49 protein-coding genes are annotated in these 49586 nt (G+C 61.7%); 28 read left to right on the top strand and 21 right to left on the bottom strand.

Annotation, left to right across the window (positions count from 1 at the left end):
- Positions 1–228: 228 nt before the first annotated feature.
- Positions 229–1263 carry a type IV pilus twitching motility protein PilT gene (locus AEQ63_RS22185; RefSeq protein WP_016772732.1) on the bottom strand — a complete coding sequence of 345 codons (1035 nt, stop codon included), beginning with the start codon at positions 1261–1263 and terminating at the stop codon, positions 229–231.
- A 56-nt stretch (positions 1264–1319) separates the two neighbouring features.
- On the opposite strand from AEQ63_RS22185, the gene AEQ63_RS22180 reads away from it, so the two are divergent.
- The 9 genes from AEQ63_RS22180 to AEQ63_RS22140 all read left to right on the top strand — a co-directional run bounded on the left by AEQ63_RS22180 (position 1320) and on the right by AEQ63_RS22140 (position 8073).
- On the top strand, positions 1320–2006 hold the full coding sequence (locus tag AEQ63_RS22180) for a YggS family pyridoxal phosphate-dependent enzyme (protein WP_064364755.1): 687 nt from the start codon (positions 1320–1322) through the stop codon (positions 2004–2006).
- 23 nt (positions 2007–2029) lie between these two features.
- Complete coding sequence (gene proC / locus AEQ63_RS22175) at positions 2030–2848, top strand: pyrroline-5-carboxylate reductase (RefSeq protein ID WP_064364753.1); 819 nt, start codon at positions 2030–2032, stop codon at positions 2846–2848.
- Between the two features lie 11 nt (positions 2849–2859).
- Entirely contained in the window at positions 2860–3450 is a 591-nt protein-coding gene (locus tag AEQ63_RS22170; protein WP_064364751.1) for a YggT family protein, read from the top strand.
- A gap of 253 nt (positions 3451–3703) precedes the next feature.
- On the top strand, positions 3704–4843 hold the full coding sequence (gene metX / locus AEQ63_RS22165) for a homoserine O-succinyltransferase MetX (protein WP_064364749.1): 1140 nt from the start codon (positions 3704–3706) through the stop codon (positions 4841–4843).
- 7 nt (positions 4844–4850) lie between these two features.
- A complete protein-coding gene (gene metW, locus AEQ63_RS22160; RefSeq protein WP_024014659.1) occupies positions 4851–5471 on the top strand; it encodes a methionine biosynthesis protein MetW in 621 nt (206 codons plus the stop codon).
- A 26-nt stretch (positions 5472–5497) separates the two neighbouring features.
- On the top strand, positions 5498–5932 hold the full coding sequence (locus tag AEQ63_RS22155) for a DUF4426 domain-containing protein (protein WP_064364747.1): 435 nt from the start codon (positions 5498–5500) through the stop codon (positions 5930–5932).
- The gene (rdgB, locus tag AEQ63_RS22150) at positions 5929–6525 is read left to right on the top strand and encodes an RdgB/HAM1 family non-canonical purine NTP pyrophosphatase (RefSeq protein ID WP_042606560.1); all 597 of its coding nucleotides are present in this window, start codon (positions 5929–5931) and stop codon (positions 6523–6525) included. Before AEQ63_RS22155 ends, rdgB begins: the two co-directional genes overlap by 4 nt.
- Entirely contained in the window at positions 6522–7727 is a 1206-nt protein-coding gene (gene hemW / locus AEQ63_RS22145; RefSeq protein WP_064364746.1) for a radical SAM family heme chaperone HemW, read from the top strand. Before rdgB ends, hemW begins: the two co-directional genes overlap by 4 nt.
- Before the next feature lie 22 nt (positions 7728–7749).
- Positions 7750–8073 carry a DUF3392 domain-containing protein gene (locus AEQ63_RS22140; RefSeq protein WP_008083808.1) on the top strand — a complete coding sequence of 108 codons (324 nt, stop codon included), beginning with the start codon at positions 7750–7752 and terminating at the stop codon, positions 8071–8073.
- Between the two features lie 68 nt (positions 8074–8141).
- On the opposite strand, the gene trmB is transcribed toward AEQ63_RS22140, so the two are convergent.
- From trmB to AEQ63_RS22120, 4 genes are all read right to left on the bottom strand, one after another.
- On the bottom strand, positions 8142–8867 hold the full coding sequence (trmB, locus tag AEQ63_RS22135) for a tRNA (guanosine(46)-N7)-methyltransferase TrmB (protein ID WP_042606558.1): 726 nt from the start codon (positions 8865–8867) through the stop codon (positions 8142–8144).
- 9 nt (positions 8868–8876) lie between these two features.
- A complete protein-coding gene (locus tag AEQ63_RS22130; protein ID WP_007964131.1) occupies positions 8877–9671 on the bottom strand; it encodes a thiazole synthase in 795 nt (264 codons plus the stop codon).
- A gap of 61 nt (positions 9672–9732) precedes the next feature.
- Entirely contained in the window at positions 9733–9933 is a 201-nt protein-coding gene (gene thiS, locus AEQ63_RS22125) for a sulfur carrier protein ThiS (protein ID WP_042606691.1), read from the bottom strand.
- A gap of 71 nt (positions 9934–10004) precedes the next feature.
- Positions 10005–10385 carry a DUF423 domain-containing protein gene (locus AEQ63_RS22120; protein WP_064364745.1) on the bottom strand — a complete coding sequence of 127 codons (381 nt, stop codon included), beginning with the start codon at positions 10383–10385 and terminating at the stop codon, positions 10005–10007.
- A gap of 74 nt (positions 10386–10459) precedes the next feature.
- Between AEQ63_RS22120 and mtgA the strand changes: the two genes are divergently transcribed.
- Complete coding sequence (gene mtgA / locus AEQ63_RS22115) at positions 10460–11182, top strand: monofunctional biosynthetic peptidoglycan transglycosylase (protein WP_042606556.1); 723 nt, start codon at positions 10460–10462, stop codon at positions 11180–11182.
- A 179-nt stretch (positions 11183–11361) separates the two neighbouring features.
- Here the strand turns inward: mtgA and rpoH are convergent, their stop codons facing one another.
- The 4 genes from rpoH to ftsY form a co-directional block, all read right to left on the bottom strand.
- Complete coding sequence (rpoH, locus tag AEQ63_RS22110) at positions 11362–12216, bottom strand: RNA polymerase sigma factor RpoH (protein WP_016772717.1); 855 nt, start codon at positions 12214–12216, stop codon at positions 11362–11364.
- A 115-nt stretch (positions 12217–12331) separates the two neighbouring features.
- Positions 12332–13357 carry a permease-like cell division protein FtsX gene (ftsX, locus tag AEQ63_RS22105; RefSeq protein WP_042606555.1) on the bottom strand — a complete coding sequence of 342 codons (1026 nt, stop codon included), beginning with the start codon at positions 13355–13357 and terminating at the stop codon, positions 12332–12334.
- Entirely contained in the window at positions 13354–14025 is a 672-nt protein-coding gene (ftsE, locus tag AEQ63_RS22100; RefSeq protein WP_003229148.1) for a cell division ATP-binding protein FtsE, read from the bottom strand. Before ftsE ends, ftsX begins: the two co-directional genes overlap by 4 nt.
- A complete protein-coding gene (gene ftsY / locus AEQ63_RS22095; protein WP_064364744.1) occupies positions 14022–15518 on the bottom strand; it encodes a signal recognition particle-docking protein FtsY in 1497 nt (498 codons plus the stop codon). Before ftsY ends, ftsE begins: the two co-directional genes overlap by 4 nt.
- A 608-nt stretch (positions 15519–16126) precedes the next feature.
- Here ftsY and AEQ63_RS22090 point away from each other — a divergent pair.
- From AEQ63_RS22090 to AEQ63_RS22075, 4 genes are all read left to right on the top strand, one after another.
- Positions 16127–17482 (top strand): M16 family metallopeptidase, encoded by a 1356-nt coding sequence (locus AEQ63_RS22090; protein WP_064364743.1) that lies wholly within the window; start codon positions 16127–16129, stop codon positions 17480–17482.
- A complete protein-coding gene (locus tag AEQ63_RS22085; protein WP_064364742.1) occupies positions 17475–18965 on the top strand; it encodes a M16 family metallopeptidase in 1491 nt (496 codons plus the stop codon). Before AEQ63_RS22090 ends, AEQ63_RS22085 begins: the two co-directional genes overlap by 8 nt.
- Positions 18965–19579 carry a 16S rRNA (guanine(966)-N(2))-methyltransferase RsmD gene (rsmD, locus tag AEQ63_RS22080; RefSeq protein ID WP_064364741.1) on the top strand — a complete coding sequence of 205 codons (615 nt, stop codon included), beginning with the start codon at positions 18965–18967 and terminating at the stop codon, positions 19577–19579. Before AEQ63_RS22085 ends, rsmD begins: the two co-directional genes overlap by 1 nt.
- A 65-nt stretch (positions 19580–19644) precedes the next feature.
- Positions 19645–20640, top strand: a complete 996-nt coding sequence (locus tag AEQ63_RS22075) for a hydrolase (protein ID WP_064364740.1) — start codon at positions 19645–19647, stop codon at positions 20638–20640.
- A gap of 118 nt (positions 20641–20758) precedes the next feature.
- Here the strand turns inward: AEQ63_RS22075 and AEQ63_RS22070 are convergent, their stop codons facing one another.
- Complete coding sequence (locus AEQ63_RS22070) at positions 20759–21613, bottom strand: sulfurtransferase (protein WP_042606549.1); 855 nt, start codon at positions 21611–21613, stop codon at positions 20759–20761.
- Positions 21614–21644: 31 nt separating this feature from the next.
- Entirely contained in the window at positions 21645–22316 is a 672-nt protein-coding gene (locus AEQ63_RS22065; protein ID WP_016772708.1) for a TetR/AcrR family transcriptional regulator, read from the bottom strand.
- 147 nt (positions 22317–22463) lie between these two features.
- On the opposite strand from AEQ63_RS22065, the gene AEQ63_RS22060 reads away from it, so the two are divergent.
- From AEQ63_RS22060 to AEQ63_RS22040, 5 genes are all read left to right on the top strand, one after another.
- Positions 22464–23894 carry a coniferyl aldehyde dehydrogenase gene (locus AEQ63_RS22060; protein ID WP_064364739.1) on the top strand — a complete coding sequence of 477 codons (1431 nt, stop codon included), beginning with the start codon at positions 22464–22466 and terminating at the stop codon, positions 23892–23894.
- 27 nt (positions 23895–23921) lie between these two features.
- The gene (locus AEQ63_RS22055; RefSeq protein WP_064364738.1) at positions 23922–24467 is read left to right on the top strand and encodes a hypothetical protein; all 546 of its coding nucleotides are present in this window, start codon (positions 23922–23924) and stop codon (positions 24465–24467) included.
- A gap of 133 nt (positions 24468–24600) precedes the next feature.
- Positions 24601–26196 carry a GMC family oxidoreductase gene (locus AEQ63_RS22050; protein ID WP_064364737.1) on the top strand — a complete coding sequence of 532 codons (1596 nt, stop codon included), beginning with the start codon at positions 24601–24603 and terminating at the stop codon, positions 26194–26196.
- Between the two features lie 115 nt (positions 26197–26311).
- Positions 26312–26791, top strand: coding sequence for a pantetheine-phosphate adenylyltransferase (coaD, locus tag AEQ63_RS22045; protein ID WP_042606545.1), 480 nt, complete (start codon positions 26312–26314; stop codon positions 26789–26791).
- Positions 26792–26953: 162 nt separating this feature from the next.
- The gene (locus AEQ63_RS22040; protein WP_003195146.1) at positions 26954–27205 is read left to right on the top strand and encodes a YfhL family 4Fe-4S dicluster ferredoxin; all 252 of its coding nucleotides are present in this window, start codon (positions 26954–26956) and stop codon (positions 27203–27205) included.
- Between the two features lie 126 nt (positions 27206–27331).
- Here AEQ63_RS22040 and AEQ63_RS22035 read toward each other — a convergent pair whose 3' ends face one another.
- The 3 genes from AEQ63_RS22035 to AEQ63_RS22025 are packed head-to-tail and all read right to left on the bottom strand — an operon-like array spanning position 27332 to position 29348.
- Positions 27332–27655 (bottom strand): hypothetical protein, encoded by a 324-nt coding sequence (locus AEQ63_RS22035; RefSeq protein WP_042606544.1) that lies wholly within the window; start codon positions 27653–27655, stop codon positions 27332–27334.
- 55 nt (positions 27656–27710) lie between these two features.
- Positions 27711–28523, bottom strand: a complete 813-nt coding sequence (mutM, locus tag AEQ63_RS22030) for a bifunctional DNA-formamidopyrimidine glycosylase/DNA-(apurinic or apyrimidinic site) lyase (RefSeq protein ID WP_064364736.1) — start codon at positions 28521–28523, stop codon at positions 27711–27713.
- Between the two features lie 12 nt (positions 28524–28535).
- Positions 28536–29348 (bottom strand): HDOD domain-containing protein, encoded by an 813-nt coding sequence (locus AEQ63_RS22025; RefSeq protein WP_177330613.1) that lies wholly within the window; start codon positions 29346–29348, stop codon positions 28536–28538.
- 228 nt (positions 29349–29576) lie between these two features.
- Here AEQ63_RS22025 and AEQ63_RS22020 point away from each other — a divergent pair, with 228 nt between their 5' ends.
- The 6 genes from AEQ63_RS22020 to ilvD all read left to right on the top strand — a co-directional run bounded on the left by AEQ63_RS22020 (position 29577) and on the right by ilvD (position 37297).
- Positions 29577–30116, top strand: coding sequence for a type 1 glutamine amidotransferase domain-containing protein (locus AEQ63_RS22020; RefSeq protein WP_064364734.1), 540 nt, complete (start codon positions 29577–29579; stop codon positions 30114–30116).
- A 163-nt stretch (positions 30117–30279) separates the two neighbouring features.
- A complete protein-coding gene (locus AEQ63_RS22015; protein ID WP_016772700.1) occupies positions 30280–31476 on the top strand; it encodes a class I SAM-dependent rRNA methyltransferase in 1197 nt (398 codons plus the stop codon).
- A gap of 450 nt (positions 31477–31926) precedes the next feature.
- Positions 31927–33000 (top strand): SagB family peptide dehydrogenase, encoded by a 1074-nt coding sequence (locus AEQ63_RS22010; RefSeq protein ID WP_064364733.1) that lies wholly within the window; start codon positions 31927–31929, stop codon positions 32998–33000.
- Positions 32997–33974 carry a diiron oxygenase gene (locus AEQ63_RS22005; protein WP_042606539.1) on the top strand — a complete coding sequence of 326 codons (978 nt, stop codon included), beginning with the start codon at positions 32997–32999 and terminating at the stop codon, positions 33972–33974. The genes AEQ63_RS22010 and AEQ63_RS22005 overlap by 4 nt, the downstream gene beginning before the upstream one ends.
- Entirely contained in the window at positions 33967–35199 is a 1233-nt protein-coding gene (locus tag AEQ63_RS22000; protein ID WP_064364732.1) for a multidrug effflux MFS transporter, read from the top strand. The genes AEQ63_RS22005 and AEQ63_RS22000 overlap by 8 nt, the downstream gene beginning before the upstream one ends.
- 256 nt (positions 35200–35455) lie before the next feature.
- On the top strand, positions 35456–37297 hold the full coding sequence (ilvD, locus tag AEQ63_RS21995) for a dihydroxy-acid dehydratase (protein WP_064364731.1): 1842 nt from the start codon (positions 35456–35458) through the stop codon (positions 37295–37297).
- Positions 37298–37426: 129 nt separating this feature from the next.
- On the opposite strand, the gene AEQ63_RS21990 is transcribed toward ilvD, so the two are convergent.
- Positions 37427–38482, bottom strand: coding sequence for a phosphorylcholine phosphatase (locus AEQ63_RS21990; RefSeq protein ID WP_064364730.1), 1056 nt, complete (start codon positions 38480–38482; stop codon positions 37427–37429).
- Positions 38483–38721: 239 nt separating this feature from the next.
- Between AEQ63_RS21990 and AEQ63_RS21985 the strand changes: the two genes are divergently transcribed.
- Positions 38722–40113 carry an L-cystine transporter gene (locus AEQ63_RS21985; protein ID WP_064364729.1) on the top strand — a complete coding sequence of 464 codons (1392 nt, stop codon included), beginning with the start codon at positions 38722–38724 and terminating at the stop codon, positions 40111–40113.
- Positions 40114–40203: 90 nt separating this feature from the next.
- On the opposite strand, the gene AEQ63_RS21980 is transcribed toward AEQ63_RS21985, so the two are convergent.
- Positions 40204–40716 (bottom strand): dihydrofolate reductase, encoded by a 513-nt coding sequence (locus AEQ63_RS21980; protein WP_064364728.1) that lies wholly within the window; start codon positions 40714–40716, stop codon positions 40204–40206.
- Between the two features lie 85 nt (positions 40717–40801).
- On the opposite strand from AEQ63_RS21980, the gene AEQ63_RS21975 reads away from it, so the two are divergent.
- Both AEQ63_RS21975 and AEQ63_RS21970 read left to right on the top strand, forming a co-directional pair.
- On the top strand, positions 40802–42175 hold the full coding sequence (locus AEQ63_RS21975) for a DUF2868 domain-containing protein (protein WP_064364727.1): 1374 nt from the start codon (positions 40802–40804) through the stop codon (positions 42173–42175).
- Positions 42168–43553: a GTPase/DUF3482 domain-containing protein gene (locus AEQ63_RS21970; protein ID WP_064364726.1), complete on the top strand. Its 1386-nt coding sequence runs from the start codon at positions 42168–42170 to the stop codon at positions 43551–43553. The genes AEQ63_RS21975 and AEQ63_RS21970 overlap by 8 nt, the downstream gene beginning before the upstream one ends.
- A gap of 162 nt (positions 43554–43715) precedes the next feature.
- Here AEQ63_RS21970 and AEQ63_RS21965 read toward each other — a convergent pair whose 3' ends face one another.
- The 5 genes from AEQ63_RS21965 to AEQ63_RS21945 form a co-directional block, all read right to left on the bottom strand.
- Entirely contained in the window at positions 43716–44273 is a 558-nt protein-coding gene (locus AEQ63_RS21965; protein WP_064364725.1) for a phosphonate degradation HD-domain oxygenase, read from the bottom strand.
- Positions 44270–45403: a TIGR03364 family FAD-dependent oxidoreductase gene (locus tag AEQ63_RS21960; protein ID WP_064364724.1), complete on the bottom strand. Its 1134-nt coding sequence runs from the start codon at positions 45401–45403 to the stop codon at positions 44270–44272. The genes AEQ63_RS21965 and AEQ63_RS21960 overlap by 4 nt, the downstream gene beginning before the upstream one ends.
- Positions 45404–45568: 165 nt before the next feature.
- Entirely contained in the window at positions 45569–46594 is a 1026-nt protein-coding gene (locus tag AEQ63_RS21955) for a putative 2-aminoethylphosphonate ABC transporter substrate-binding protein (RefSeq protein ID WP_064364723.1), read from the bottom strand.
- A 26-nt stretch (positions 46595–46620) separates the two neighbouring features.
- Positions 46621–48345: a putative 2-aminoethylphosphonate ABC transporter permease subunit gene (locus tag AEQ63_RS21950; protein ID WP_064364722.1), complete on the bottom strand. Its 1725-nt coding sequence runs from the start codon at positions 48343–48345 to the stop codon at positions 46621–46623.
- On the bottom strand, positions 48345–49421 hold the full coding sequence (locus tag AEQ63_RS21945) for a putative 2-aminoethylphosphonate ABC transporter ATP-binding protein (protein WP_064364721.1): 1077 nt from the start codon (positions 49419–49421) through the stop codon (positions 48345–48347). The genes AEQ63_RS21950 and AEQ63_RS21945 overlap by 1 nt, the downstream gene beginning before the upstream one ends.
- Positions 49422–49586: the final 165 nt, after the last annotated feature.

Genomic DNA, 49586 nt, shown 5'->3' with positions numbered 1-49586 from the left:
GCGCAGAGCACCACCCCGCAAGACAGCCCTTACGGAAAAACTCTTGCCGTGGGGCCAAGCGCGTGTTGCCCAAAGAGCAACAGCAACTGCGTGTAGTCCAGCGTTAACCCACCATCAACTGTGGCGAGGGGGCTTGCCCCCCGTTGGGGCCCGCGGCCCACAAAGTTTGGGGGGGCTGCCGCGCACCCCGGCGGGGGCAAGCTCCCTCGCCACAGGCCGATTCCCCCCTTAGAAATTATCCGGTGTACGCGCTTTCTCGCGGGCATGCTCGCGGCTGATCAGGCCTTTGGTTACCAGATCTTTCAGGCACATATCGAGTGTCTGCATCCCCAACGACCCACCGGTCTGAATCGCTGAATACATCTGCGCCACCTTGTCCTCGCGGATCAGGTTACGGATCGCCGATGTCCCGAGCATGATTTCATGCGCCGCCACCCGCCCGCCGCCGATCTTCTTGATCAACGTCTGCGACACCACCGCCAGCAACGACTCCGACAGCATCGAACGCACCATCGACTTCTCGTCGCCGGGGAACACGTCCACCACGCGGTCGATGGTCTTCGCCGCCGAGGTCGTGTGCAGTGTGCCGAACACCAGATGCCCGGTCTCAGCGGCGGTCAGCGCCAGGCGAATGGTTTCCAGATCACGCATCTCACCCACCAGAATCACGTCCGGATCTTCACGCAGGGCCGAACGCAGCGCTGTGGCGAAGCTGCGGGTATCGCGATGGACTTCGCGCTGATTGATCAGGCATTTGCGCGATTCGTGGACAAACTCGATGGGGTCCTCAATGGTGAGAATGTGGTGATGGCGATGGGTGTTGAGGTAATCGATCATTGCCGCCAGCGTGGTGGATTTGCCTGAACCGGTCGGCCCGGTGACGAGCACCAGCCCGCGCGGCGCATCGGTGATCTTGCGGAAAACATCGCCCATGGCGAGGTCTTCCATGCTCAGCACTTTCGAGGGAATGGTGCGGAACACTGCGCCGGCGCCTCGGTTCTGGTTGAACGCGTTGACCCGAAACCGCGCCACGCCGGGCACATCAAAGGAAAAATCCGTTTCCAGATTTTTCTCGAATTCGATGCGCTGGGTGTCGTTCATGATGTCGTAGATCAGATCGTGCACTTGCTTGTGATCCAGCGCCGGCAGATTGATCCGTCGCACATCGCCATCGACGCGGATCATCGGCGGCAGGCCCGCCGACAGGTGCAGGTCGGATGCGCCCTGTTTGGCGCTGAAGGCCAGCAGTTCAGTGATATCCATAGCGTCCCTCAATTCCAGTAGAATGCCGCGAACCTACAGACCGCCGGCGCCTCTTGATGTCCACGATAGCAGACAACATCCTTCAGGTTGGTTCGCGCATCCAGGCAGCAGCCAAAGCTGCACACCGCGACGAAAACAGCATCCATTTGCTCGCCGTGAGCAAGACCAAACCCGCCCAGGCCCTGCGCGAAGCCTATGCCGCCGGCTTGCGCGACTTCGGCGAGAACTACCTGCAGGAAGCCTTGGGCAAACAGCTGGAGCTGGCCGATCTGCCCTTGATCTGGCACTTCATCGGCCCCATTCAATCGAACAAGACTCGCGCCATTGCCGAGCATTTCGACTGGGTGCACTCCGTGGATCGTCTGAAAATTGCCCAACGCCTGTCCGAACAACGCCCCGCCGAGCTGCCTCCACTGAATATCTGCATTCAGGTCAATGTCAGCGGCGAGGCGAGTAAATCCGGTTGCACCCCGGCCGATCTGCCGGCGCTGGCCGAGGCCATCAGCGCCCTGCCCCGGCTGAAACTGCGCGGGCTGATGGCGATTCCCGAGCCGACCGAGGCGCGCGCCGAACAGGACGCTGCTTTCGCCGCCGTGCAGACCTTGCAGGCGAGCCTCGAGCTGCCGCTCGACACCTTGTCCATGGGCATGAGCCACGACCTCGAGTCGGCCATCGCCCAGGGCGCCACCTGGGTGCGGATCGGTACCGCGCTGTTTGGCGCCAGAGATTATTCCCAGTCTTGAACGTTTCCAGATAAGGACCACACATGAGCAACACACGTATTGCGTTTATCGGTGCGGGCAACATGGCGGCCAGTCTGATTGGCGGCTTGCGCGCCAAGGGTCTGGAAGCGGCGCAGATCCGCGCCAGCGATCCGGGCGACGACACCCGCGCCAGGGTCAGCGCCGAGCACGGCATCGAAACCTTCGCCGACAACGCCCAGGCTATCGAAGGCGTCGATGTCGTCGTGCTGGCGGTCAAGCCACAGGCGATGAAAGCTGTGTGCGAGGCGATTCGCCCCAGCCTGAAGCCGAATCAACTGGTGGTGTCGATCGCCGCCGGGATCACCTGCGCGAGCATGACCGCGTGGCTCGGCGAACAGCCGATCGTGCGCTGCATGCCGAACACCCCGGCGCTGCTGCGTCAGGGTGTCAGCGGTTTGTACGCGACCAGCGAAGTGACCGCCGAGCAGCGTCAGCAAGCCGAAGAGCTGCTGTCCGCCGTCGGCATCGCCCTGTGGCTGGACGAAGAACAGCAACTGGACGCCGTGACTGCCGTGTCCGGCTCCGGCCCGGCGTACTTTTTCCTGTTGATCGAAGCGATGACCGCCGCTGGCGTCAAACTCGGCTTGCCAAAGGAAATCGCTGAACAACTGACCGTGCAGACCGCTCTGGGCGCCGCGCACATGGCGGTGTCCAGCGACGTCGACGCCGCCGAACTGCGTCGCCGTGTGACCTCGCCAAACGGCACCACGGAAGCAGCGATCAAATCATTCCAGGCTGGCGGCTTCGAAGCGCTGGTTGAAACCGCACTCGGCGCCGCCGCGCACCGCTCGGCCGAAATGGCCGAACAACTGGGCAAATAAAGGAGCCTTACATGATCGGATTGAACACCGCAGCGGTTTACGTGCTGCAAACCCTCGGCAGCCTGTACCTGCTGATCGTGCTGCTGCGCTTCGTCCTGCAACTGGTGCGGGCGAACTTCTACAACCCGCTGTGCCAGTTCGTGGTCAAGGCCACCCAGCCGCTGCTCAAGCCTTTGCGCCGGATCATCCCGAGCCTGTTCGGCCTCGACATGTCGTCGCTGGTACTGGCGATTCTGGTGCAGCTACTGCTGATGGCACTCACCCTGCTGTTGACCTACGGCACCACCGGCAACCCGCTGCAACTGTTTATCTGGTCGCTGATCGGCGTTACCGCGCTGTTTCTGAAGATCTTCTTCTTCGCCCTGATCATCAGCGTGATTCTCTCGTGGGTCGCACCGGGCAGCCACAATCCGGGCGCCGAACTGGTCAACCAGATCTGTGAACCGGCGCTGGCACCGTTCCGCCGCTTCCTGCCGAACCTCGGCGGCCTGGATCTGTCGCCGATCTTCGCCTTCCTTGCGCTGAAATTGATCGACATGCTGGTGATCAACAATCTGGCGGCGATGACGATGATGCCGGAGATTTTGCGTTTGCTGATGTGAGGTGAGAGGGAGCGGGCGCTCGACTTGATATGGGGTCGCCTGCTCCCCTCACCCCAGCCCTCTCCCGAGGGAGAGGGAGCCGATCGGGTTGTTTTCAAAGCCTGAGTTCGACTCGATACCTCAGGTCAGCATCACTCTGAAGATCGCCGCGGTCAGTCCCCTCTCCCTCCGGGAGAGGGCCAGGGTGAGGGCCGCTTGCCGCTACCCCCCACGGTCTTTAGACTTACGCCTCATTTCAACGAGAGCAGGGTCGATGCCAACTGCCTTTCCCGCCGATTCTGTTGGTCTGGTGACACCACAAACCGCGCACTTCAGCGAACCGCTGGCGCTGGCTTGTGGGCGTTCGCTGGCCGCCTATGATCTGATCTACGAAACCTACGGCACGCTGAACGCCCAGGCGAGCAACGCCGTGCTGATCTGCCACGCCTTGTCCGGCCACCACCACGCGGCCGGCTATCACAGCGTCGACGACCGCAAACCCGGTTGGTGGGACAGCTGCATCGGCCCCGGCAAGCCGATCGACACCAACAAGTTCTTCGTGGTCAGCCTGAACAACCTCGGCGGCTGCAACGGCTCCACCGGCCCGAGCAGCGTCAACCCGGAGACCGGCAAGCCGTTCGGTGCCGACTTCCCGGTGCTCACCGTCGAAGACTGGGTGCACAGCCAGGCGCGCCTCGCTGACTTGCTCGGCATCGGCCAGTGGGCGGCGGTGATCGGCGGCAGCCTCGGCGGCATGCAGGCGCTGCAATGGACCATCACCTACCCGGATCGCGTGCGTCACTGCCTGGCCATCGCCTCGGCGCCCAAACTGTCGGCGCAGAACATCGCGTTCAACGAAGTCGCACGTCAGGCGATCCTCACCGATCCGGAATTCCACGGCGGCTCGTTCCAGGAAGCGGGCGTGATCCCCAAGCGCGGGCTGATGCTCGCGCGCATGGTCGGCCACATCACTTACCTGTCCGACGATTCGATGGGCGAGAAATTCGGCCGCGGCCTGAAGAGCGAAAAACTCAACTACGACTTCCACAGTGTCGAGTTCCAGGTTGAAAGTTACCTGCGTTATCAGGGCGAAGAGTTCTCCGGGCGTTTCGATGCCAACACCTATCTGTTGATGACCAAGGCACTGGATTACTTCGATCCGGCGGCGAACTTCGACGATGATCTGGCAAAAACCTTCGAAAACGCCACGGCCAAGTTTTGCGTGATGTCATTCACCACCGACTGGCGCTTCTCTCCGGCGCGCTCGCGGGAACTGGTGGATGCGCTGATGGCCGCGCGCAAGGACGTCAGCTATCTGGAAATCGACGCACCGCAGGGCCACGACGCCTTCCTGATTCCGATCCCGCGTTACTTGCAGGCGTTCGGCAATTACATGAACCGCATTTCGTTGTGAGAAAGCCATGAGAGCTGATCTGGAAATCATCCAGGAATGGATCCCCGCCGGCAGCCGCGTCCTCGACCTCGGTTGCGGTGACGGCGAGCTGCTGACCTGGCTGCGCGACAACAAGAACGTCACCGGTTATGGCCTGGAAAACGACGCCGACAATATTGCCGAGTGCGTGGCCAAGGGCATCAACGTCATCGAGCAGGATCTGGACAAGGGCCTGGGCAACTTCGCCAGCAACAGTTTCGACATCGTCGTCATGACCCAGGCCCTGCAGGCGGTGCATTACCCGGACAAGATCCTCGACGAAATGCTCCGGGTCGGCCGCCAGTGCATCATCACCTTCCCGAATTTCGGCCACTGGCGCTGCCGCTGGTACCTGGCGAGCAAGGGCCGCATGCCGGTCTCCGAGTTCCTGCCCTACACCTGGTACAACACGCCGAACATCCACTTCTGCACCTTCGAGGATTTCGAAGAGCTGTGCCGCGAACGTGATGCCAAGGTCATTGATCGGCTTGCCGTGGATCAACAGCACCGTCACGGGTGGGCCAGTAAGCTATGGCCTAATCTGTTAGGTGAAATCGGTATCTACCGCGTCAGCAGCCCGCAGTTGGCGGACCACCGGGTCGCGGTCTGAGCCAGGCCATTTCGAGGAGCACGAACATGAGTCGTCCAGCGTTGCTGTTACTCACCGCCTGCCTGAGCGCTGGCGCCATGGCGGCAGACGTCATCAAAGGTGAACGCAAGGAAACCTTCGGCGATGTCACGGTGCACTACAACACTTTCAACTCGACGTTTCTGACGCCGGACATCGCCAAGGCCGCCGAGCTGATCCGCAGCAAGAACCAGGGCGTGATCAATGTCTCGGTGATCAAGGACGGCAAACCGCAGATCGCCAGCGTCACCGGCACGGTCAAGGACCTGGCCAGCAACAGCGTGGCGCTGAAGTTCCGCCAGGTCACCGAACAGGGCGCGATCTACTACATCGCCCAGTACCCGGTGCCGCAGCAGGAGACCCGCACCTTTGAAATCAAGGTGCAGAACGGCGACAAGATCAACACCATCAACTTCAACCAAGAACTTTTTCCCGGCGAATGATGAACATCAAGCAGCTCGTACTGGCCAGCCATAACGCCGGCAAACTCAAAGAACTCCAGGCCATGCTCGGCGACTCGGTGCAACTGCGCTCGATTGGCGAATGGAGCAAGGTCGAGCCGGAAGAAACCGGCCTGTCGTTCGTCGAGAACGCGATCCTCAAGGCACGCAACGCCGCGCGCATTTCCGGGCTGCCGGCACTGGCCGACGACTCCGGGCTGGCGGTGGATTTCCTCGGCGGTGCGCCGGGCATCTACTCGGCGCGTTATGCCGACGGCCAGGGCGATGCCGCGAACAACGCCAAACTGCTCGACGCGCTGAAAGATGTGCCGGAAGCCGAGCGCGGCGCACAGTTCGTCTGCGTCTTAGCACTGGTGCGCCACGCCGATGATCCGCTGCCGATTCTCTGCGAAGGTCTGTGGCACGGCCGCATCCTCACCGCAGCCAGCGGCGAACACGGCTTCGGTTACGACCCGCTGTTCTGGGTGCCGGAGCGCGACTGCTCCAGCGCCGAGCTGAGCCCGGCCGACAAGAACCAGATCAGCCACCGCGCCCGTGCAATGGATCTGCTGCGCCAGCGTCTGGGCTTGAAATGACCACTGATTCTTCCGCGTCGTCGCTGATCATCGGCGGCGCTGCTTCCTCGCCTCGGGCGCCGCTGGCAACCCTGCCGCCCCTGGCGCTGTACATCCACATCCCGTGGTGTGTGCGCAAATGCCCGTATTGCGATTTCAACTCGCACACCGCCAGCCCGGTGCTGCCGGAGCAGGAGTACGTCGACGCGCTGCTGGCCGATCTCGATCAGGATCTGCACGCGGTGTATGGCCGTGAGCTGACCTCGATTTTCTTCGGTGGTGGTACGCCGAGCCTGTTCAGCGCCGACGCCCTCGGACGTTTGTTGAAGGGCGTCGAGCAGCGCATCCCGTTCGCCGCCGACATTGAAATCACCCTGGAGGCCAATCCGGGCACCTTCGAACAAGAGAAGTTTGTCGCCTATCGCAAGCTGGGGATCAATCGCCTGTCAATCGGCATCCAGAGCTTTCAGCAGGAAAAACTTGAGGCCCTCGGCCGTATCCACAACGGTGACGAAGCCGTGCGTGCGGCGGGCATGGCGCGACAGGCCGGGTTCGATAATTTCAACCTCGACTTGATGCACGGTTTGCCCGATCAGTCGCTGGACGATGCCTTGAGCGACCTGCGTCAAGCCATCGCGCTGAAGCCGACGCATATCTCCTGGTATCAGCTGACGCTGGAGCCGAACACGGTGTTCTGGAATCAGCCGCCGGTGCTGCCGGAAGACGACACGCTGTGGGACATTCAGGAAGCCGGCCAGGCGCTGCTGGCCGAGCACGGTTACGCGCAATACGAAGTGTCGGCATATGCCCAGCCCGATCGCCCGGCGCGGCACAACCTCAATTACTGGAGCTTCGGCGACTTCATCGGCATCGGCGCCGGCGCCCATGGAAAATTGAGTCACCCGGACGGGCGCATCGTGCGCACATGGAAAACCCGCCTGCCGAAGGACTATCTGAATCCAGCGAAGAGCTTTCAGGCTGGCGAGAAACCGCTGAGCAATGACGAGATGCCGTTCGAGTTCCTGATGAACGCCCTGCGCCTGACTGCCGGGGTCGAATCGCGCCTGTATCCGGAACGCACCGGACTGTCGCTCGACAGCCTCGCCGAAGGCCGCCGCGAAGCCGAACAAAGCGGCCTGTTGCAGGTCGAACCGTCACGCCTGGCGGCCACCGAACGCGGCCAGCTGTTCCTCAACGACTTGCTGCAACAATTTCTGAACTGACTTCAGCTCAAAGGGAAAACGCATGGATTTGATACTCGACCTGCTGGCCACCGTCTCCCGCTGGAGCCGCAGCAATCTCTCGGAAATCGCTTTGGCGCTGGTCGGTTGCCTGCTGGTGCTGTTCGGCGCCGACTTCAAAGGCTGGGTCGAGCAACGCCTGGGCAGCATCGCCGGTGCCCTGCGCGTGCCCCTGATGGCCCTGCTCTGCCTGATCGGCAGCGGCGCCGCGCTGATCTACGCGACGCCGTGGGTGATCAAGGGCCTGAGCCAGTTCAACAACTACAGCCTGGCGCCGGTGCTTCTGGTTGTGCTGGTGCTGATCGGCGTGGTCGCTGACCGCCGCTGATCTTTCAGCACACCCAAAACAACCGCAATCGCGAGCAGGCTCACTCCTACATTTTTACCGCGTGATGCTCAGGACTGTTTTTCGAACTTCAGATCCCACACGCCATGGCCAAGGCGTTCGCCGCGGCGTTCGAACTTGGTGATCGGGCGTTCGGCCGGGCGTGGGACGCATTTGCCGTCTTCGGCGAGGTTGCGGTAGCCCGGGGCGACGTTCATCACTTCCAGCATGTACTCGGCGTACGGTTCCCAGTCGGTGGCCATGTGCAGAATGCCGCCGACCTTGAGCTTGCTGCGCACCAGTTCGGCGAACGAGGCCTGGACGATGCGGCGCTTGTGGTGACGGCTCTTGTGCCATGGATCCGGGAAGAACAGCATCAGGCGATCGAGGCTGTTGTCGGCGATGCAGCGGTTGAGCACTTCGATCGCGTCGCAATCGTAGACCCGCAGGTTGGTCAGCCCTTGGGTCAGTACGCCATTGAGCAGCGCACCGACACCCGGACGGTGCACTTCAACGCCGATGAAATCCTGCTCCGGCGCCGCCGCGGCCATTTCCAGCAGCGAGTGGCCCATGCCGAAACCGATTTCCAGCGAGCGCGGTGCCGAGCGGCCGAACACTTGGTCGTAATCGACCGGCGCATCGGCCAGCGGCAGCACGTACAGCGGCGCGCCCTGATCCAGACCGCGTTGCTGGCCTTCGGTCATGCGCCCGGCGCGCATCACGAAACTCTTGATGCGGCGGTGTTGGCGCTCGTCGCCTTCGTCCGGCTGGACAGGCGTGTCGTTCGATTCAGTCATCAATGGCTCTTACTTGATCAGACCATCCAGCGGCGAAGAGGCGCTGGCATAAAGTTTTTTCGGCATGCGGCCGGCGAGGTACGCCAGACGGCCGGCGACGATGGCGTGCTGCATGGCTTGCGCCATCATTACCGGTTGCTGGGCGTGAGCGATGGCCGAGTTCATCAGTACGGCGTCACACCCCAGCTCCATGGCGATGGTCGCGTCGGAAGCCGTACCGACACCGGCATCCACCAGCACCGGAATCTTCGCTTCTTCGAGGATGATCTGCAGGTTGTACGGATTGCAGATACCCAGACCGGAGCCAATCAGACCGGCCAGCGGCATCACCGCGATGCAGCCGATTTCCGCCAGTTGGCGGGCGATGATCGGGTCATCGCTGGTGTAGACCATCACGTCGAAGCCTTCCTTGACCAGGGTTTCGGCGGCCTTGAGGGTTTCGATCACGTTGGGGAACAGGGTCTTCTGGTCAGCCAGCACTTCCAGCTTCACCAGGTTGTGGCCGTCGAGCAATTCACGCGCGAGGCGGCAGGTGCGCACGGCTTCGATAGCGTCGTAGCAACCAGCGGTGTTCGGCAGGAAGGTGTAGCGATCCGGCGACAGCACTTCGAGCAGGTTCGGCTCGCCTTCGATCTGTCCCAGGTTGGTGCGGCGCACGGCGAAGGTGACGATCTCGGCACCCGAGGCTTCGATGGCCTGGCGGGTTTCTTCCATGTCACGGTACTTGCCGGTACCGACCAGCAAACGCGACTGGTAAGTACGACCGGCCAGCACAAAAGGCTTGTCGCTACGAACGATGCTCATGGGGAATCCTCTTGAGGGGTGAGGGTCTTGCAGAATTCTTTGCCCTTGCGGGCCGGGACAATCAGCCGCCGCCGATGGCGTGGACCACTTCGACGCTGTCGCCGTCATTGAGCGTGGTATCGGCATGCTGGCTGCGCGGAACGATGTCCAGATTGAGCTCGACCGCCACCCGGCGTCCGGTCAGCTCCAGACGGGTGATCAGGCCCGCAACGGTTTCACCGTCGGGCAATTCAAAGGACTCACCGTTCAACTGAATGCGCATGTACAACGCCGCCATCATTTTTAGGGGCTGGCATTCTAGCCCGATCATGACCTAAAGGTCAGTACCAAGCGTCAAGCGGTTAGCTGCAAGCGCCAGGCGGCGAGGCCGAGGCAAACCCAACCGATGAGAAACGCGAGGCCACCAAAAGGGGTAATGATGCCGAGCTTGCTGATGCCGGTGGTGGTCAGCAGATACAGACTGCCGGAGAACAACACAATGCCGGCGGTGAAGGACACGCCGGCCCAAGTGACCAGCCGCCCTGGAATCTGCGTGGCCAGCAGCGCAACGCCGAACAGTGCGAGTGTGTGCACCAATTGGTAGGTGACGCCAGTGTGGAAAATGGCCAGGTATTCCGGGGTCAGGCGGTTTTTCAGGCCATGGGCGGCGAACGCGCCCAGCGCAACACCGGTGAATCCGAAAAAAGCGGCCAGCATCAAAAAGCCACGCAGCATGGGGAACTCCAGTCAGACGCGATCGGCAGGGTCTGTATAATGGCCCGCTCCACGGGTTCGGCCAAGCCATCTCTATGCTGCGTTCAATTTTCCGTCGTCTCACGAAGGCCCTGCTCTGGTTCGCCGGCGGCAGTGTCTTGCTGGTGCTGGTGTTTCGCTTCGTGCCACCGCCGGTCACGGCGCTGATGGTCGAGCGCAAGGTCGAATCCTGGGTCGACGGCGAGCCGATCGACCTGCAGCGCACCTGGAAACCGTGGAATGAGATCTCCGATGACTTGAAGGTGGCGGTGATTGCCGGCGAGGATCAGAAATTCCCCGAGCACTGGGGCTTCGATCTGCGCGCGATCCAGGCTGCGCTGGCCCACAACGAGCTGGGCGGCTCGATTCGCGGCGCCAGCACCTTGAGCCAGCAAGTGTCGAAAAATCTGTTTTTGTGGTCCGGCCGCAGCTATCTGCGCAAGGGCCTGGAAGCGTGGTTTACCGCGTTGATCGAAGTGTTCTGGCCCAAGCAGCGGATCCTTGAGGTGTACCTTAACAGCGTCGAATGGGATGACGGCGTGTTTGGCGCCGAAGCGGCGGCCCGCCATCACTTTGGCGTGGGTGCGAAATCGTTGTCGCGCCAGCAGGCGAGTTATCTGGCTGCCGTCCTGCCCAATCCGCGGGTATGGAGCGCGAGTCACCCGACCGGTTATGTGTCGCGTCGGGCCGGGTGGATTCGGCAGCAGATGAGTCAGTTGGGCGGCGACAGTTATTTGCTCGGGCTGAATGATTCGCGGCGGGCGCCTTGGGCTGAATAACACCGAAATACCATTGTGGGAGCGAGCCTGCTCGCGAAAGCGGTGTGTCAGCCTGCATTGATGTCACTGATAAACCGCATTCGCGAGCAGGCTCGCTCCCACAGGGATTTGCGCTGAAACAGAAATGAAAACGCCCCGATCATCGCTGATCGGGGCGTTTTTTATTGCTGATGCGCCGGTTACGCGGCGATCGACAACTTGAGCTTGTTCATCGCGCTCTTCTCGAGCTGACGGATTCGCTCGGCCGACACGTTGTACTTCTGCGCCAGGTCGTGCAGCGTGGCCTTCTCTTCCGCCAGCCAGCGCTGGTAGAGGATGTCACGGCTGCGCTCGTCCAGCACTTCCAGTGCTTCGTGCAGGTTGGTGTTGGAGTTGTCGCTCCAGTCGGCATCTTCCAGCTGACGCGCCGGGTCGTACCGGTGGTCTTCCAGGTAGTTGGCCGGCGACTGGAAAGCGCTGTCATCGTCGGCTTCCGCAGCCGGGTCGAAGGCCATGTCATGGCCGGTCAGGCGACTTTCCATCTCGCGCACTTCACGTGGTTCGACGCCGAGGCTTTCCGCCACACGGTGGACTTCCTCGTTGTTCAGCCACGCCAGACGTTTCTTCTGGCTGCGCAGGTTGAAGAACAGCTTGCGCTGGGCCTTGGTGGTCGCGACTTTCACAATGCGCCAGTTGCGCAGGATGAATTCGTGAATTTCCGCCTTGATCCAGTGCACGGCGAACGATACCAGACGCACACCCATTTCCGGGTTGAAGCGCTTGACGGCCTTCATCAGGCCGACGTTACCTTCCTGGATCAGGTCAGCCTGAGCCAGACCGTAGCCGGAGTAGCTACGGGCAATGTGTACGACAAAACGCAGGTGGGCGAGCACCATCTGCCGAGCCGCCCCCAAATCCTGCTCATAGTAGAGACTCTCGGCCAGTTCACGCTCCTGCTCCGGCGTCAGCAATGGAATGCTGTTGACGGTGTGCACGTAGGCTTCCAGGTTCGCACCCGGAACCAACGCATACGCAGGTTGCAAAGAATTGGTCATACGAAAAAACCTCCCACTCACATACTCGTGCCTCTCGGCACTGCGAAAAATTGACCGGGAACTCAAGTACAAGTTCCCATAAAAACCGCAAGGTCAATCACGCGCAAAAAAGATTCTACTTCGGCGCCAGCTCCCTGAGATGACGTGCGACTGCAATCCATGCACCGATATAACCCAACAGCACCGCGCCAAGCAAGAGCGACAGACCGTCGGCCACTGGCACGCCGGCCAGGGCGAAATCACTGCCGTACAAGCCGGCCAGTCCAACCACCGCATCGTTCAGCCAGTTCAGGCCGAACGCCAATACGCCCCAGGACAACAGCCCTGCACCGAAGCCATACAACGCGCCCATATAAAGGAAAGGGCGGCGCACATAACTGTCAGTGCCGCCGACGAGTTTAATCACTTCTATCTCGGTGCGGCGGTTTTCAATATGAAGACGAATGGTATTGCCTATCACCAAAAGTAATGCAGACACCAACAACACCGTCAGACCGAAGACAAAGCGGTCGCCAAGCTTGAGGATGGCGGCCAGACGCTCGACCCAGACTAGATCAAGTTGTGCCTGTTGTACCTTGGGCAGCTCGGAAAGTTTTTGTCTTAATGCTTCGAGTGTCGGCTTGTCGACTTCGTTCGGTGTCACCAGCACCACACCCGGCAACGGGTTCTCCGGCAACTCACGCAGGGCTTCGCCCAGGCCGGACTGCTGCTGGAACTCCTCAAGCGCCTGATCGCGGCCGACATATTCGGCATCCGCGACGCCGGGCATGCCTTTGATCTGCTCGCGCAGCGCTTCGCCCTGTTCCGCGCTGGCATCGAGTTGCAGGTACAGGGAAATCTGCGCCGCGCGCTGCCAGGAACCGCCGAGACGCTCGACGTTGTTGAGCAACAGCGAAAGCCCCATCGGCAGACTCAGCGCAACGGCCATCACCATGCAGGTGAAGAAACTGCCGATCGGCTGCTTGCCAAGGCGGCGCAGGCTGTCGAGCAGGCTGGCGCGGTGGCTTTCGATCCAGGCGCGGAACAACGTGGCGAAGTCCGGGCCGTCGTCATCGTCGTGCTTTTTCTTCTTCTGCGGTTGCGGGTCAGCGGCTTTCGGGGCCACGCGCTCGGAAACCTTCGGACTGCGTGTCGCACTCATACCCCGGCCTCCCCGTCGCCGATCAAGCGGCCGCGTTGCAGGGTCAGCATGCGGTGACGCATGCGCGCGATCAGCGCCAGGTCGTGACTGGCGATCAGCACGCTGGTGCCCAGACGGTTGATGTCTTCGAACACGCCCATGATTTCCGCCGCCAGTCGCGGGTCGAGGTTACCGGTCGGTTCGTCCGCCAGCAGCAAGGCCGGGCGATGGACGATGGCGCGGGCAATGCCGACGCGCTGCTGTTGACCAGTGGACAGGTCGCCCGGGTACAGATCGGTTTTGTCCGACAGCGCCACGCGTTCCAGCGCCGAATCGACGCGCTTGGCGATCTCAGCCTTGGACAGGCCGAGAATCTGCAGCGGCAACGCGACGTTGTTGAACACCGTGCGATCGAACAGCAACTGGTGATTCTGGAACACCACGCCGATCTGCCGACGCAGGAACGGGATCTGCGCGTTGCTGATGGTGCTCAGGTCCTGCCCGGCGAGCAGCAGTTTGCCGCTGGTCGGCCGTTCCATTGCCAGCAACAGGCGCAACAGCGTGGATTTACCGGCACCGGAGTGACCGGTGACAAACAAGAACTCGCCACGACGGACTCGAAAGCTCAGCTCATGCAAGCCGACGTGACCGTTCGGGTAGCGTTTACCGACCTGTTCGAAACGAATCATGAACGCTCCCGCTCGGCAAACAGTGCCTGGACAAAGGGTTCGGCTTCAAAGGTGCGCAAATCGTCGATGCCTTCACCGACGCCGATATAGCGGATCGGCAGGCCGAACTGCTTGGCCAGGGCGAAAATCACCCCGCCCTTGGCGGTGCCATCGAGCTTGGTCAGCGCCAGACCGGTCAGTTCGACGGTCTGGTTGAACTGCTTGGCCTGGTTGATGGCGTTCTGGCCAGTGCCGGCGTCGAGGACCAGCAGCACTTCGTGCGGCGCGTCGGCGTCGAGCTTGCCGATCACCCGGCGAACCTTTTTCAGTTCTTCCATCAGGTTGTCTTTGGTGTGCAGACGACCGGCGGTGTCGGCGATCAGCACATCAATGCCACGGGCCTTGGCCGCTTGCACGGCATCGAAGATCACCGAAGCCGAGTCGGCGCCGGTGTGCTGGGCGATCACCGGGATCTTGTTGCGCTCGCCCCAGACCTGCAATTGCTCAACAGCTGCGGCACGGAAAGTATCGCCGGCCGCCAGCATGACTTTCTTGCCTTCGAGCTGCAGCTTCTTCGCCAGTTTGCCGATGGTGGTGGTCTTGCCGGCGCCGTTGACGCCAACCACCAGAATCACGAAAGGTTTGTTCTGCGAGGCGATTTTCAGCGGCTGTTCAACCGGCTTGAGCATCGCGGCCAGTTCGGCCTGCAAGGATTTGTACAGGGCGTCGGCGTCGGCCAGTTCCTTGCGCGCAACCTTCTGGGTCAGGCGCTGGATGATCTGCGTGGTCGCCTCGACGCCGACGTCGGCGGTGAGCAGACGGGTTTCGAGGTCGTCGAGCAGATCATCGTCGATGGTCTTGCGGCCGAGGGACAGGCTGGCCATGCCCTCGCCGATGCTGGCGCTGGTCTTCGACAGGCCTTGCTTGAGGCGGGCGAAGAAACCGGCTTTGGTTTCTTCGCTGTGCGACGCTTCGACCGGCGTTTCTACAGGGGCTTCGACCGGCACGATCGGAGCGACAACTGGTGCCGCGGCAAGCGGTGCAGGTGCAGGCGCAGGCGCAGGCTCGGACGGCTGGACAACCGGCGCCACTGGCTCGGCAACGACCGGCACTGGCTCGACAACCGGTTCAGGCACAGGCGGCGCAGCCACCTCGGCAACCGGCGCAGGAATCACTGGCGTCACATGCGGTGTCGCTTCTTCGACCAGGGCCACCGGCTCTTCTGCCACCGGCAGGGTCAACCACGGCTCAACGGCGGGCGACAGCGGCAACTCGGCAGCGGTCGGCGTTTCAGGCTCGGCTTCAGCTTCCGGTTGCAGCACCGGTTCGGCGATCGGCAGCACAATCGGCGCCGGCTCTTCTTCTATTGCAGGTGCTGGCGCGGGGGCCGGCTCAGGAATCGCGGGCGGCTGTTCGACGACGGGTTCCTGCGGTTTTTTCCGCAGCCATCCGAACAGGCTTTTCTTCTCGCCAGCCGCAGCTGGGCTCTTCTTGTCGTCGTTGGAACCAAACATGGAGGACGGCTATCTCACGGTAGCGACGCGCCAACAGGGCGCCCCGGCAAATAAATATTCGATGCAGAACAGACTGTGTTTCATCCAGCTTGTTCACGCGCAACATTTTGTCGAGGCGCCGCAGGCACCTCAAGGATCGTTTTTACGATGATCTAAACCGGCAAAAATCGGCGAAAACGCAGGGCCTGGTTGCCAAACCGCTGCCTTGTCCCGCAAACCCATTCAGCCTTATCAGGTTGCAGAACCTCATAGACGTGGTCGCCAGTAAAACGGATCAGTATCCTAGGGCGTGTCATTGATCATTACCAGTACCGCGTGGCCGCCTGAAAACGGGCCAGACAAGGCGCAGGCCGCAGGGAATGTGCTTTCCTTGCCAAGAACTGCAACGCAGTATGGCCCGTTTTCAGGCGCCACCCGGAGGGCCGGGCCTGATAGTGTGCAGGGCTGCGTTGCTCGGAGTTTATTTGGAACAACCAATCCACACTCCTCGCGCCTTGCCCTGCACGCTATCAGGCGCCGGCGCGGTACTGGTAATGATCAATGACACGCCCTACCTCTCGCCCGCCGACGCTAAGACCAAGCGGGCAGCCCAACAGGTTGAAAAACGAATGAATGCTCTAGCCCGCCGCGCTGCCGGCCTGCTGCTCAGCGCAGTCTGCCTGCCCCTTTCGGCCCTGGCGGCCGACCCGCAACCGACCCATGAATTCACCCTCGACAACGGCCTCAAGGTCGTCGTGCGCGAAGACCATCGTGCGCCTGTCGTCGTTTCGCAGATCTGGTACAAGGTCGGCTCCAGCTACGAAACCCCGGGCCAGACCGGTTTGTCCCACGCGCTCGAACACATGATGTTCAAGGGCAGCGAAAAAGTCGGCCCTGGCGAAGCCTCGCTGATCCTGCGCGACCTCGGCGCCGAAGAGAATGCCTTCACCAGCGACGACTTCACCGCTTACTACCAGGTGCTGGCCCGCGATCGCCTCGGCGTGGCCTTTGAGCTGGAAGCGGACCGCATGGCCAACCTGCGCCTGCCCGCCGACGAGTTCGCCAAGGAAATCGAAGTCATCAAGGAAGAGCGCCGCCTGCGCACCGATGACAAGCCGATGTCCAAAGCCTACGAGCGCTACAAGGCCATGGCCTACCCGGCCAGCGGTTACCACACGCCGACCATCGGCTGGATGGCGGATCTGGAACGCATGAAAGTCGAAGAACTGCGCCACTGGTACCAGTCCTGGTACGCGCCGAACAACGCCACGCTGGTGGTGGTCGGTGACGTTACTCCGGACGAGGTGAAAACCCTCGCCCAGCGCTACTTCGGCCCCGTCGCCAAACGCGAGGTACCACCGGCGAAAAAACCGCTGGAACTGGCCGAGCCCGGCGAACGCCAGATCACCCTGCGCGTGCAGACCCAGTTGCCCAGCCTGATGCTCGGCTTCAACGTGCCAAGCATTGCCACGGCTGAAGACAAACGTTCGGTCAACGCCCTGCGCCTGATCTCCGCACTGCTCGACGGCGGCTACAGCGGACGCATTCCGACGCAACTGGAACGCGGTGAAGAATTGGTCTCCGGCGGTTCGTCGGACTACGACGCCTACACCCGTGGCGACAGCCTGTTCACCCTGTCGGCGACGCCGAACACACAAAAGAAAAAGACCATCGCTCAGGCTGAAGCCGGTTTGTGGAAACTGCTCGAGCAGCTGAAGACCACCGCACCGTCTGCCGAAGAGCTGGAACGCGTGCGCGCACAGGTCATCGCCGGGCTGGTCTATGAGCGTGATTCGATCACCAGCCAGGCCACCGCCATCGGTCAACTGGAAACAGTCGGGCTGTCGTGGAAGCTGATGGACACCGAACTGGCCGATCTGGAAAGCGTGACTCCGCAAGACATCCAGAACGCCGCGAAAAAGTATTTCACCCGCGAACGTCTCAGCGTCGCCCACGTCCTGCCAATGGAGACGACTCATGAGTGAGCGCAAAACCCCACGCCTGATGCTGCTCGGCCTGATTGCTGTCGCGGTGATCGGTTCGGCGGCGGTCTATCTGTCACCTGGCGCCGACAGCCACGCCAGCGAAGCACTGGATAACGCCAAGTCCAGCCAGAAACTGCAATCGCTGGCCGAACTCGACGGCAAGGCCCCGGCCAGCCGCAAGCTCGATGTGCAGACCTGGAACACTGCCGAAGGCGCGAAAGTGCTGTTTGTCGAAGCCCATGAGCTGCCGATGTTCGACATGCGCCTGATCTTCGCCGCCGGCAGCAGTCAGGACGGCAACGTGCCCGGCCTCGCGGTGCTGACCAACGCCATGCTCAACGAAGGCATCGCTGGCAAAGACGTCGGCGCTATTGCCCAGGGTTTTGAGGGCCTTGGGGCCGACTTCGGCAACGGTGCGTTCAAGGACATGGCGCTGGCCTCGCTGCGCAGCCTGAGCGCACCCGAGCAGCGTGAGCCGGCGCTGAAGCTGTTCGCCGAAGTGGTCGGCAAACCGACCTTTCCCGCCGACTCCTTCGCGCGCATCAAGAATCAGTTGCTCGCCGGTTTCGAATACCAGAAACAGAACCCCGGCAAACTCGCCAGCCTCGAGCTGATGAAGCGTCTGTACGGCGAGCATCCATACGCGCATTCCAGCGATGGCAATCCGCAAAGCGTGCCGAAGATCACCGTCGCGCAATTGCGCGAGTTTCACGCCAAGGCCTATGCCGCCGGCAATGCGGTGATTGCGCTGGTCGGCGATCTGTCGCGAGCCGACGCCGAGGCAATCGCCACTCAGGTCTCCTCTGCCCTGCCCAAAGGCCCGGCACTGGCGAAGATCGCTGCGCCGCAGGAACCAAAGGCCAGCGTCAACCACATCGAGTTTCCGTCGAAACAGACCAACCTGATGCTCGCGCAACTGGGCATCGATCGCGACGATCCGGATTACGCCGCGCTGTCGCTGGGCAATCAGATCCTCGGCGGCGGTGGTTTCGGTACGCGCCTGATGAGCGAAGTGCGCGAGAAGCGTGGCCTGACCTACGGCGTGTATTCGGCGTTCAGCCCGATGCAGGCCCGTGGCCCGTTCATGATCAACCTGCAGACCCGCGCCGAGATGAGCGAAGGCACCCTGAAACTGGTGCAGGACGTACTCGCCGACTACCTGAAAACCGGGCCGACACAAAAAGAACTCGACGATGCCAAGCGCGAACTGGCCGGCAGCTTCCCGCTGTCCACCGCGAGCAACGCCGACATCGTTGGCCAACTGGGCGCCATGGGCTTCTATAATCTGCCGCTGAGCTATCTGGACGACTTCATGCGTCAATCGCAGAGCCTGACTGTGGAGCAGGTCCGTGATGCGCTGAACAAACACCTGAGCACGGAGAAAATGGTCATCGTCACCGCTGGCCCGACCGTGCCGCAAAAGCCGTTACCGGCCCCATCTGATAAACCTGCCGAGCAACCGCTCGGGGTCCCGGAGCATTAATGGCGACTCGATCACCGAAAAAACCTGTGCAAAACGTGCACAACGGCGTGAACCAACTGCGCATCATTGGTGGCCAGTGGCGTAGCCGCAAACTAAGCTTTCCTGACGCGCCGGGCCTGCGCCCGACCCCGGATCGTGTGCGCGAAACCCTGTTCAACTGGCTCGCGCCGTACGTCGAAGGGGCGAAAGTGCTCGACCCGTTCGCCGGCAGCGGCGCGTTGTTTCTGGAAGCGCTGTCCCGCGGCGCGGCCACGGCCCAGGCGCTGGACGCCAGCAACGTTGCGGTATCGAGCCTGAAAGAACACCTCGGCACCCTGCGCTGCAGCAACGGTCAGGTACAAACCGCCGATGCGCTGCGCTACCTGGAAACCCAGACCGCAACGCCGTTCGATCTGGTATTCCTCGACCCGCCGTTCAATCAAAACCTGCTGCCAGCGGTTTGTACTTTGCTGGAACAGCGCCAATGGCTGGCGGCCGATTCGTGGATCTACACTGAAAGCGAAACCGCGCCGTCGACGTTGGGCCTGCCGGGCAACTGGCGCCTGCATCGCGAACAGAAATCCGGTCGCGTGTACTACGCTTTATGGCAGCGCACGGCGGACATCGCCGGCTGACAAGGTCGCAAGCAACCTGCGGCGAGGGGGCGTGCTTCCTCGCCACAAGCCCATCGAGAATCATCGTGCCCCCTTCGCCAGAACGCTTCATCCCCGCCTTCGGCCTCGGCAATCCTCATCTGCAAACCTTGTGGGGTCCGCTGTGGCGCAAAACCGTGCATATCGAGCGCGAGCGCGAACGCTTGTGGCTCGAGGACGGCGACTTCCTCGATCTCGACTGGCACGGCTCGCACAGTGCCGAGGCGCCGCTGGTGCTGGTGCTGCACGGGCTGACCGGTTCTTCCAATTCACCCTATGTGGCGGGCATCCAAAAGGCTTTGGCCGACCAGGGCTGGGCCAGCGTCGCACTGAACTGGCGTGGTTGTTCCGGCGAGCCGAATCTGCTGCCGCGCAGCTACCACTCCGGCGCCAGCGAAGACCTTGCCGAAGCCATCCAGCACCTGCGCGCGAAACGTCCGTTGGCACCGTTGTATGCGGTCGGCTATTCCCTGGGCGGCAACGTGCTGCTCAAACACCTCGGCGAAACCGGCAGCCAGAGCGGCGTGCTCGGCGCAGTGGCAGTGTCGGTACCGTTCAGGCTGGATCAGTGCGCGGACCGCATCGGCCAGGGATTCTCGCGGGTATATCAGGCGCACTTCATGCGCGAGATGGTCGCCTACATCAAGAACAAGCAGCGCCAGTTCCAACATGACGGGCGCGAAGACGGCCTGGCGAAACTGGCCGCACTCGGCTCGCTGGAGAACATGCGCACGTTCTGGGATTTCGATGGCCGGGTCACCGCGCCACTGCATGGTTTCAATGATGCCGAGGATTACTACCGCCGCGCTTCGAGCCGCTACTACCTTGGCGAGATCCGCACGCCGACGCTGATCATTCAGGCAGCGGACGATCCGTTCGTATTTCCCCACAGCCTGCCGCAAGCCGATGAGTTGTCAGCCTGCACCCAGTTCGAATTGCAGACGCGGGGCGGTCATGTCGGCTTCGTCGACGGCTCGCTGCGCCGGCCCGGGTATTACCTGGAGCGGCGCATACCGCAATGGCTCGCTGCAACCAGTCAGTGAACGCCACATATCCCTTGTAGGAGCGAGCCTGCTCGCGATGGCGGTGTGTCAGTCGACGCGATGCTGAACGTGCCGACGCCATCGCGAGCAGGCTCACTCCTACAGGGGGACTCCGTGATTATTCGCCGGTGGCAATGCCGCGCGAAGGCTGATTGATCCATTCGCTCCACGATCCGGCATACAGCGCGCCCAGCGGATAGCCGGCCAGACACAGTGCAAACAGGTTGTGACACGCCGTCACGCCGGATCCGCAGTACGCGACCAGCTCCGACGGCGAGCGATCGCCCAGTTTCGCAGCGAAACGCTGCTTGAGCTGCTCCGCCGGCAGGAATCGTCCGTCACTGCCGAGGTTATCGGTGAACGCCGCACATTGCGCCCCGGGAATGTGCCCGGCGACCGGATCGATCGGTTCCACTTCGCCCTTGAAGCGCGGCAAGGCGCGGGCGTCGAGCAGGGTCAGCGTTGGCTGGGCGAGGCGTTGCTGCAATTGCTCGGCGCTGAGCAGCAGGCTCATGTCTGGCTGACCGCTGAAGTTACCCGGCGTCACGCTCGGCGGATCCAGGCTCAGGGGCAGACCGGCGGCGTGCCAGGCCTTGAGCCCGCCATCGAGAATGAATACGCCGTCGCGCTTGCCCAACCATGCAAGCAACCACCACGCCCGTGCCGCGTAGGCACCCGGGCCGTCATCGTACAAAACCACATCGCTGTCGTTGCTGATGCCCCAGGCTTGGAGGCGTTCGATCAGCGCCGCCGGCTCGGGCAACGGATGACGTCCGGTCACGCCCCTCTCGACCTTACCGCTCAGATCACGCTCCAGATCGGCGAAACTCGCCCCGGCAATGTGCCCTTCGGCATAGCTGCGCTGGCCATAGTCCGGATCTTCAAGGGCGAAACGACAATCGAGAATCACCAGCCCCGGCTGCTCTTTGCGAGCGTCCAAAGCTTGTGGGCTGATCAACTGCGCAATCGACATATCGGGCTCCTGTGGCATTCGGCTGAACGGTTTATTTCACGTCTTCAAGGGCCTGCGCCAGCGGCACATAGAACTCGTCGAACAAAGCATTGACCTCATCACGCGCCTGATCGGTGACAAACCCCGCTTCCAGCACCAGCACCTGATACACGCCGCGCTTCACGGCCTGTTCGCTGAGGTGGTTGGAGTTTTCCCGTGTGGTGCACAGAAAGCGTACCCACGAGGTCAGGATGATCCACGCGTTGAGGGTCAGCGATTCGATCTGTACGCGGTCCATTTTCAGGATGCCGGCGGCGACGAAGCCTTCGTAGATGGCTGCGCCCTGGATCACGCAACGCTGGGAGAAACGCCGATACCGCGCGGCCAGTTCCGCATCGCTGTCGAGCAGATGCTCGAGGTCGCGATGCAGAAACCGGTAGCGCCACATGGCCGAAAGCAGTTCCTTCAAATAGAAACGCTTGTCCTCGACCGTTGCGGGGCGGCCCTGGGGCGGACGCAGAAAGCTGTCTACCAGGGCTTCGTACTCACTGAACAACACGGCGATGATCGCCTGCTTGTTGGGGAAGTGGTAGTACAGGTTGCCCGGAGAAATCTCCATGTGCGCGGCGATGTGGTTGGTGCTGACGCTGCGCTCGCCCTGCTGATTGAACAGCTCCAGGCTGTTCTGAACGATGCGCTCGCTGGTTTTTATTCGTGGGGCCATGGCTTGAGCTTTAATTCAGAGTGCGTAGACGGCGCATCTTACGACCTAACCGGAAATGGATAAAACACTGACGTGCGCGGAAGTCGTTTGACTTTCTAGAGCATCGACTCTAAAAAGTGCTCATTACAACAAAATCCGGAGCCTGCGATGACTGCCGACATTGCCTACCTGCAAACCCTGCAACAGCCTGCTGAAACCCTCGACCGGCAGTTCCAGGCGCAACGGGCGGCGTATGCCGCCAACCCGATGCCGCCGGCCGCGCAACGTCAGCAGTGGCTCAAGGCTTTGCGCAATCTGCTCAACGCCGAGCGCCAGGCATTGATCGAGGCGATCAGCGCCGATTTCAGTCACCGCAGCGCCGACGAAACCCTGCTCGCCGAACTGATGCCGAGCCTGCACGGCATTCACTACGCCAGCCGTCATTTGAAGAAATGGATGAAGCCCTCGCGGCGCAAGGTCGGCATGGCGTTCCAGCCGGCTTCGGCGAAAGTGGTCTATCAGCCGCTGGGCGTGGTCGGTGTGATCGTGCCGTGGAACTACCCGCTGTATCTGGCCGTAGGGCCGATGGTCGGCGCGCTGGCGGCGGGCAATCGGGTGATGCTCAAGCTCAGCGAGTCGACCCCGGCGACCGGGCTGCTGCTCAAGCAATTGCTCGCGCGGATCTTCCCTGAAGACCTGGTCTGCGTGGTGCTGGGCGAAGCGGATGTCGGCATGGCGTTCTCGCGTCTGCCTTTCGATCATCTGCTGTTCACCGGTTCCACCAGCGTCGGCAAACACGTCATGCGTGCGGCGGCGGAGAACCTGACGCCAGTGACGCTGGAACTGGGCGGCAAGTCGCCGGCCATCGTCTCCAGAGACGTGCCATTGAAGGACGCCGCCGAACGCATCGCCTTCGGTAAAACCCTCAACGCCGGGCAGACCTGTGTCGCCCCCGACTATGTGCTGGTGCCGGAAGACCGCGTCGGCGCTTTCGTCGAGGCCTATCGTCAGGCCGTAAAAGGCTTTTACCCGACCCTGGCGGACAACGCCGACTACACGGCAATCATCAACGAACGCCAGTTGGCGAGGCTCAATGCTTACATCAGCGACGCGACCAGCAAGGGCGCGCTGCTGATCCCGTTGTTCGAACAAGGCCAGGGCCGGCGCATGCCGCACAGCGTCCTGCTGAATGTCAGCGACGAGATGAGCGTGATGCAGGACGAAATCTTCGGCCCGCTGCTGCCGATCGTGCCTTATCGCGATCTGGAGCAGGCATTCGCTTACATCAATCAGCGCCCTCGTCCTCTGGCTCTTTACTACTTTGGCTACGACAAGCGCGAACAGCATCGCGTGCTGCACGAGACCCACTCCGGCGGTGTGTGCCTGAACGACACCCTGCTGCACGTCGCTCAGGACGATATGCCCTTCGGTGGCATCGGTCCGTCAGGCATGGGCCATTACCACGGCCATGAAGGTTTCCTGACCTTCAGCAAGGCCAAAGGCGTGTTGATCAAACAGCGTTTCAACGCGGCCCGGCTGATCTACCCGCCATATGGCACATCGATTCAGAAACTGATTCAGAAACTGTTCATCCGCTAAACGCTGTCGACCCGGGTAATAACAACAATGCACCCAAGCCTGACTGAAACACCCGCCCTGTCGCGCCGTGGCCTGCTGAAATTCAGCCTCGGCGCCACGGCGTTTCTCGCCACCGCCGGCCTTGGCGCCAGCCTGACTGGCTGCTCGTCGAGCGTCAGCGCCAACGGCTTTGTCAGTTTGCGCGACGGCGATCTGCTGTTTCTGCGCGCGCTTATCCCGGTGATGCTCGACGGTGCTGTGGCGGCGGAGAAAATGCCCGCAGCGGTCGACGGCACACTGAAGTCGCTGGACTACAGCCTCGATCACCTGTCGCCGGAAATGCTCAAGCTCACTCGACAGCTGTTCGATGTGCTCGGCATGGCCGTGACCCGTGGGCCGCTGACCGGAATCTGGGGCAGCTGGGAAAACGCCAGTTCCGACGCGATGCGGCAGTTCCTTGAACGCTGGGAGAACAGTTCCCTGAGCCTGCTGCGCACGGGCCACAGCTCGTTGCAGCAGATGGTAATGATGGCCTGGTACACCCGCGCCGAATCCTGGGCGCATTGCGGTTATCCCGGGCCGCCCAAGGTCTGACAAGCGCGTCGCGCCCTTCGCGAGCAGGCTCGCTCCCACAGGAAAATGCATTTCAAATGTGGGAGCGAGCTTGCTCGCGAAGAGGTCGGCCGCCACACCGCCGCATCCAAAAATAATAAAGAGAACCTGATCGATGCCCGTACCCGACCCCTTCCGCGAAGGCCTTGCCCGAGGCTGGAAAACCTACAACGGCGCGCAACTGAGCGACGACCTCACCCTCCAAGCCGATGTGGCGATCATCGGCAGCGGCGCCGGCGGCGGCACCACAGCGGAAATCCTCAGCGCAGCCGGCTACAAAGTCCTGCTGATCGAAGAAGGCCCGCTGAAAACCAGTTCGGATTTCAAACTGCTCGAGGACGAGGCCTACAGCAGCCTCTATCAGGAAGGCATCGGGCGGATGAGCAAGGACGGCGCAATCACTATCCTGCAGGGCCGCGCAGTCGGCGGCACGACGCTGATCAACTGGACCTCAAGCTTTCGCACACCCGAACCGACCCTCGAACACTGGGCAAGGGAACACAACGTCAAAGGCCATAGCCCGGCAGAGATGGCGCCGTGGTTCGAAAAAATGGAGCAGCGCCTCGGCGTCGCCCCATGGATGGTGCCGCCTAACGCCAACAACGACGTGATCCGCAAAGGCTGCGAGCAACTCGGCTACAGCTGGCACGTGATCCCGCGCAACGTGCGTGGCTGCTGGAATCTCGGCTATTGCGGCATGGGCTGCCCGAGCAACGCCAAGCAATCGATGATGGTCACGACCATCCCGGCGACGCTGGAAAAGGGCGGCGAGCTGCTGTATCTGGCGCGGGTGGAGAAGCTGCTGATCAGCGGCGACAAGGTTACCGGGCTGCATTGCGTGGCAATGGACGAACGCTGCGTCGAGCCGACCGGGCGCAGCATCACGGTCAAGGCGCGGCATTACGTGCTGGCCGGCGGCGGCATCAACAGCCCGGCGTTGCTGCTGCGCTCGGACGCGCCGGATCCGCATGCGTGCCTGGGCAAGCGTACCTTCCTGCATCCGGTGAACATGTCCGCCGCGCGTTTCGCCGAGGTGGTCAATCCGTTTTACGGCGCGCCGCAGTCCATCTATTCCGACCATTTCCAGTGGAAGGACGGCACCACCGGTCCGATGGCTTTCAAGCTCGAAGTGCCACCGCTGCACCCGGCGCTGGCGGCCACGCTGCTCGGCGGTTTCGGCCGCGAGAACGCGCAACACATGGCCGACCTGCCGCACACCCACGCGATGCTGGCGCTGCTGCGCGACGGCTTTCACCCGGACAGCAGCGGTGGCTCGGTGGAACTGCGCGGCGACGGCTCGCCAGTGCTCGACTATCAGGTCTCGCAGTACGCCTGGGACGGTTTGCGCCGGGCCTTTCACGTTATGGCGGAAATCCAGTTCGCCGGCGGCGCGCAAGCGGTGATGCCGATGCATGCCGACGGTCGCTATGTGAAGACACTGTCTGAGGCGCGCTCGCTGATCGATGGATTGAGCCTGGAGTTGTACCGCACGCGACTGGGCAGTGCCCACGTCATGGGCGGTTGCGCCATGGGTGAAGATCCGAACAGTGCGGTCGCCGACAGCCTCGGTCGCCATCACCAGCTCAGTAATCTGTCGATCCACGACGGCTCGCTGTTCCCCACCAGCATCGGTGCCAACCCGCAGCTGTCGGTGTATGGCCTGACCGCGCAACTGGCAACGGCCCTGGCGGATCGACTGAAAAATCCATGAAAAAGCAGCCTGTTCCTATCGTCTATAGTGCTTTCTTACCGAACAGGCGACTTGGCCGACCGGGAAGGCTGCGATACCATCCGACTCCCCAACGGACTCCCGCCAGGACGACGCGATGAACCGAGTGTTGTACCCAGGTACCTTCGACCCTATTACCAAGGGCCATGGCGATCTGGTCGAACGCGCCTCGCGCCTGTTCGATCACGTGATCATTGCGGTCGCCGCCAGCCCGAAAAAGAACCCGCTGTTCCCGCTGGAACAACGGGTCGAACTGGCTCGCGAGGTCACCAGACACCTGCCCAACGTGGAAGTGGTCGGTTTCTCGACGCTGCTTGCGCATTTCGCCAAAGAGCAGAACGCCAATGTGTTCCTGCGTGGTCTGCGCGCGGTGTCGGACTTCGAATACGAATTCCAGCTGGCCAACATGAACCGTCAACTGGCGCCGGATGTGGAGAGCCTGTTTCTCACACCGTCCGAGCGTTATTCGTTCATTTCCTCGACGCTGGTGCGGGAGATTGCCGCGCTGGGCGGCGATATCAGCAAGTTCGTTCACCCGGCCGTGGCCGACGCACTGACCCTGCGCTTCAAAAAGTAGGAGCTGTCGAAGGCTGGAATCTTTGTTTGTAGGAGCTGCCGAAGGCTGCGATCTCTGTTTTGCAGCCCTTGATCGCCCCCGCGTGCACTGCGCTCGCCAATGCGGCACAATTGCGCGCATTGATTTATAGCGCCCGGGCCTGCTGCCCCGGCTGGAGTTAGCATGTCCCTGATCATCACCGACGATTGCATCAACTGCGACGTCTGCGAACCCGAGTGCCCGAACGCCGCCATTTCCCAAGGCGAAGAGATCTACGTGATCGACCCGAACCTGTGCACCCAGTGCGTCGGCCACTATGACGAACCGCAGTGCCAGCAGGTCTGCCCGGTGGATTGCATTCCACTGGACGAAGCCCATCCGGAGACTGAAGAGCAGTTGATGGAGAAATACCGCAAGATCACCGGCAAGGCCTGATCTCTTCGGTGCCCGTCTGGCCCTCTTCGCGAGCAGGCTCGCTCCCACATTTTGCAATGCATTCCCCTGTGGGAGCGAGCCTGCTCGCGAATGGGCCATCAGCCACACCGCTGAAATCCTATCAGCTCACTCGCGCTGTTCGAACCCCTCCCCCGTACACCCCAGACACCGCACAAACGCTGCTTTCGCCGGGTCGACCACCAGCGCCTGTCCGGCATCGCCAACACCGCCACCCAGCGCGGTAAACGGCAGCGACACCACAAACGCTCCCGCACCGATCACCGTCGCCACCACCAGCAAGGGTCGAGCAATCAGCAGGTCGCCGAGCATGGCGTACGCCGGGGGATTCTGGATGGTGTAACGGGGGTCACCGCTGCCGCTTTCCGAGGCCTGAACGAGCAGGCTGGAACACAGCAGCAGCGTGACGAAGAAGACTTGCAGGACTTTCATGGCACGATCCTTCGGGCTGAACAGTGAGACTTCTCACTATAGACCCAAGGATTTTTCAGGTCTGGCAGCGCGGGCAAAACACGCTGGCGCGCTGGCCAAGCTTCACTTCGCGCAGGCCGGTGCCGCAGACCTTGCAGTGCTGACCGCCGCGGCCGTAGACAAACAGTTCCTGCTGGAAATAGCCCGGCTGCCCGTCCCCGCCAATGAAGTCGCGCAACGTTGTGCCGCCCCGCTCGATGGCAGCGGCAAGGATGCGTTTGATTTCGATCGCCAGTTTCAGATAACGCCCGCGGGAAATGCCCCCCGCTTCCCGGCGCGGATCGATACCGGCGGCGAACAGCGCTTCGGTCGCGTAAATATTGCCGACTCCGACCACCACCGCGTTGTCCATGATGAACGGCTTGACCGCCATCGCGCGGCCGCGTGACAGCTGGAACAAGCGCTCGCCATCGAACAGATCGGTCAGCGGCTCCGGACCGAGGCGAATCAGCAGCTCGTGATTGAGCGGGTCGGTGCTCCACAGCATCGCGCCGAACCGTCGCGGATCGGTGTAACGCAGGGCCAGTCCCGATTCCAGTTCGATGTCGACGTGTTCGTGCTTCAACGCCGGCAACCCCGCCTCGACCAGGCGCAGATTGCCCGACATGCCCAAGTGACTGATCAGCGTGCCGATCTCCGCGTTGATCAACAGGTACTTGGCCCGCCGCTCGACCAGCACGATGCGCTGCCCGGACAGGCGCACATCGAGGTCTTCCGGGATCGGCCAGCGCAGGCGCCGGTCGCGGACGATGACCCGGCTGACCCGTTGGCCTTCAAGGTGCGGGGCAATTCCGCGACGGGTTGTTTCGACTTCCGGCAGTTCAGGCATGGTGTCCTCGGATCAATGCGCGCCGAGGTCGCGAATCGTTTGTTTGAGCGTTTCGAAGTCGTAGTCCGACAGACCGACGTAATCCAGCACCAGCGGGCCAACGGCATTCCACTCGAAATCTTCGCTCTGGTTGCCGAGCACCCGATACGAGGCGCAGATGTGCTCGGCCATTTTCAGGATCGCCAGGAGATTTTTCAGTTGGCTGTTCTTCGACGATTCGTCACTGAAAATCGCCAGCGCGTTGTGGTGGTTGGCGATGGCGGCGCTGACATGCTCCGGCAGGCGCCAGGACTTGGCGGTGTAGTAACCGACCACGGCGTGGTTGGTGTTGAACACGCGGTTTTCCGTATCCACCACACGGCAGTCCGGGCTGGCGCTGGCGTAAGCCTCTTCCAGCACGGTCATGTAATTGGGGAAGCGCTGCAGCATCAACGGCACGCCGCAATCGTGGAACAGGCCCAACGCATAGGCTTCATCACCGGCCTGGGTGCCGATGCGCTTGGCCAGGGTCAGGCAGGTCATCGCCACATCCTGCGCGGTGTCCCAGAAACGGTTGAGGGTGACGATGGTGTCGTCGTTCATCTCGCCCTTGATCGACTGCGCGTTGATCAGGTTGATGATCGAACGGCTGCCCAACAGGTTCACCGCCCGCTGGATCGAGGTGATCTTGTTGCTCAGGCCGTAATACGGCGAGTTGACGATTTTCAGCAGCGCGCCGGACAGGCCGGGATCCTGGGAGATCAGCTTGGCGATCACCTCCAGGTCCGGGTCGGGCATGTACTGCTCCATTTGCAGATCCACCATGATCTGCGGTTGCGCCGGCACACTGATGCCTTGCAGCGATTGTTGAATCTGTTCGGTGGTCAGCTCTTGGGACATAAGTACACACTCCGGGGCAGGCGGCGATTCTAACCGCTGAAACGGCAGGGCGACACACCGATGGGCACATCGCCGGAACTTTCATCCGCGCTCAGGCTTCGGACTCTGTAGGGCGCATCGGACCTCGACGGTTCGCTGCGAAGGCAAAATCTCCACAGACTCAGGAGCTTACCGATGGCAACTTCCCTCAATGGCAAACGCGTCGCTATTTTGGTTACCGATGGTTTTGAACAAGTCGAGTTGACCGGTCCCAAGGATGCCCTGGAACAGGCCGGCGTGCAGGTCGATATCCTTTCCGCCGAGGCCGGCACGGTCAAAGGCTGGAACCATGACAAACCGGCGGACGACTTCCCCGTCGCCAACACCTTCCAGGCGGTGAGCATCGATCAATACGATGCCGTGCTGCTGCCGGGCGGTGTGCAGAATTCCGACACCATCCGCATTGATCAGGATGCCCAGCATCTGGTCAAGACCGCCGCATCGGCGGGCAAGCCGATTGCCGTGATCTGTCATGGCAGCTGGCTGCTGATCTCGGCGGGGCTGGTCAATGGCAAGACCATGACCAGCTACAAGACCGTCAAGGACGATCTGGTCAATGCCGGCGTCAACTGGGTCGATCAGGAAGTGGTCAAGGACGGCAACCTGATCAGCAGTCGCCAGCCGGATGATGTGCCGGCGTTCAGCCAGGCCCTGATTGACGCACTGGCTGCGTAATCTTCGCGGTCCCGTTCGCGAGCAGGCTCGCTCCCACACTTGAAATGCATTCCCCTGTGGGAGCGAGCCTGCTCGCGAAGGCATCATCAGCGTTTCATCGCATCCTCAGCCCGGCGCAAACCGCAACACGCTATACTCCCGCTCTTTTTTCCGGAGCGACGTCATGTCCCTGCCTAGCCTGCGCCTCAAAGCCAACGCCGACCGTCGCCTGCGCAACGGCCACTTGTGGGTCTACAGCAACGAAATCGACGTGGCCGCCACGCCTCTGCACGGCTTCAAGGCCGGCGATCAGGCGGTGCTCGAAGCCGCCGGTGGCAAGCCGCTGGGCATCGTAGCGATGAGCCCGAACAACCTGATCTGCGCGCGTCTGCTCTCGCGCGACATCAAACTGGCACTGGACAAGTCGCTGCTGGTGCATCGCCTGAACGTCGCGCTGTCGTTGCGCGAGCGTCTGTTCGACAAGCCGTTCTACCGTCTGGTCTACGGCGATTCCGACCTGCTGCCGGGTCTGGTGGTCGATCGTTTCGGCGACATCCTCGTGGTGCAAATCGCCTCGGCGACCATGGAAGCGCACAAGGACGACGTGATCGCAGCGCTGACCCAAGTGCTCAAGCCAAGTGGCATTCTGTTCAAGAATGACTCCGCCGCCCGCGACGCCGAAGGTCTCAACCGCTACGTCGAAACCGTATTCGGTCTGGTACCGGAGTGGGTAGCGCTGGAAGAAAACGGCGTGAAGTTCGAGGCACCGGTCATTCAAGGTCAGAAAACCGGCTGGTTCTACGATCACCGTATGAACCGCGCGCGTCTGGCGCCCTACGCCAAAGGCAAACGCGTGCTGGACCTGTACAGCTACATCGGTGGCTGGGGCGTGCAGGCCGCGGCGTTCGGCGCCAGCGAAGTGTTCTGCGTCGACGCCTCCGCATTCGCCCTCGACGGTGTAGAGCGCAACGCTGCGCTGAACGGTTTCGCTGACAAGATGACCTGCATCGAAGGCGATGTCTTTGAAGCGCTGAAGGAACTGAAAGCCAGCGAAGAGCGTTTCGACGTGATCGTTGCCGATCCGCCAGCGTTCATCAAACGCAAGAAAGACATGAAGAATGGCGAAGGCGCCTACCGTCGTCTAAACGAGCAAGCCATGCGCCTGCTGACCAAGGACGGCATTCTGGTCAGTGCTTCGTGCTCCATGCACCTGCCGGAAGATGATCTGCAGAACATCCTGCTGACCAGCGCCCGTCACTTGGACCGCAATATCCAGATGCTCGAGCGTGGCGGCCAGGGCCCGGATCATCCGGTGCATCCGGCCATCGCCGAAACCCGCTACATCAAGAGCATCACCTGCCGTCTGCTGCCCAACAGCTGAATGCGGTTGAACACGGGGAGCCACTGAGCTCCCCGTTTTTTTGCGTCACCTTCCCGCCTTTCTTCACACTCGCCATGAGTGTCTTGTCGTCTTCCTACAATTATCTTCCAACTTTCTTGCAGGACGTTTCGCCACGCCTGTTAGTTATGGAAAATTAACCTACACGGTAGATATCCAACACTAGACCACTCCGACAGAATTACTGGAATATTCCTACTTAATAACCCCTTGCCAATATTCGATTACAAACTATTATGAAGTTGTCGCCATGAGGCGACTTCAACTACTTATGAACAAGGAGTTCACATCATGAAAACCATTTATCTGGAAACAAACAAACTCGCCAACCTGGCCTTCCTGGTTGCAGCCAAAACCCGCTAAGCAAGTCTGGACGCCGGAGAGTGCCGGCACTCCGGCGTCCTTCAGACTTCCCTTGAGTGAATTGAATAAATGTATATCAGTCCTTTTCTATTTATATTGCCGCGCCCACCCGGACAGGTTGTATGGAACTATAAGACACATACTCAACACGAGCTTGATCTTGACTACTCCACTCGCCTCGCCCAACTTATAAACAATCCGAATCTGTATGACCCGCAAAACATAATAGACATACAACTTCTGCACGCGGGCATTCTAACCATTGCAAAAATAGACAGTCCGAATTGGGGCTGGGATGAGCTATCGAAGATCTTTCACATCGGCACACAAAACATCCCTTGCGAACATGTGCCGCAAAACATTCATGAGTGGTCAAGACAATACCTGGCGCACTGCCGCGAAGTATTGGCAACCCCGGAACCCGCCAATCCCAGAACGCGGCAATCAGCAGCAGCGCTTATCGCCCTGCCTGCACCGTGTGATGTGAACACTGACAGCCTGACTCAGGCATTGCTGAAACGGAAGACCTGCCGATCCTATACCGGTGCTGCGGTGACCCTGGACGAGGTCGGCACGCTTCTGTATTTCACCCTCGGCTATCTCCCCGCGCGGGAAAACGCGCACGACGACCCCGTCGCGCCAGGCCTCGGCGAACGTCGGAGCAGTCCGTCAGGCGGCGGCCTGAACGCCTGTGAGGGCTTTCTTCTCGCACAGAATGTCTTCGGGCTCGAACCCGGCATCTATGCCTATCACCCTGCGGAGCACGCCTTGAGCCGGGTCAATCCGCTGCCCGACCCAGAGCTGGGGCAATTGCTCGGCGGCCAGCATTTCATCAATAACCTGCCGCTGGGCCTGTTCATCACCGCGCGATTCGATCGACTCTGGTGGAAGTACGAACATTCGCGCGCCTACCGCATGGCGTTCATTGATGCGGGTCATCTCTCGCAAACCTTTCAACTGGTGGCGACAACACTGGGGCTGAGTACCTGGCTGACGGGAGCGTTTGCCGACGCCCGGGTCGAAACCCTGCTCGGTCTCGAAGGCAGCGCCGAGCAGCCTTTGTTCTTCGTCGGGTGCGGAGAAAGCGATGGTCAGGCCATGTGCCAGGAAATGCGCGATCTGCTGTGCGGGGTACCGTCATGATTTCAACAGCGCTGGATGAGGGCGAAGCCCCGGTGTCATGGTCGCTTAAATTTACCCTTCCCGATTGGGAAAGCCGCGCGTCGGTTCGCAGCAGCACTCATGACTACCGGCTGCCGGCGAATGTCGAGCAGCAATTGCAAACGCGCTACTGGTTTCCCCCGGCCTTCCTGCCCTATCTGGCGCATCCCGCCATCCAGGCCAAGGGTCGCGAAACGCTGCATCGCCTGACCGCCAATCACCTTGTGTATTTCCTCGATTACACCACGCTGCTTGAACATCGCATCGTCAACCGTGCGGTGGAAGTCATCGTGCACCGGGAGCTGCCCATCTACATACCACTGCCGATGAAGCACGCGGCGCTGCAGCTATATACCGACGAGGGCTATCACGCACTGTTCTCAAACCAGATTGCCGAACAGATCGCCGCGCTCTACAACATCACCCGACGCCCTGTCATCCCCAGGCGCATCACCCGCATGAACGCCCTGATCGCGCGCGCACCGGAGAAGAACCGCGCACTGGCCTGGTTTCTTCTTGGATTCGTCTCGGAAACCATCATTGCCCGGGAGCTGCTGGAGGTGTGTCGCGACACGCTGGTTTCCAGCGTGAACGACATGCTGCGCGATCACCTCGCCGACGAGGCCCGGCACAGTCGTTATTTTGCTGAAGCCTTCCATTACTTCTGGATCGCCATGAACAGTCGGCAGCGACTGTTCGTCAGCAAGACGCTGGTGGAGATCATTTCGATTTTCTTCGAAGCCGACGAAAGCTGGCTGCAACAAAGCCTGCGTTCAGTCGGTATCGCTGACAGCGACGTGATGGAAATCGTCGGCGGCATGGCGACGGTGCCGGCCAACCGCGCCCGTGCCCGCGCTGGCTGCAAACCGACACTGGAGGCGTTGCACAAGGCCGGTTTCTTTGCACTGCCCCACAACCAGACACTGTTCGCCAAGGCAGGATTGATCGATGGATAAACACAGCCGGGTAGTTACCCGCCGCCAACAGCGCGGTGCCGTCAGCCTGTTGCTGGCAATGATCCTGCTCGGCGTGTTCCCGCTGGATGTGCTCTTGCCGTCCTTCCCGGCGCTGGCGGCACACTTTGATCGATCCCCGAGCGACATTGCACTCTCGATCAGTCTGTTCGCCGTGGGCATTGCGTTTGCCCAGCTGCTGATCGGTCCGCTGTCCGACGTGATCGGCCGCAAGGGTCTGCTGCTCGCCGGCATGACTGTGTCGCTGCTCGGCGCCCTCGGCTGTGTGCTGAGCAATGACTACACGCTGTTTCTGATTTTTCGGGTGATGCAGGCACTGGGATGCGGGTGCTTCGTGCTGTCCCAGGCTCTGGTGCAGGATCTGTTTGCAGGGAACGAGCGTGACCGCCTGCGAATCCTGATGGTCACCGCGACGGGGATCTTCATTTCGGTATCGCCGCTGGCGGGCACGTTTCTGCAAGTGACGTTCGGCTGGCGCGGCAGCTTCTGGGTGTTCATCGCCTTGGCCGCCGTGGTTCTGCTCAAGACCTGGCGACTGCTCGATAACAGCCGTCCTCCTCATGATGCCAACCGCCTGGGCTTCATCCAGTCCTACCAACGCGTCCTGGGCAATTTCGAATTTGTCAGCTGTTGGCTGATTTCCGCGTTCGCTTTCGCTTGCCACTTTTCCTTCATCGTCACTTCGCCGCTGATCTTCATGGAGCAGCTGCAAATGGCCCCCTACGATTTCGCCTTGATCCTGCTGATTTACGGCGCCTCCTATGTCTTCGGCGGCTTGCTCGCCAGCGTGTTGAACCGGCTTATCAATGCGCAACAGCAGATTTTCACCGGACAGAGTCTGATCCTGATTTCGGGTCTGGTGATGCTCTACCTGGCCGCCAACCATGAGCTGTCAGCTGCGACGGTGCTTGTTCCGATGCTGATCTGCACGGCGGGCACCACCATTTCCCGGCCACCGGCCACCTCCCGGGCCATGAGCCTGTTCACCGAAAACGCCGGCGCATCGGCGTCTGCCGGCAGCACCATCATCTTTATCTGTGGCGGGCTGGTCAGCGCCCTGATCAGCCTTGGCCCGACCAACCTGCAAGCGACGCTGGGCTACGGATTTGTGGCGCTGAGCGGCATATCCCTGCTGCTCAACAGCGTGATTGGCCGTCGCACCCTCAACCTGCGCAGTGATCCGGTAATGCCGGGTGGCGACCATTGACCGTGCCAGTCGTCACTGAGCGAGCGCCTTGGGCACGGGAACAATGCTTTGCGCCATTCCCTCAGAACGCCAGCGGTGTAGAATCGCCTCATTCATCGCCATTCATCCCCGGCGGGTTTATGAGCTCAGGCTGAGACCAGCGGCGATCCCGCAACGTCATCGGCAGCTTCCGGACACACGGCCATTTTTCGGGTGTTTCAGAGGTCAACAGAAGCTCACTCCCCTTTAGTACGTGATTAGCCGCCCGGAGTGCTCCATGCCAGATTACCGCTCGAAAACATCCACCCACGGCCGCAACATGGCCGGCGCCCGCGCACTGTGGCGCGCCACCGGGATGAAGGATGACGACTTCAAGAAGCCGATCATCGCCATCGCCAACTCGTTCACCCAGTTCGTCCCGGGCCACGTGCACCTGAAGGACCTGGGTCAACTGGTCGCCCGCGAGATCGAACGCGCCGATGGCGTGGCCAAGGAATTCAACACCATCGCCGTCGATGACGGCATCGCCATGGGCCACGATGGCATGCTGTATTCGTTGCCGAGCCGCGAGATCATCGCCGACTCCGTCGAGTACATGGTCAACGCCCACTGCGCTGACGCCATCGTGTGCATTTCCAACTGCGACAAGATCACCCCGGGCATGCTGATGGCCGCACTGCGCCTGAACATCCCGGTGATCTTCGTTTCCGGCGGTCCGATGGAAGCCGGCAAGACCAAACTCGCCTCCCACGGTCTCGACCTCGTCGACGCCATGGTGATCGCCGCCGACTCCAGCGCTTCTGACGAGAAAGTCGCCGAGTACGAGCGCAGCGCCTGCCCGACCTGCGGTTCGTGCTCCGGCATGTTCACCGCCAACTCGATGAACTGCCTGACCGAAGCACTGGGCCTGGCCTTGCCGGGCAACGGTTCCACCCTGGCCACCCACAGCGACCGCGAACAACTGTTCCTGCAGGCCGGGCGCACCATCGTCGAGCTGTGCAAGCGTTACTACGGCGAGAACGACGACTCTGTGCTGCCGCGCAACATCGCCAACTTCAAGGCGTTCGAGAACGCAATGATGCTCGACATCGCCATGGGCGGTTCGACCAACACCATCCTGCACTTGCTCGCTGCTGCCCAGGAGGCCGAGATCGATTTCGACCTGCGCGACATCGATCGTCTCTCGCGCAGCGTGCCGCAGCTGTGCAAAGTCGCGCCGAACATCCAGAAATACCACATGGAAGACGTGCACCGCGCCGGCGGCATTTTCAGCATCCTCGGTTCGCTGGCCCGTGGCGGGCTGCTGCACACCGACCTGCCGACCGTGCACAGTCGCAGCATGGAAGAAGCCATTGCCAAGTGGGACATCACCCAGACCAGCGACGAAGCCGTGCACCACTTCTTCAAGGCAGGTCCTGCGGGCATTCCGACCCAGACCGCATTCAGCCAGTCGACCCGCTGGGAAACCCTGGATGACGACCGTGAAAACGGCTGCATCCGCAGCTTCGAGCACGCCTATTCGAAAGAAGGCGGCCTCGCCGTGCTCTACGGCAACATCGCGCAGGATGGTTGCGTGGTGAAAACCGCCGGTGTCGATGAGTCGATCCACGTTTTCGAAGGCAACGCGAAGATCTTCGAAAGCCAGGACAGCGCCGTGCGTGGCATCCTCGCCGACGAAGTGAAGGAAGGCGACATCGTCATCATTCGCTACGAAGGCCCGAAAGGCGGCCCGGGCATGCAGGAAATGCTTTACCCGACCTCCTATCTGAAATCCAAAGGCCTGGGCAAAGCCTGTGCGCTGCTCACCGACGGCCGTTTCTCCGGCGGTACGTCCGGCCTGTCCATTGGTCACGCTTCGCCAGAAGCTGCGGCCGGTGGCGCGATCGGTCTGGTGCAGGATGGCGACAAAGTGCTGATCGACATTCCGAACCGCTCGATCAACCTGTTGGTCAGCGACGAAGAACTGGCGGCACGCCGCGCCGAGCAGGACAAGAAAGGCTGGAAACCGGTAGAGGTGCGTCCACGCAAAGTGACCACCGCCCTCAAGGCCTACGCCCTGCTGGCGACCAGTGCCGACAAGGGTGCTGTGCGTAACAAAGCGATGCTGGATGGGCTGTAAGCCTTAACCGTCGTACAAAAAAATGCCCCGCCAAGTGCGGGGCTGATCGTTCCCACGCTCTGCGTGGGAACGATCAAAAACAAGATCAAAAGATCGCAGCCTTCGGCAGCTCCTACATGTGATCGTGGCTTACTGAATTTCTTCAGGTTTGACGATCACCCAGTTCTTGTCCGCCGTCACCGGCAATCCTTCCTTGGCCTGCGCCGCTGCGTGTTTGGCCATCATGCCGTTGATCTGCGTCATGTACTTGTCCTTGCGGTTGATCCACAAGTGGATGCCGCCCTTGGCCACGTCGACATCATGGAACAGCATGTAACCGTCGCTGGTCGGGGTATCGCCGCCAACCAGTACCGGTTTTTTCCACTCGTCAATGTAGGTCAGGATCGCTGCGTGCTTGCCGGCCATCCAGGTTGCCGGAGTCCACAGGTACGGAGTCAGTTCGAGGCCGAGGTTGGCCTTCTCGTCATATTTGCCGGCGGTGATCTGCTTGCGCGCGGTGGTCAGCTCGCCAGTCTTCTGATCCTTGAGCAGCAGTGAAACGCCAATGACGTTCTGCGGTTTGACGTTGTAGCCGTACTTGGGATCCGCCGCGACCATGCGCACCAGTTCCTCGGAGGCGGCGGTCATCACGTAGACCTCGATGCCATTCTCCATCAGCTTGTTGTACAGCTCCTGCTGACCGGTGAAGATCTTCGGCGGATTGACATCCAGCTGCTTCACCGCATCGCCTTCGTAATACGTCGCCGGCATCGGTTTGCCCGAGGCCATCAACTCGTCGACATAGCCCTTGAGTTCCTTGAGGGTGAAGCCGGAAAACACCTGCGCCACCCACGGGTAGCAGACCATGTCGTCGACTTCACAGAGCCGGTAGTAATAACTGAACAGACTCTCCTTGTGCTCGGCGGTGTCCTTGAACGGCATCAGTTTCAGCGAGGGGTCGAGCTTGTCGCGGGTGATCAGGCCCTTGTTTTCCATGAACGGCAACAAAGACTCTTCGAGGTCGTAGCGGTAACTGGTGTTGTCCATGTCGAACACCGCGTAGTTACCCTTGTTGGCGTTGGCGGCGATCATCGCGTCGAGCACCTTGGCCTGATCTGCCGGCCAATGCTTGAGCTCCGTGGCGTAAGCCTGACCGGTCAGGCCCGCCGCCAATGCCACAGCCAACAACGTGCGTGCAATTCTCATAGCGCTACTCCCCGATCCAAAGAGTTCGACGCTAACAAATAAGTGTGACAACCCTGGCCTGTCAGCGACCGCGTACGTCCCCTGCGCGTCAGCTGCATTGCCGACAGCGACACGCGCTTATTCCAAAAACGACGGACACCCTGCCATTTCGGTATTAAATCATTGCAAATCAAGCTGTTAGGCTTGCCGGTTCGCAGCAGCCCCGGATGGCTGTTGGCACAGTCTTTTCTGGAGTCCTCATGAATCTACCGCTGATTCTCAACCTGCTGGTGTTCCTCGCCCTGCTCTTCGGTCTGGCGCAAACCCGCCACACGACCTGGAGCCTGGCGAAAAAAGTCCTGCTTGCACTGGTCCTCGGCGTGGCGTTCGGCGTCGCCCTGCACACGATCTACGGTGCCGGCAACCCGGTACTGAAAGCCTCGATCGGCTGGTTCGATCTGGTCGGCAACGGCTACGTGCAGCTGCTGCAGATGATCGTGATCCCGCTGGTGTTCGCTTCAATCCTCAGCGCCGTGGCCCGTCTGCACAACGCCTCGTCGCTGGGCAAGATCAGTTTCCTGACCATCGGCACGCTGCTGTTCACCACCGCCATCGCGGCGCTGATCGGCATCGGCCTGACCAACCTGTTCGGCCTCACCGCTGAAGGTCTGGTCGCCGGCACTCAGGAAATGGCGCGCCTGCAAACCATTCAGAACGACTACGCCGGCAAGGTTGCCGACCTGAATGTGCCGCAGTTGCTGCTGTCGTTCATCCCGCAGAACCCGTTCGCCGACCTGGCCCGGGCCAAGCCGACCTCGATCATCAGTGTGGTGATTTTTGCCGCGTTCCTCGGGGTGGCTGCGCTGCAACTGCTCAAGGACGACGTCGAGAAAGGTCAGAAAGTGATCAACGCCATCGACACCCTGCAAGCCTGGGTGATGCGTCTGGTGCGTCTGGTGATGAAGCTGACCCCGTACGGTGTGCTGGCGCTGATGACCAAAGTGGTCGCCGGTTCCAACCTGCAGGACATCATCAAACTCGGCAGTTTCGTGGTGGTCTCGTATATCGGCCTGGGTCTGATGTTCGTGGTGCACGGCGTGCTGGTTTCGGCCGCCGGGATCAACCCGTTGCGCTTCTTCCGCAAGATCTGGCCGGTGCTGACGTTCGCCTTCACCAGCCGCTCCAGCGCCGCGACCATTCCGCTGAGCATCGAAGCGCAGACCCGTCGTCTGGGCATTCCGTCGTCGGTCGCCAGTTTCGCCGCATCGTTCGGCGCAACCATCGGCCAGAACGGTTGCGCCGGCCTCTATCCGGCGATGCTGGCGGTGATGGTCGCGCCAACGGTTGGCATCAACCCGCTGGATCCGCTGTGGATCGCGACGCTGGTGGCGATTGTCACGTTGAGTTCGGCCGGTGTCGCTGGGGTTGGTGGCGGTGCGACGTTCGCCGCCCTGATCGTGCTGCCGGCGATGGGCTTGCCGGTGTCACTGGTGGCATTGCTGATTTCGGTCGAGCCGTTGATCGACATGGGTCGCACGGCGTTGAACGTGAGTGGTTCGATCACCGCTGGGGCGATTACCAGCCAAGTCATGCAGCAGACGGATAAAGCGCTGCTGGATGCGGATGAGGACGCAGAGTTGGCCCAGGCTTAAGTAGCGCCTGACAGACCGCTATCGCGAGCAGGCTCACTCCTACATTTGGAATGCGTTCCCCTGTAGGAGTGAGCCTGCTCGCGATGCTTTTTAGGCTTTCTCCCAGACTTCGAAGCTGTACGCGGGTTTATCACCCTCTGCCGGATTCGGCACATTCGACACCAGCTTCCACTCGTTCAGATCAAACTCCGGAAACCACGCATCCCCTTGCGGGCTCAGCGCCACGCGGGTCAGGTACAGACGATCGGCCTGCGCCAGCCCTTGCGCGTACAACTGCGCGCCGCCAATCAGCATCAGTTCATCAACGCCTTGGGCTTTCGCCCATTCCTCGGCGCGCGCCACGGCGGCTTCCAGCGACGGGTAGACCTCGGCGCCTTCGAGCTGCAGATCCGGCTGACGGCTGACCACGATATTCAAGCGACCAGGCAACGGCCGACCGAGCGAATCCCAGGTCTTGCGGCCCATGATGATCGGCTTGCCGAGCGTGGTCGCCTTGAAGTATTTGAAGTCCCCCGGCAGGTGCCAGGGCATGCTGTTGTCGACGCCGATCACGCGGTTTTCACCGAGGGCTGCGATCAGGCTGAGGGGGAGTGATTTAGTCATGGCGGCGAGGATACCAGAGCCGCGCTTACCCCGATAAGCGCCACAGCGGTTATGCTCAGCGCTCGATTTAGCGACGGGACGCCGCGTGACTGAACTGACTCCACTGCAAAACCTCTGGCTCACCGAAACCATCCGCCTGCGCGAAGAACACGCGGGGCCGCTGGATGATCTGGAAGCCAATCGTCTGGCCCGCGCCGCTGGCGGCGACCTGCCGAGCCGCATTCAGCGCCGGGCGTTATGGCTGGCCGAGCGTGACGGACTGACTGCCGCCCTCAAGCATTGGCTGCAAGGCGCGCGCCTGGCGCTAGTGCTGTTGATGATTTTCGCCGTGCTCAGCGGCGCCGGTCTGGCTTTCGCCGCGCTCGGGCAGACGCCAGTGAATGTGTTCTGGGCGCTGGGCAGTCTGCTCGGGATCAATCTGCTTCTGCTGTTGAGCTGGGCGCTGGGGTTGATCTTCGCTGGCGAACACGGCGCCAGCCTTGGGCACTTGTGGCTGTGGCTGAGTGAAAAATTCGCTCGCGACGCCAAAGCCGCGCAACTGGCGCCGGCCTTGCTGTTGCTGCTGCAACGCAAAAAACTCAATCGCTGGGCGCTGGGCGCTTTGGTCAATGGCTTGTGGCTGCTGGCGATGCTCAGCGCGCTGATTTTGCTGCTGACGCTGATGGCCACCCGGCGTTACGGCTTTGTCTGGGAAACCACGATCCTCGGCGCCGACACCTTTATCCACGTGACCCAAGCCCTCGGCTATCTGCCGTCGCTGCTGGGCTTCAACGTGCCCACGCAGGAGATGATTCGCGCCAGCGGCGATGGCGCCCTCGATCTTGAAAGCGCCCGGCAGGCCTGGGCCACCTGGCTGGTCGGCGTGCTGGTGGTCTACGGCGTGCTGCCACGCCTGCTGCTCGCGCTGTTCTGTTTTTGGCGCTGGAACAGCGGCAAAGCCGCGCTGCGCCTGGACCTGAACCTGCCCGGCTACGCGCAACTGCGCGAACGGTTGATGCCAACCAGCGAACGTCTCGGCGTCAACGACCCGGAGCCGGCGCAACTGCACCGCGTCGAAAGCAACGTCGGCGAGCTCGTCAGTGAAGGCGCGCTGCTGGTAGCGATCGAGTTGGACGAACAGCGCCCATGGCCACCGGCGCTGCCGACAAACGTCAGCAATGCCGGCGTCCTCGACAGTCGCGAATCGCGGCACAAACTGCTCGAGCAACTCAGTCGCTTCCCACCGGCGCGGCTGGCGATCGCCTGCGATCCGCGACGCTCGCCGGATCGCGGCAGCCTCGCGCTGATCGCCGAACTGGCACGCAATGCCGGCGCCACCCGCATCTGGCTGCTGCAAGCGCCGCCCGGCGAAGCGCTGGACGGGCAACGTCTGGGCGACTGGCACGCTGCGCTGCAACAGCTGGAACTGCCGTTCGCCGATTGCGCGCCGATGAACTGGCTGGAGAGCGGACATGACTGATGCACGCAAAGCCCCGTTGAAACTCGCGGTGGTCGGCCACACCAACGTCGGCAAGACCTCGCTGCTGCGCACACTGACCCGCGATGTCGGCTTCGGCGAAGTCTCGCACCGGCCGAGCACCACCCGGCACGTCGAAGGCGCGCGCTTGTCGGTGGACGGCGAGCCGTTGCTCGATCTGTACGATACGCCAGGGCTGGAAGATGCCATCGCCCTGCTGGATTTTCTCGAACGTCTGGAACGTCCCGGCGAACGCCTCGACGGCCCGGCGCGGCTGGCGCGGTTTCTCGACGGCAGCGAGGCGCGCCAGCGTTTTGAACAGGAAGCCAAGGTGCTGCGGCAATTGCTCGCCTCGGACGCCGGTCTGTATGTGATCGATGCCCGCGAACCGGTGCTGGCGAAATATCGCGACGAGCTGGAAGTGCTCGCCAGTTGCGGCAAACCGCTGCTGCCGGTGCTGAATTTCGTCAGCAGCGCCAACCATCGCGAGCCTGATTGGCGCGAAGCACTGGCGCGGCTGGGACTGCATGCGCTGGTACGGTTCGACAGCGTCGCACCGCCCGAGGATGGTGAACGCCGACTGTATGAAAGCCTCGCCCTGCTGCTGGAAAATGCGCGACCACAATTGGAGCGGTTGATCGCCGATCAACAGGCCCATCGCCGAGCCCGTCAACACAGTGCCGCGCGCTTGATTGCCGAATTGCTGATCGATTGCGCGGCGTGCCGGCGCAGTGTGGTCAGCGAGCCTGAACAGGAACAGCAGGCGGTCAGCGAATTGCGCAAAGCCGTGCGCCAGCGCGAACAAAAGTGTGTCGAGGCGCTGCTCAAGCTCTACGCGTTTCGCCCGCAGGATGCGGCGGCCAGTGACTTGCCGTTGCTCGACGGGCGCTGGGGTGATGACCTGTTCAACCCGGAAACCCTGAAGCAGCTTGGCGTGCGCGTCGGCGGCGGCATTGCTGCCGGTGCGGCGGCCGGGGCTGGCGTGGATTTGTTGGTCGGCGGCATTACCCTCGGCGCAGCAGCACTGGCCGGGGCGATTGCCGGTGGCGCACTGCAAACCGCGCGCAGTTACGGCAGTCGTTTGCTCGGCAGGCTCAAAGGCCAGCGGGAATTGACGGTGGATGACGCCGTGCTGCGCTTGTTGGCGTTGCGTCAGCGGCAGTTGGTGTTGGCGCTGGACCAGCGCGGACATGCGGCGATGGACAGCATTCAGGTGGCCACGCCTGTGGATAAGACCTGGCGCGAGGGCAAGCTGCCCGAAGCCTTGAGCAAGGCCCGTGCGCATCCGCAGTGGTCATCGTTGAATCCCCATGCGAAGTTGAATCAGGGGGAAAGGCAGGAGCAGGTTGAGGCGTTGGTTGATCGGGTGCTTGAGCTTTAGATCGCTACCCCCTCACCCCAGCCCTCTCCCGGAGGGAGAGGGGGCCGACTGTGTTGCTCTTGGGTCATACACCGACCTGAGATATCCAGTCGAACTCAGGTTTGAAAAGCATGGAGATCAGCTCCCTCTCCCTCCGGGAGAGGGTTGGGGTGAGGGCTGCAATCATTCAGCCGACAACAAAACCTCAGCCTTGCGCCTTAGCACACTCAGATCCATCACCGGCACCGCCCTCTCCTTCGCCAACTCATCCCAGCGCCGTATGCGCAGACTCAGCGCACACAACGGATCAGCCGCAAACGCATCTGCCTCAGCCTCGCTCATCACCCCGCCCTGATATTCAAGCGTCCTGCGACTCGCCTCACTCAACTGCGCGTAATACCCCGGCTCACGCAACGTCAGATAACGCTTGGCCTGCACGTGATACTCCACCAGCCGCGCCAGCCGCTCGCTGAAACCCGCCTCACGCAGATAATCCGCACCGAGCCGTTCATGGCTGACCACGCCATAACCGCCCATGTTGTCCGCGCCTTCGGCACATAGATGGCCGATGTCATGGAAAAACGCCGCGAACACCACTTCATCATCACAGCCCTCGGCCATCGCCAACTCGGCGGCCTGGGACATGTGCTCGAGCTGCGACACCGGCTCGCCGATGTAATCGCTGGCACCGAAGCGTTCATACAGGCCAAACACCCGCGCCACCACCTGCTGGTGATTCATGCCTCCTCCAGCAACTGCGCAATGTTGCGCTCGGCCAGCGCCGGGCCGACGCTCATGCCGACGCCGGTGTGCATCAGCGCCACGCTCAAACCCGGCGCCGGGCGCAGGAACGAGAACGGGCCGGGGCCGCGAGCGCCATAGACGCCCTGCCAGCGTTCGACCACTTGCACCCGGCAGCCCAGGGTCTGCTCGGCGAGTTCCAGCATCCAGTCGTCAATCTGCTCGGCACTGAACGGTGAAGCGTCGCTGCCGTAGTGATGTGAGTCGCCAATGATCAGTTCGCCATAGGGTGTCGGGCTGATCAGCAGGTGAATGCCGTTGGCGTGCAGGTGCGGTTGTTCACGGAGGATCTGTGCCTGCACCGCCGCGGCTTCCGGCAAATCGGCGAAGGCGCCGTAGTGCACGCAGCTCAGACCAGTGAGCACGGCGTGTTGCAGATTGAAATCGAACTGCGGTTTGGCCCGGAGCATTTGCAAGCGGCAGACTTGCGGCTCAAGCGCGGCAATCGGCTCGGCGAGCAGGGTCTGATAATCATGGCCGGAGCAGACGATGATCTGCTTCGCGGGAAAACTGCCGGCGGTGCTGTGCAGATGTCCCGGCTCGACATCGCGCACCAGGGGGGAAAAGTGAAACTCGACGCCGAGGTCGCGGCGCAGGTAGTCGATCAGTGCCGGGATGGCTTCGCGCGAGTACAGCTGTTGATCGTCAATGCCGTGCAGTGCGGCGCGGTGATGGCTGAACTGGCCGCCATACAGATCACGCAACGCCGCGCCGCGCAGCAGTTCGACGTTGTAGCCGTGCTCGATCGCGCGCCCGGCGGAGAACGCTTCGAGCAGGTGTTCTTCGGCTTCGCTGCGGGCGAACAGATAGGAGCCGTTGCGCTTGATCTGCAGTCCGGCGAGTTGCGCCCAGTCACCCCAGATTTCGCGGCTGGCCTTGGCCAGTGCGAGCATGGTGCCGGGTGGCTGACCGGTGACCAGTGCCTGGCCGAAATTGCGCACCGAAGCGCCGAGGGGCGTAGCGGTGCGTTCGAATACCGCGACCTTGAGACCGCGTTTGGCAGCGGCGTAGGCGTGGGACAGGCCGAGGATGCCGGCGCCGACGATGAGCAGGTCTTTGGGTTGTGTCATAGAGTCAATCCCGCTTTTGTGGCGAGGGAGCTTGCTCCCGCTCGGCTTCGCTGCAGTCGCAACTTCCGCAGATGTGGAGTGCCTGACACTACTCATTTGCAGAATTTGGCACCGCTTCGCGCTCCAGCGGGAGCAAGCTCCCTCGCCACAGGATGTGTGGGTCAGTTATTTCGCGACAACCTTCTCGGACTTGCCGTCATACCGCTTGCGCCATTCAGCCAGGATCTCGTCGCGATTCTTCGAGGCCCAGGCAAAGTCGTTCTTGATCAGGCGCTGCTCATAATCGGCTGGCAATTCGGTCTGCGGCTTGGCAAGCCCCGGCTGTGCAAGAACAGCGAAGTTCTCTTTGTACAAGTCCATCGCCTCGGCGCTGGCGGAGAAGTCGGCGAGTTTCTTCGCCGCTTCTTCATGCGGGGTGCCTTTGATCACCGCTGTCGCCTCGATCTCCCAGCCCAGGCCCTCCTTGGGCAGGATGATGTCCAGCGGCGCGCCCTGGCGTTTCAGCTGCACGGCAGGGTATTCAAAGGAAATCCCGATCGGAAACTCCCCCGCCGCTGCCAGTTTGCAAGGCTTGGAACCGGAGTGGACGTACTGGCCGATGTTCTGGTGCAAGCCATCCATGTAGGCCCAGCCCTGCTTTTCGCCGAAGGTTTGCAGCCAGGCGCTGACGTCGAGGAAACCGGTGCCGGACGACGCCGGATTGGGCATGACGATCTTGCCCTTGTACTCAGGCTTGGTCAGGTCCTGCCAACTCACGGGTTTGCTCAGCCCTTGCTTTTCGGCTTCGACGGTGTTGAAGCAAATGGTCGCCGCCCACACGTCCATGCCGACCCAGGCCGGCGGGTTGGCGGCGTCGCGGTAGTTCGCGCCGATCTTGCCGAGATCCTTCGGCGCGTAGCTTTGCAGCATGCCCTGCTGATCGAGGATCGCCCGACTCGAAGCCGCCAGGCCCCACACCGCATCCGCCTGCGGCCGGGGTTTTTCGGCGAGCAGTTTGGCGGTGATGATCCCGGTGGAATCGCGCACCCATTTGATCTCGACGTCCGGGTTAGCCTTTTCGAAGGCTTCCTTGTAGGACTTCAACTGTTCGGCTTCGAGGGCGGTGTACACCGTCAACTCGGTTTTCGCCGCGAAGGCATTCAGGCTGAAAGTCGCGAGCACAGCAGCGGCCAGGGCCATAGGCTTGAACATGAGCGTTTTCCTGTAGGTGAGTTGAATCAGTGACCGGGGGCGGTTTGCCGCCAGGCCTGGGAACGGCGCAACAGGCCGCGCGAAGCCCACGCCAGCAGCAAGGACACGCCCGCCGAGGTGAACAGAATCAGGGTCGACATCGCCGCCGCGCCGCCGACATTGCCGGCGTCGTCCATGTTCAGCACTGCGACCGCCGCGAGGATGGTGTCAGGGCTGTAGAGGAAGATCGCAGCGGAAACCGTGGTCATCGCCGAGACGAACAGGTAGCGCACGATGTCCAGCAGCGCCGGCAGGCAGATCGGCACGGTCACGCGCAGGTAATGCCGGTACAGCGGCGCCTTGAGCGACAGCGCCGCCGCTTCGAACTCGGCGTCGAGCTGGCGCAGCGCGGTGGTCGCGGTCATTTGTGCGGTGGTCAGATAGTGCGCAATGGTGCAGACGATCAGCAGCGTCATCGTCCCGTAGAGCACGTGCAGCGGATTGCCGCTGAGGTTGAAGAAAAAGACATAACCCAGGCCAAGCACCAGCCCAGGCACGGCCATCGGCACGAAACTGAGCAGGCGCAAGGTCAGGTTGAGGCCGCGCTGGGTGCGGGTTTTCTCCATCAGATAAGCGCCGGTGAAGATCAGCACGCTGCCGATCAGCGCCGTGCCCAACGCCATCGTCAAGCTGTTGCTGTAGGCGAGCCAGCCACCGCCGGCGGTCTCGTTGAACTGATAGTGGTTGAGCGACAGCGACAGGTTGTATGGCCAGAACTTCACCAGCGACGAAAACACCGCCATGCCGAACACCAGCAGCAGCGCGGCGCTGATCAGCAAAACGATTACCAGATAGCAGCCGTCGCGCAGCTTGGACGGCAGCGGTTTAAACACCTGCGCCCGTCCGCTCATCGAGTCGCCTTGGCGGCGACGCAGCCAGGCATCGACGCCGAAACTGAACAGCGCCGGCAGCAACAGCACCATGCCGATCAACGCGCCGCGACCAAATTGCTGCTGACCGACCACGGCTTTGTAGGCCTCCAGCGCCAGCACTTGATAGTCGCCACCGACCACCACCGGCACACCGAAATCGGTGATGGTCAGGGTGAACACCAGACAGAACGCTGCAAACACCGCCTGCCGGGTCGCCGGCCAGGTGATGCTGCGAAACGCCTTGGCCGGACTGGCGCCCATGCTCGATGCGGCATCGAACAGACGCGCATCGGCCAGCGACAATGCCGAGAGCAGAATCATCAGCGCATGGGGGAAGGTATAAATCACCTCACCCAGCACAATCCCCCAGAATCCATAAATATTGTCCGAGAGCAGCCCACGCAGCATGCCCTGGTTGCCGAACAGATAGACCAGCGCAATCCCCGGCAGCATCGACGGCGCCATCAGCGGCAGCAGGGAAATCCCGCGCCAGATGCCCTTCGCCGGAATCAGCGTGCGTTGCAGCGCATAGGCAAACAGGTAGGCCAGCGGTACGACAATGGCGGCGACGCTGAGGGAAACTTTCAGGCTGTTGCCGAGCAGCCAGTGGAAATTGGCGCTGGTCACCAACTCCTTAGCCGCGAGCCAGCCACCGCCCTGCCCGGCGTCATTGCTGAAACCGCGCCAGAAGATCGCCAGCAAGGGCAGCAGCACTGCGAGGCCGAGCAACACGAGCAGGAGGATTTTCCCGCCGACCACGAACAGGCGATCACCGATCTCGGCTTTCGAGGACTGTCGCACCTGCTTGTGCGGTAGCGGCAGCGCGAGGTTGCTGTTCATTAGGCAAACACCTGCAGGCTGCGCGGCGGCAAGGCGACCATGATTTGCTGGGCGCCGAGGCGCGGCATGGCTTCCGGCGCGAGTTCGGCGAGCAGTGGGTGGCCCGGAAGCTGATCAAGTTCAAAGCTCATCCGGCAGCGATTGCCGAGGAAAGTGATCTCGCGAACCTTGGCCGGGAACAGGTTTTCTTCATGCACCAGCGGATTGACATTGATCGCCTCCGGGCGGCAGAACAGCCGACCCGAGGCGCTGTGCACGCTGCCATCGGCCAAGCGCAGATTCATCCCCCCGACCTTGGCGTGGCTTGCGCTGCTGCGCTGGAACGGCAACCAGTTGCCCTGGCCGACAAACTCGGCCACGAACGGCGTGGCCGGGCGGTCGTAGATTTCCTGCGGGGTGGCGTACTGCTCGACGCGACCGTTGTTCATCACCGCGATGCGGTCGGCCATCAACATCGCTTCGTCCTGATTGTGCGTGACCATCAGGGTGGTAATGCCGAGGTTGCGTTGCAACTGGCGCAGCTCGGTGCACAGGTGCTCGCGAACCCGAGCGTCGAGGGCCGACATTGGTTCATCGAGCAATAATAGCGACGGGGCCGGCGCCAGGGCACGGGCGAGCGCCACGCGTTGTTGTTGGCCGCCGGACAATTGGCCGGGGTACTTTTTCTCACTGCCGGTGAGGCCGACCAGTTCCAGCATCTGACCGACGCGACGGCGCACTTCATCGCGCCCGCTGCCGGCGAGGCCGTAGGCAATGTTCGCCTCGACGGTCAGATTGGGGAACAGCGCGTAGGACTGGAACAGAATGCCGTAGTCGCGAGCTTGCGGGGCGAGGTGCGAGACGTCGCGCTCACCCAGATACAGCTCGCCGCTGTCCTGCTTCTCCAGCCCAGCGATGCAGCGCAGCAGCGTGGTCTTGCCACAGCCCGACGGGCCGAGCAGACACACCAGTTCACCGGCGGCGACGTCGAGCGAGACGTTATCCAGCGCGGTGAAAGCGCCGAAGCGTTTCTGCACGCCGCGCACTTTCATCGGCGCACCGGGGTGGGTCAGGGCAGTTGCGATGGCAGGATTCATGGACAGACCTCATCAAGCAGATGGGGTCAATCCTAGAGTTGTAATGCGTCCGTCATGTGGCAGCGAGGCCAAAATGGCTGATAGTGGTATTCGGGGATTTTGGTTGGAAGTCAAAAGATCGCAGCCTTCGGCAGCTCCTACATTGGAATGCGTCCACCTGTAGGA

Origin of the sequence: Pseudomonas sp. RIT-PI-o (genome assembly GCF_001297215.1) — a bacterium.
Classification (GTDB): Bacteria; Pseudomonadota; Gammaproteobacteria; order Pseudomonadales; family Pseudomonadaceae; genus Aquipseudomonas; species Aquipseudomonas moraviensis_A.
This window is presented reverse-complemented; position numbering and strand designations above follow the sequence as displayed.

Excerpts from the sequence above, each read along its gene's own strand:
- AEQ63_RS22185 (WP_016772732.1), bottom strand. The coding sequence starts at position 1,263 with ATGGATATCACTGAACTGCTGGCCTTCAGCGCCAAACAGGGCGCATCC.
- AEQ63_RS22180 (WP_064364755.1), top strand. The coding sequence starts at position 1,320 with ATGTCCACGATAGCAGACAACATCCTTCAGGTTGGTTCGCGCATCCAG.
- proC (WP_064364753.1), top strand. The coding sequence starts at position 2,030 with ATGAGCAACACACGTATTGCGTTTATCGGTGCGGGCAACATGGCGGCC.
- AEQ63_RS22170 (WP_064364751.1), top strand. The coding sequence starts at position 2,860 with ATGATCGGATTGAACACCGCAGCGGTTTACGTGCTGCAAACCCTCGGC.
- metX (WP_064364749.1), top strand. The coding sequence starts at position 3,704 with ATGCCAACTGCCTTTCCCGCCGATTCTGTTGGTCTGGTGACACCACAA.
- metW (WP_024014659.1), top strand. The coding sequence starts at position 4,851 with ATGAGAGCTGATCTGGAAATCATCCAGGAATGGATCCCCGCCGGCAGC.
- AEQ63_RS22155 (WP_064364747.1), top strand. The coding sequence starts at position 5,498 with ATGAGTCGTCCAGCGTTGCTGTTACTCACCGCCTGCCTGAGCGCTGGC.
- rdgB (WP_042606560.1), top strand. The coding sequence starts at position 5,929 with ATGATGAACATCAAGCAGCTCGTACTGGCCAGCCATAACGCCGGCAAA.
- hemW (WP_064364746.1), top strand. The coding sequence starts at position 6,522 with ATGACCACTGATTCTTCCGCGTCGTCGCTGATCATCGGCGGCGCTGCT.
- AEQ63_RS22140 (WP_008083808.1), top strand. The coding sequence starts at position 7,750 with ATGGATTTGATACTCGACCTGCTGGCCACCGTCTCCCGCTGGAGCCGC.
- trmB (WP_042606558.1), bottom strand. The coding sequence starts at position 8,867 with ATGACTGAATCGAACGACACGCCTGTCCAGCCGGACGAAGGCGACGAG.
- AEQ63_RS22130 (WP_007964131.1), bottom strand. The coding sequence starts at position 9,671 with ATGAGCATCGTTCGTAGCGACAAGCCTTTTGTGCTGGCCGGTCGTACT.
- thiS (WP_042606691.1), bottom strand. The coding sequence starts at position 9,933 with ATGCGCATTCAGTTGAACGGTGAGTCCTTTGAATTGCCCGACGGTGAA.
- AEQ63_RS22120 (WP_064364745.1), bottom strand. The coding sequence starts at position 10,385 with ATGCTGCGTGGCTTTTTGATGCTGGCCGCTTTTTTCGGATTCACCGGT.
- mtgA (WP_042606556.1), top strand. The coding sequence starts at position 10,460 with ATGCTGCGTTCAATTTTCCGTCGTCTCACGAAGGCCCTGCTCTGGTTC.
- rpoH (WP_016772717.1), bottom strand. The coding sequence starts at position 12,216 with ATGACCAATTCTTTGCAACCTGCGTATGCGTTGGTTCCGGGTGCGAAC.
- ftsX (WP_042606555.1), bottom strand. The coding sequence starts at position 13,357 with ATGAGTGCGACACGCAGTCCGAAGGTTTCCGAGCGCGTGGCCCCGAAA.
- ftsE (WP_003229148.1), bottom strand. The coding sequence starts at position 14,025 with ATGATTCGTTTCGAACAGGTCGGTAAACGCTACCCGAACGGTCACGTC.
- ftsY (WP_064364744.1), bottom strand. The coding sequence starts at position 15,518 with ATGTTTGGTTCCAACGACGACAAGAAGAGCCCAGCTGCGGCTGGCGAG.
- AEQ63_RS22090 (WP_064364743.1), top strand. The coding sequence starts at position 16,127 with ATGAATGCTCTAGCCCGCCGCGCTGCCGGCCTGCTGCTCAGCGCAGTC.
- AEQ63_RS22085 (WP_064364742.1), top strand. The coding sequence starts at position 17,475 with ATGAGTGAGCGCAAAACCCCACGCCTGATGCTGCTCGGCCTGATTGCT.
- rsmD (WP_064364741.1), top strand. The coding sequence starts at position 18,965 with ATGGCGACTCGATCACCGAAAAAACCTGTGCAAAACGTGCACAACGGC.
- AEQ63_RS22070 (WP_042606549.1), bottom strand. The coding sequence starts at position 21,613 with ATGTCGATTGCGCAGTTGATCAGCCCACAAGCTTTGGACGCTCGCAAA.
- AEQ63_RS22065 (WP_016772708.1), bottom strand. The coding sequence starts at position 22,316 with ATGGCCCCACGAATAAAAACCAGCGAGCGCATCGTTCAGAACAGCCTG.
- AEQ63_RS22060 (WP_064364739.1), top strand. The coding sequence starts at position 22,464 with ATGACTGCCGACATTGCCTACCTGCAAACCCTGCAACAGCCTGCTGAA.
- AEQ63_RS22055 (WP_064364738.1), top strand. The coding sequence starts at position 23,922 with ATGCACCCAAGCCTGACTGAAACACCCGCCCTGTCGCGCCGTGGCCTG.
- AEQ63_RS22050 (WP_064364737.1), top strand. The coding sequence starts at position 24,601 with ATGCCCGTACCCGACCCCTTCCGCGAAGGCCTTGCCCGAGGCTGGAAA.
- coaD (WP_042606545.1), top strand. The coding sequence starts at position 26,312 with ATGAACCGAGTGTTGTACCCAGGTACCTTCGACCCTATTACCAAGGGC.
- AEQ63_RS22040 (WP_003195146.1), top strand. The coding sequence starts at position 26,954 with ATGTCCCTGATCATCACCGACGATTGCATCAACTGCGACGTCTGCGAA.
- AEQ63_RS22035 (WP_042606544.1), bottom strand. The coding sequence starts at position 27,655 with ATGAAAGTCCTGCAAGTCTTCTTCGTCACGCTGCTGCTGTGTTCCAGC.
- mutM (WP_064364736.1), bottom strand. The coding sequence starts at position 28,523 with ATGCCTGAACTGCCGGAAGTCGAAACAACCCGTCGCGGAATTGCCCCG.
- AEQ63_RS22020 (WP_064364734.1), top strand. The coding sequence starts at position 29,577 with ATGGCAACTTCCCTCAATGGCAAACGCGTCGCTATTTTGGTTACCGAT.
- AEQ63_RS22015 (WP_016772700.1), top strand. The coding sequence starts at position 30,280 with ATGTCCCTGCCTAGCCTGCGCCTCAAAGCCAACGCCGACCGTCGCCTG.
- AEQ63_RS22010 (WP_064364733.1), top strand. The coding sequence starts at position 31,927 with ATGTATATCAGTCCTTTTCTATTTATATTGCCGCGCCCACCCGGACAG.
- AEQ63_RS22005 (WP_042606539.1), top strand. The coding sequence starts at position 32,997 with ATGATTTCAACAGCGCTGGATGAGGGCGAAGCCCCGGTGTCATGGTCG.
- AEQ63_RS22000 (WP_064364732.1), top strand. The coding sequence starts at position 33,967 with ATGGATAAACACAGCCGGGTAGTTACCCGCCGCCAACAGCGCGGTGCC.
- ilvD (WP_064364731.1), top strand. The coding sequence starts at position 35,456 with ATGCCAGATTACCGCTCGAAAACATCCACCCACGGCCGCAACATGGCC.
- AEQ63_RS21990 (WP_064364730.1), bottom strand. The coding sequence starts at position 38,482 with ATGAGAATTGCACGCACGTTGTTGGCTGTGGCATTGGCGGCGGGCCTG.
- AEQ63_RS21985 (WP_064364729.1), top strand. The coding sequence starts at position 38,722 with ATGAATCTACCGCTGATTCTCAACCTGCTGGTGTTCCTCGCCCTGCTC.
- AEQ63_RS21980 (WP_064364728.1), bottom strand. The coding sequence starts at position 40,716 with ATGACTAAATCACTCCCCCTCAGCCTGATCGCAGCCCTCGGTGAAAAC.
- AEQ63_RS21970 (WP_064364726.1), top strand. The coding sequence starts at position 42,168 with ATGACTGATGCACGCAAAGCCCCGTTGAAACTCGCGGTGGTCGGCCAC.
- AEQ63_RS21965 (WP_064364725.1), bottom strand. The coding sequence starts at position 44,273 with ATGAATCACCAGCAGGTGGTGGCGCGGGTGTTTGGCCTGTATGAACGC.
- AEQ63_RS21960 (WP_064364724.1), bottom strand. The coding sequence starts at position 45,403 with ATGACACAACCCAAAGACCTGCTCATCGTCGGCGCCGGCATCCTCGGC.
- AEQ63_RS21955 (WP_064364723.1), bottom strand. The coding sequence starts at position 46,594 with ATGTTCAAGCCTATGGCCCTGGCCGCTGCTGTGCTCGCGACTTTCAGC.
- AEQ63_RS21950 (WP_064364722.1), bottom strand. The coding sequence starts at position 48,345 with ATGAACAGCAACCTCGCGCTGCCGCTACCGCACAAGCAGGTGCGACAG.
- AEQ63_RS21945 (WP_064364721.1), bottom strand. The coding sequence starts at position 49,421 with ATGAATCCTGCCATCGCAACTGCCCTGACCCACCCCGGTGCGCCGATG.